At 32.7% G+C, this 57,671-nt stretch carries 55 protein-coding genes and 2 pseudogenes (1 of these 57 running past the window's edge); 4 read left to right on the top strand and 53 right to left on the bottom strand.

Features of this window, described 5'->3' with window-relative positions; all coding sequences use genetic code 11:
- Positions 1–406, top strand: partial view of an HAD-IA family hydrolase gene (locus K0040_RS21025; protein WP_334302497.1) — the 3' portion only. It extends 14 nt beyond the left edge of the window; only the last 406 of its 420 coding nucleotides appear in the window; its start codon lies beyond the left edge, outside the window; its stop codon occupies positions 404–406.
- A 207-nt stretch (positions 407–613) separates the two neighbouring features.
- Here the strand turns inward: K0040_RS21025 and K0040_RS05525 are convergent, their stop codons facing one another.
- The 19 genes from K0040_RS05525 to K0040_RS05435 form a co-directional block, all read right to left on the bottom strand.
- Positions 614–1,243, bottom strand: coding sequence for a Vat family streptogramin A O-acetyltransferase (locus K0040_RS05525; RefSeq protein WP_228107937.1), 630 nt, complete (start codon positions 1,241–1,243; stop codon positions 614–616).
- A 189-nt stretch (positions 1,244–1,432) separates the two neighbouring features.
- A complete protein-coding gene (locus tag K0040_RS05520) occupies positions 1,433–1,912 on the bottom strand; it encodes a flavodoxin domain-containing protein (RefSeq protein WP_228107936.1) in 480 nt (159 codons plus the stop codon).
- A 169-nt stretch (positions 1,913–2,081) separates the two neighbouring features.
- Positions 2,082–2,555: a flavodoxin gene (locus tag K0040_RS05515; RefSeq protein WP_228107935.1), complete on the bottom strand. Its 474-nt coding sequence runs from the start codon at positions 2,553–2,555 to the stop codon at positions 2,082–2,084.
- 105 nt (positions 2,556–2,660) lie between these two features.
- Positions 2,661–2,966, bottom strand: a complete 306-nt coding sequence (locus K0040_RS05510; protein ID WP_228107934.1) for a hypothetical protein — start codon at positions 2,964–2,966, stop codon at positions 2,661–2,663.
- A gap of 121 nt (positions 2,967–3,087) precedes the next feature.
- Positions 3,088–3,795 carry an MBL fold metallo-hydrolase gene (locus K0040_RS05505; RefSeq protein WP_228107933.1) on the bottom strand — a complete coding sequence of 236 codons (708 nt, stop codon included), beginning with the start codon at positions 3,793–3,795 and terminating at the stop codon, positions 3,088–3,090.
- Between the two features lie 232 nt (positions 3,796–4,027).
- Positions 4,028–4,927: a sensor histidine kinase gene (locus K0040_RS05500; RefSeq protein WP_228107932.1), complete on the bottom strand. Its 900-nt coding sequence runs from the start codon at positions 4,925–4,927 to the stop codon at positions 4,028–4,030.
- A gap of 16 nt (positions 4,928–4,943) precedes the next feature.
- Entirely contained in the window at positions 4,944–5,699 is a 756-nt protein-coding gene (locus tag K0040_RS05495; RefSeq protein ID WP_228107931.1) for a DUF2705 family protein, read from the bottom strand.
- Positions 5,692–6,615: an ATP-binding cassette domain-containing protein gene (locus K0040_RS05490; protein ID WP_228107930.1), complete on the bottom strand. Its 924-nt coding sequence runs from the start codon at positions 6,613–6,615 to the stop codon at positions 5,692–5,694. The genes K0040_RS05495 and K0040_RS05490 overlap by 8 nt, the downstream gene beginning before the upstream one ends.
- A 50-nt stretch (positions 6,616–6,665) precedes the next feature.
- Positions 6,666–7,358, bottom strand: coding sequence for a response regulator transcription factor (locus K0040_RS05485; RefSeq protein ID WP_228107929.1), 693 nt, complete (start codon positions 7,356–7,358; stop codon positions 6,666–6,668).
- Between the two features lie 198 nt (positions 7,359–7,556).
- The gene (locus tag K0040_RS05480) at positions 7,557–8,240 is read right to left on the bottom strand and encodes a TVP38/TMEM64 family protein (RefSeq protein WP_228107928.1); all 684 of its coding nucleotides are present in this window, start codon (positions 8,238–8,240) and stop codon (positions 7,557–7,559) included.
- Positions 8,233–8,823 carry a hypothetical protein gene (locus K0040_RS05475; RefSeq protein ID WP_228107927.1) on the bottom strand — a complete coding sequence of 197 codons (591 nt, stop codon included), beginning with the start codon at positions 8,821–8,823 and terminating at the stop codon, positions 8,233–8,235. The genes K0040_RS05480 and K0040_RS05475 overlap by 8 nt, the downstream gene beginning before the upstream one ends.
- Before the next feature lie 285 nt (positions 8,824–9,108).
- Positions 9,109–9,972 carry an AraC family transcriptional regulator gene (locus K0040_RS05470; protein ID WP_228107926.1) on the bottom strand — a complete coding sequence of 288 codons (864 nt, stop codon included), beginning with the start codon at positions 9,970–9,972 and terminating at the stop codon, positions 9,109–9,111.
- Between the two features lie 142 nt (positions 9,973–10,114).
- Positions 10,115–10,723 (bottom strand): DedA family protein, encoded by a 609-nt coding sequence (locus K0040_RS05465; protein ID WP_228107925.1) that lies wholly within the window; start codon positions 10,721–10,723, stop codon positions 10,115–10,117.
- A gap of 238 nt (positions 10,724–10,961) precedes the next feature.
- Positions 10,962–11,597 (bottom strand): hypothetical protein, encoded by a 636-nt coding sequence (locus tag K0040_RS05460; protein ID WP_228107924.1) that lies wholly within the window; start codon positions 11,595–11,597, stop codon positions 10,962–10,964.
- A gap of 11 nt (positions 11,598–11,608) precedes the next feature.
- Entirely contained in the window at positions 11,609–11,923 is a 315-nt protein-coding gene (locus K0040_RS05455) for a PadR family transcriptional regulator (RefSeq protein WP_228107923.1), read from the bottom strand.
- Between the two features lie 357 nt (positions 11,924–12,280).
- On the bottom strand, positions 12,281–13,507 hold the full coding sequence (locus K0040_RS05450; RefSeq protein ID WP_228107922.1) for an MFS transporter: 1,227 nt from the start codon (positions 13,505–13,507) through the stop codon (positions 12,281–12,283).
- 49 nt (positions 13,508–13,556) lie between these two features.
- Complete coding sequence (locus K0040_RS05445; protein WP_228107921.1) at positions 13,557–15,020, bottom strand: Msr family ABC-F type ribosomal protection protein; 1,464 nt, start codon at positions 15,018–15,020, stop codon at positions 13,557–13,559.
- A gap of 741 nt (positions 15,021–15,761) precedes the next feature.
- The gene (locus K0040_RS05440; protein WP_228107920.1) at positions 15,762–16,739 is read right to left on the bottom strand and encodes a methyl-accepting chemotaxis protein; all 978 of its coding nucleotides are present in this window, start codon (positions 16,737–16,739) and stop codon (positions 15,762–15,764) included.
- Positions 16,740–17,004: 265 nt separating this feature from the next.
- Positions 17,005–18,225: an L-lactate MFS transporter gene (locus K0040_RS05435; RefSeq protein ID WP_228107919.1), complete on the bottom strand. Its 1,221-nt coding sequence runs from the start codon at positions 18,223–18,225 to the stop codon at positions 17,005–17,007.
- Between the two features lie 358 nt (positions 18,226–18,583).
- Between K0040_RS05435 and K0040_RS05430 the strand changes: the two genes are divergently transcribed.
- Positions 18,584–19,993: a PQQ-dependent sugar dehydrogenase gene (locus tag K0040_RS05430; RefSeq protein ID WP_228107918.1), complete on the top strand. Its 1,410-nt coding sequence runs from the start codon at positions 18,584–18,586 to the stop codon at positions 19,991–19,993.
- 50 nt (positions 19,994–20,043) lie between these two features.
- Here the strand turns inward: K0040_RS05430 and K0040_RS05425 are convergent, their stop codons facing one another.
- From K0040_RS05425 to K0040_RS05415, 3 genes are all read right to left on the bottom strand, one after another.
- On the bottom strand, positions 20,044–20,334 hold the full coding sequence (locus K0040_RS05425) for a hypothetical protein (RefSeq protein WP_228107917.1): 291 nt from the start codon (positions 20,332–20,334) through the stop codon (positions 20,044–20,046).
- A gap of 731 nt (positions 20,335–21,065) precedes the next feature.
- Positions 21,066–21,413 (bottom strand): winged helix-turn-helix transcriptional regulator, encoded by a 348-nt coding sequence (locus K0040_RS05420; protein ID WP_228107916.1) that lies wholly within the window; start codon positions 21,411–21,413, stop codon positions 21,066–21,068.
- Positions 21,414–21,809: 396 nt separating this feature from the next.
- Positions 21,810–23,282, bottom strand: a complete 1,473-nt coding sequence (locus K0040_RS05415; protein WP_228107915.1) for a glycine betaine uptake BCCT transporter — start codon at positions 23,280–23,282, stop codon at positions 21,810–21,812.
- 279 nt (positions 23,283–23,561) lie between these two features.
- Here K0040_RS05415 and K0040_RS05410 point away from each other — a divergent pair, with 279 nt between their 5' ends.
- Positions 23,562–24,902, top strand: a complete 1,341-nt coding sequence (locus tag K0040_RS05410; protein ID WP_228107914.1) for a GMC oxidoreductase — start codon at positions 23,562–23,564, stop codon at positions 24,900–24,902.
- 166 nt (positions 24,903–25,068) lie between these two features.
- Here the strand turns inward: K0040_RS05410 and K0040_RS05405 are convergent, their stop codons facing one another.
- The 21 genes and pseudogenes from K0040_RS05405 to K0040_RS21455 form a co-directional block, all read right to left on the bottom strand.
- Entirely contained in the window at positions 25,069–25,908 is an 840-nt protein-coding gene (locus K0040_RS05405) for a sensor histidine kinase (RefSeq protein WP_228107913.1), read from the bottom strand.
- An 85-nt stretch (positions 25,909–25,993) separates the two neighbouring features.
- Positions 25,994–26,764, bottom strand: a complete 771-nt coding sequence (locus tag K0040_RS05400; RefSeq protein ID WP_228107912.1) for an ABC transporter permease — start codon at positions 26,762–26,764, stop codon at positions 25,994–25,996.
- Positions 26,757–27,680, bottom strand: a complete 924-nt coding sequence (locus K0040_RS05395; protein WP_228107911.1) for an ABC transporter ATP-binding protein — start codon at positions 27,678–27,680, stop codon at positions 26,757–26,759. Before K0040_RS05395 ends, K0040_RS05400 begins: the two co-directional genes overlap by 8 nt.
- Positions 27,681–27,763: 83 nt before the next feature.
- Positions 27,764–28,456, bottom strand: a complete 693-nt coding sequence (locus K0040_RS05390; RefSeq protein ID WP_228107910.1) for a response regulator transcription factor — start codon at positions 28,454–28,456, stop codon at positions 27,764–27,766.
- A 474-nt stretch (positions 28,457–28,930) separates the two neighbouring features.
- Positions 28,931–29,998 (bottom strand): alpha/beta fold hydrolase, encoded by a 1,068-nt coding sequence (locus K0040_RS05385; RefSeq protein ID WP_228107909.1) that lies wholly within the window; start codon positions 29,996–29,998, stop codon positions 28,931–28,933.
- A 76-nt stretch (positions 29,999–30,074) separates the two neighbouring features.
- The gene (locus K0040_RS21265; RefSeq protein ID WP_334302496.1) at positions 30,075–30,290 is read right to left on the bottom strand and encodes an AbrB/MazE/SpoVT family DNA-binding domain-containing protein; all 216 of its coding nucleotides are present in this window, start codon (positions 30,288–30,290) and stop codon (positions 30,075–30,077) included.
- Positions 30,291–30,320: 30 nt separating this feature from the next.
- Positions 30,321–30,494: pseudogene (locus K0040_RS21260) on the bottom strand (helix-turn-helix transcriptional regulator); the annotation flags it as partial.
- 500 nt (positions 30,495–30,994) lie between these two features.
- Positions 30,995–31,927, bottom strand: a complete 933-nt coding sequence (locus K0040_RS05375; RefSeq protein ID WP_228107907.1) for a bifunctional helix-turn-helix transcriptional regulator/GNAT family N-acetyltransferase — start codon at positions 31,925–31,927, stop codon at positions 30,995–30,997.
- A gap of 418 nt (positions 31,928–32,345) precedes the next feature.
- Complete coding sequence (locus K0040_RS05370) at positions 32,346–33,911, bottom strand: N-acyl homoserine lactonase family protein (RefSeq protein WP_228107906.1); 1,566 nt, start codon at positions 33,909–33,911, stop codon at positions 32,346–32,348.
- A 14-nt stretch (positions 33,912–33,925) separates the two neighbouring features.
- Positions 33,926–34,615, bottom strand: a complete 690-nt coding sequence (locus tag K0040_RS05365; RefSeq protein WP_228107905.1) for a TetR/AcrR family transcriptional regulator — start codon at positions 34,613–34,615, stop codon at positions 33,926–33,928.
- 494 nt (positions 34,616–35,109) lie between these two features.
- Complete coding sequence (mef(A), locus tag K0040_RS05360) at positions 35,110–36,327, bottom strand: macrolide efflux MFS transporter Mef(A) (RefSeq protein ID WP_228107904.1); 1,218 nt, start codon at positions 36,325–36,327, stop codon at positions 35,110–35,112.
- A gap of 572 nt (positions 36,328–36,899) precedes the next feature.
- Complete coding sequence (gene rsgA / locus K0040_RS05355; protein WP_228107903.1) at positions 36,900–37,988, bottom strand: ribosome small subunit-dependent GTPase A; 1,089 nt, start codon at positions 37,986–37,988, stop codon at positions 36,900–36,902.
- A gap of 491 nt (positions 37,989–38,479) precedes the next feature.
- Positions 38,480–38,902 carry a VOC family protein gene (locus K0040_RS05350; protein WP_228107902.1) on the bottom strand — a complete coding sequence of 141 codons (423 nt, stop codon included), beginning with the start codon at positions 38,900–38,902 and terminating at the stop codon, positions 38,480–38,482.
- Positions 38,903–39,193: 291 nt separating this feature from the next.
- Complete coding sequence (locus K0040_RS05345) at positions 39,194–39,424, bottom strand: helix-turn-helix domain-containing protein (RefSeq protein WP_228107901.1); 231 nt, start codon at positions 39,422–39,424, stop codon at positions 39,194–39,196.
- A gap of 574 nt (positions 39,425–39,998) precedes the next feature.
- Entirely contained in the window at positions 39,999–40,289 is a 291-nt protein-coding gene (locus tag K0040_RS05340) for a class I SAM-dependent methyltransferase (RefSeq protein WP_228108011.1), read from the bottom strand.
- 169 nt (positions 40,290–40,458) lie between these two features.
- Positions 40,459–41,256 carry an ABC transporter permease gene (locus K0040_RS05335; RefSeq protein ID WP_228107900.1) on the bottom strand — a complete coding sequence of 266 codons (798 nt, stop codon included), beginning with the start codon at positions 41,254–41,256 and terminating at the stop codon, positions 40,459–40,461.
- A gap of 29 nt (positions 41,257–41,285) precedes the next feature.
- On the bottom strand, positions 41,286–42,188 hold the full coding sequence (locus tag K0040_RS05330) for an ABC transporter ATP-binding protein (protein WP_228107899.1): 903 nt from the start codon (positions 42,186–42,188) through the stop codon (positions 41,286–41,288).
- Between the two features lies 1 nt (position 42,189).
- Entirely contained in the window at positions 42,190–42,960 is a 771-nt protein-coding gene (locus K0040_RS05325; protein WP_228107898.1) for a MerR family transcriptional regulator, read from the bottom strand.
- Between the two features lie 85 nt (positions 42,961–43,045).
- Positions 43,046–43,444: pseudogene (locus tag K0040_RS05320) on the bottom strand (AAA family ATPase); the annotation flags it as partial.
- Between the two features lie 162 nt (positions 43,445–43,606).
- A complete protein-coding gene (locus tag K0040_RS05315) occupies positions 43,607–43,906 on the bottom strand; it encodes a TipAS antibiotic-recognition domain-containing protein (RefSeq protein ID WP_265588813.1) in 300 nt (99 codons plus the stop codon).
- A 498-nt stretch (positions 43,907–44,404) separates the two neighbouring features.
- A complete protein-coding gene (locus tag K0040_RS21455) occupies positions 44,405–44,575 on the bottom strand; it encodes an IS66 family transposase (protein ID WP_316719641.1) in 171 nt (56 codons plus the stop codon).
- A 129-nt stretch (positions 44,576–44,704) separates the two neighbouring features.
- Here K0040_RS21455 and K0040_RS05310 point away from each other — a divergent pair, with 129 nt between their 5' ends.
- Positions 44,705–45,367 carry a MerR family transcriptional regulator gene (locus K0040_RS05310; RefSeq protein WP_228107897.1) on the top strand — a complete coding sequence of 221 codons (663 nt, stop codon included), beginning with the start codon at positions 44,705–44,707 and terminating at the stop codon, positions 45,365–45,367.
- Between the two features lie 470 nt (positions 45,368–45,837).
- Here the strand turns inward: K0040_RS05310 and lnu(B) are convergent, their stop codons facing one another.
- From lnu(B) to K0040_RS05260, 10 genes are all read right to left on the bottom strand, one after another.
- On the bottom strand, positions 45,838–46,641 hold the full coding sequence (gene lnu(B) / locus K0040_RS05305; protein ID WP_122864895.1) for a lincosamide nucleotidyltransferase Lnu(B): 804 nt from the start codon (positions 46,639–46,641) through the stop codon (positions 45,838–45,840).
- 51 nt (positions 46,642–46,692) lie between these two features.
- Entirely contained in the window at positions 46,693–48,177 is a 1,485-nt protein-coding gene (lsa(E), locus tag K0040_RS05300; RefSeq protein WP_228107896.1) for an ABC-F type ribosomal protection protein Lsa(E), read from the bottom strand.
- A 521-nt stretch (positions 48,178–48,698) separates the two neighbouring features.
- Positions 48,699–50,243, bottom strand: coding sequence for a recombinase family protein (locus tag K0040_RS05295; RefSeq protein ID WP_228108008.1), 1,545 nt, complete (start codon positions 50,241–50,243; stop codon positions 48,699–48,701).
- Between the two features lie 19 nt (positions 50,244–50,262).
- Positions 50,263–50,679, bottom strand: coding sequence for a recombinase (locus K0040_RS05290; protein ID WP_122864861.1), 417 nt, complete (start codon positions 50,677–50,679; stop codon positions 50,263–50,265).
- Positions 50,680–52,242 carry a recombinase family protein gene (locus K0040_RS05285; protein WP_122864860.1) on the bottom strand — a complete coding sequence of 521 codons (1,563 nt, stop codon included), beginning with the start codon at positions 52,240–52,242 and terminating at the stop codon, positions 50,680–50,682.
- Positions 52,243–52,303: 61 nt separating this feature from the next.
- Positions 52,304–52,522, bottom strand: coding sequence for an SHOCT domain-containing protein (locus K0040_RS05280; RefSeq protein WP_086035010.1), 219 nt, complete (start codon positions 52,520–52,522; stop codon positions 52,304–52,306).
- 55 nt (positions 52,523–52,577) lie between these two features.
- Positions 52,578–54,518 (bottom strand): DNA polymerase, encoded by a 1,941-nt coding sequence (locus K0040_RS05275; protein ID WP_228107895.1) that lies wholly within the window; start codon positions 54,516–54,518, stop codon positions 52,578–52,580.
- A gap of 73 nt (positions 54,519–54,591) precedes the next feature.
- On the bottom strand, positions 54,592–55,143 hold the full coding sequence (locus tag K0040_RS05270; protein WP_073127410.1) for a DUF2815 family protein: 552 nt from the start codon (positions 55,141–55,143) through the stop codon (positions 54,592–54,594).
- Between the two features lie 5 nt (positions 55,144–55,148).
- Complete coding sequence (locus K0040_RS05265; RefSeq protein ID WP_228107894.1) at positions 55,149–56,285, bottom strand: DUF2800 domain-containing protein; 1,137 nt, start codon at positions 56,283–56,285, stop codon at positions 55,149–55,151.
- Positions 56,278–56,595, bottom strand: coding sequence for an rRNA biogenesis protein rrp5 (locus tag K0040_RS05260; RefSeq protein ID WP_112120468.1), 318 nt, complete (start codon positions 56,593–56,595; stop codon positions 56,278–56,280). Before K0040_RS05260 ends, K0040_RS05265 begins: the two co-directional genes overlap by 8 nt.
- Between the last annotated feature and the right edge of the window lie 1,076 nt (positions 56,596–57,671).

Here is a 57,671-nt window from a genome sequence, read left to right as displayed (position 1 = left end):
TAATGGATCCTTTTTATTTGAAGAAAGTGCTGAACCTATGAAAAATTTGAGTAAAAATTATAAACTTGCTATAGTTACTAATGGCCTTACTGATATTCAAAATAAAATAATCGGTCAATCCATTATGTCAAAATGCGTTGAAGATATAGTAATCTCTGAAGAAATTAAGGTATCAAAATCTAACCCCAAAATATTTGAATCTGCTTTAAATAATATAGGGCATACTGATAAAAGCAAAATATTGATTGTGAGAGATAGATTAACATCAGATATACAAGGTGAAATAAACTTCCATATAGACACATGTTGGTATAATCATAATGAAATTATTAATAACTTTGGAATAATCCCTACCTATAATATTCCTAGCTTAATGAAACTTATGAATATTTTAAAAAACGTTTAATAGTAAAATTTAAACAAGTGCGATTTCTCTCATTAAAGAATCGCACTTGTTAACCTGTTAAAGCAAATTAATTAATACTGAGCTTGTTAGCTGCTTGCTTCTTATCTTCCTCGAAAAATAATTGTTTAACCCTATTGTTACCATAAATAAAATTTCTTTAGACTTTTACTTGAATAGATAGGATTATATTTTTAGTTCAATCAGTAATTATATAATATTTTCTAAACCATTTCCTGATGTTAGTATTTCAATATTATTAAATATCTTCTCTTCATCCCAATTCCACCACTGAAGTTTTAGCAATAGTTCTATTTTTTCATCACTAAAACGTTTCTTGATAAACTTAGCTGGATTTCCCCCATATATTGTGTACGGTTCAACATCTTTTACTACAGTTGAATTAGTAGCAATGATTGCACCATCTCCAATTTTAACACCTGGCATAATGGTTACATTTTCTCCTATCCAAACATCATTGCCAATCACTGTATCACCCTTGAAAGGTAATTGTTCTATTGTTGGAGTTACCTTCTCCCATCCACCTCCAAAAATATTAAAGGGATAGGTTGTAATTCCATCCATTCTATGGTTTGCACCATTCATAATAAACTTGACGCCCTCTGCAATTGCACAAAATCTGCCTATTACTAGCTTATCTCCTAAAAAGTCATAATGATGTTCTATATTATCGTAAAATTTTTCAGGAGATTTTTTATTATCACTGTAATAAGTATATTCTCCAATCTCGACATTAGTTTTTTTAGGTAGATTACTTATATAACAAACTGTATTTATATTTTCATTTGGATATAACTTTTTCTTATCTGGTCCTATCATAAAACACTCCTCTTTTTAATTTTTTTAATATTAGTTGAATTAAATATTTATACATTTCTTAGATAAAATTTTTCAAATAGAAGATGCAACTTTATTCTATCTATATAATCAATAGTCATAATTACATTAAAGTTTGGTTGAAGTATAAAAAGATATTAAGCAGTAAGCTACTCAATCTCTGTATTTATCCTATTTACAAACCTTAAGGGAATTAACTATCCTAATAATAAATTTTTCTGCTTTTTTAAAATCTTCATCATTTGGGTGACCCTGTGATAATCTGCCCATAATATCAAAAATCTTTTTATTGGTAAATTCCTTTGCTACAAAGCTTCCCTTACATGCAAAACTTCCTTTGTTTATTGCTCCTTTTGACTCTAATAATTTAATTAGACTATTGTTATAAAATTTCATTCCAACTCCACTAGTTGAAAATACAAAAACATTTTTATCTCTTAAATTTAATTTATCAGCCAGTCTTAGTACCTTTGGAGACAAACTTTCTCGATACACTCCCGAACCAAATCCAATTAGATTATAATTTTCTAAGGTAATATCATTAACATCTCTTATGTTTACTAGCTTACCATCAGTTTTATCAGCAAATATTCTTGCGATTTTTTCAGTGTTACTATTGTAGTCAGAACAATAAATTATCAAAACTTTCATAAGTTATTTCCCTCACTTAATTTTTTATAACCATATTATACCGCAATCATATCTAAAGAAATCTACCTTTATATTTAAATCAAATAACCTATTTACTTTTCACAATATCTTTAACTGTTAAAAAAACTGTTAAAAACTGTTTCTTCATTCTAAGTTCCTTATTTTCTGTCTATAATTCGTATCCAATTTTCTCAAGCCAGTTTGTAACCTCTTCTGATGTAGCAGTTCCATTTATAGCAATACCAGGCAAAATTGTGGATTTTGAACATTCTTTAGCTATATCATTTTCTATTTGGCAAAATCCACCGCCTCCATGAGTGCAAAATGGAATTACTGTTTTTCCTGTAAAATCATGTTGTTTAAGAAAACTCATAACTGGTGGGGCTAATGTTTTAAACCAGTTAGGTGTACCAATAAATATTGTCTGATAATCTTCTATCGATTCATCTCCAGATATTAACTTAGGACAAAATCCTCTAGAAATTTGATTTCTTACTTCTTTTGCTGCCGTATTATAGTCAAAGGAATAATTTTTATCAGGTATTAATTCTCTCATAGTACCACCTGTCTGAACTGCTATTTCTAATGCTAAGTTCGCTGTATTTTGAAAAAGCGAATAATATACAATCAATGTATTTCCCATATATATCACTTCCTTTCTTAAAATTCTTATTTATGAAATCATCTATAAACATTATAATAAATTTCCCTCAACTATTAGTTAAGGGAAACACAGAAACATTTATATTTATTTTTTCCTTGAAGCATAAAGGAATCGACCGCAACCAATCTCAGATGCGTTCTTCATTAGTTCCAGATTTAGCCAAGCTATACTTGAAGGTCCCATATCATACTCTTCATTATCTGGCCAATCTGCCTCCCAAATTCCTAGTTTATTAGTGACAGTAAGACCTTTTGGACTATGCCTCCAAAGACATTCCTCATCCTCTAATCCCGTAAGATGAAATTCTAGCATTTGCCACGAAATATCAAATTGAAAATTTAGTGTACTACGAAGACTCTCTATTGAATTTTGAGTATTATTGTTACTCATTGTAAACCTCCTCCTTTTACTATAGCTAATTCTTTGTGTAAAAGAACATAAATAATACAATTTAAAACAAAAATTATACTTAGTTAATTCATAATATTGATATATTGGTTTATTTAGAACTTTAGCTCCTAGTTGTAGAATTAACGCATTTTCCTCCATGATAACAGTAATAGTTATCTGCATTCATAGATATAATTTTTTCCAATGAATCTTGTGCCTTATCAGAATTAAGTGTGAATTGTGGGTTTGCTATTACTAGTTTTCCATTTTCTATAACAGCTGCATCTCCTGTCACAATAGAATTAGTCTCTTCTAAATATAATGAAATATGGCCAGGCATATGACCGGGAGTAGATATTATATGACATCCTCCTGCCCAATTAAAATAATCTCCATCTTTAACTGTTATATCTACATTAACAGGTTTTACTTTTCTTAGTGACTCGCAAAATTCAATTCCAAATTGTTTTTGCTCTTCTGGCAATACTTTCAGAATTTCCTCTGCTTGCAACAACCTAAGGGATTTCTTTCTACCAGAAATATATTCACTCTCTATTTTACTTGCTACTACTTTAACATTTGGATACTTTTCCTTAATTTCATATAAAGCTCCCATATGATCATCATCATGATGTGTAATAAGTACTTTTGTCAATGAATTTGGGTCTATGTTTTTTGATTTCATTGAAGTTTCTAATAAATTTAAAAAATTAGGATAGCCACAATCAACTAAAACAACATCATTATTATCTATTAGTAAAATAGGATTTATAGTTCGTATTTCATTTTCATATTTAAAATTAATATCTAACATTACTATTTTGTTCATCTTAGTTTCTCCTTCTATATAAGATTAGATTATTTTTTAAGTCATTTAAAAAGATAATCTGAACTATTCTGTATATTATCATAAATACACATGATTGTCATTAGTCAGCATTCATATACATTGATATAGATAGTTTAATCATTTAAACCCTGATATAGAGTTAAATTATATAGTTAGGGTCTGTAATTCATTACATTAGAAGAGCTTATAAATAAATTATATAATAAGAATCTTAAATATTAAAAATTATATTAATAATTAGATATGAATCCTCAACATATGCTTCAATTTCACCTTTCATTTTAGTAACCAAGTTTTTTACAATAGCTAATCCCAAACCTGTAGTTTTCTTAGTTCTAGATTTATCGGCTGTATAAAAACGTTTGAACAATCTTTCAGCCTCTGCCTGATCTATATTAGGTGCATAGTTTTTAAAACCAATGCATACATGTTTTTCTCCTTCTTTTGCTGAAATAGATATATTTCCAGTTCCATGATTTAAATAGTTCTTTATCAGATTTTGAAAAATTCTTGTTAAGGCATCTTTATCTGCATAGATATAAATTGGTGTTGAAGGTATTTTTATGATTGGCTCTTCACTTTTTGATATAAAATCATAATAAAACAGAGAAATTACATTAGTAAGCACATTATTTACATTAATTTTTTCTAACTGCAATGGGTATTCATCCGATTCAATTCTAGTAAATTCAAAAAACTCATCCAACATTTTAACTAATGTTTCAATACGCATTCTAATTATGCTATAATATTCAACTTTCTTTTCTTTAGGAGTTTTCTCTGACTCCAGCATTTGAACATACCCAGCAATAGAGGTAAGTGGCGTTCTCAAATCATGAGATATGTTGGTTATCTCCTCTTTAAATTCATGTTGAGCCTTCGAAATAGCTATTTTTTCTGTTTTATAATAGCTAATTATATGATTTAATTGAATTGCCAGTTCATTAATTTCCTTTATTTTATTTGGAAGATTGATTTTCATATTTGTATCATTATTTCTAATAAACTGAAGCTTTTTTGCAATCTCTCTAATCCCTCTTTTATAAAGCAAAATATATGTGAATAATACACCTATTACTAATATAAGTATTATAATAGTTAACCAAAGCATAAAACCGCCTCCAAATCTATTTGATATCCTGCTTCTTAAAAATTAACCCTCCTATAGTTGAACACAAAGTCAGATAGAATAGAGCTACTGCAATTGCTATCTTCACATCCATCACTTGTGGGTGTGGTACAGCATTAGGCGAAAAATTCATAAGTAGCAAAATTCTTCCCCAATAGCTATTTCCAACTACTGAACCCAAAGATCCTATTATTAAGCTGAAGAATATGCTAAAGGCCATTGTACCCCCTATATTTTTAATCAAAAATGCTATCATTAGAAATATAGATCCATAGGCTGTATATAACAAACCCTGGATTAAAAACATTCGAAAAAGTAGCAGTAAATCATACATTGAAAAAAAACCATATATGCCAAAAACAAAAATTGATGTGATTTCTATAAAAAATATAGCAACAATCATCATTACAATTGAACCTAGAGATACTGTAATTAGTTTAGACATATAGATTTTTATACGACTAAAGCCTAAGGAAACAGAATCCTTAATTGTTCCTGTGCTGTACTCATTTGTTATAAACATTGTAATAAACATGGATTGAAACACAGATATAAAATATGGTAAGAAAGCTCTTTCCTCAAAGAGCATATATATCCAGTGAAAGGTACTCGGACTAAGCTTCTCTTTGATATGTGATGATGATTTAAAGTCTATTATAATATAGGATACAAAAATTGCAAGAATTCCTAAACAAATAAAAAAAGACTTACTACGTCTCAATTTATAAAAATCACTTTTTAATAAATTAATCATAATTGTTACCTCCCATCAATTTCATAAAATACTCTTCCAAATCATCACCCTTAGATTCAATAGAATATATTTTCACATTATTTTTTGCAAGTTCTAGACAAATTTTACCTGACATATCCAATAAGTCATAAACCTTAATTATATTGTTGGGTAACACCTCATAGTTTGTTATTTTGAAGACATCTTCTAAAACGAATGAAGCCGTAGTACTATCATCCACTTTTATATTTAGGTACTTTCTACATTTTAGCTTCAATTCCTTATCTGTAAACTCCTCTACTAATGTACCATTATTGATTATACCGTAGCGTGTTGCCAATTTAGAAAGCTCTCCTAATATATGGCTTGAAATTAAAATGGTTATACCATGCTCCTCATTAAGCTTTTTGAGTAGTTTTCTCATCTTAACAATACCCTCAGGATCAAGCCCATTTATTGGTTCATCAAGTATGAGAAAATCTGGATTTCCAAGCAGAGCAAGAGCTAAACCAAGACGTTGCCTCATGCCTAAAGAAAAATTCTTGACTTTTTTATTGCCCACATCCGACAATTCTACTGTTTTCAATATACTATTAATAACCTTTTTATCAGGTATACCTAATAGTTTACTTCGAAGTTCCATATTTTCAAATGCAGTAAAATTTGGGTATAAAGCAGGATGTTCGATTATACTACCTAATCTAGGAAGTCCAGCATTAATATTTTTTTTATCTTTTCTTGAAAATAATTCTATTTCACCTTTTGTTGGTTCAACAAGTCCTGTAATCATTCTAATCATTGTTGTTTTACCAGCACCATTTCTGCCAATAAACCCATATATATCTCCTTTTTTGATTTTCATATTTATATCATTAACTGCAGTACTACTTCCATATTGCTTTGTAAGTCCAAAGGTTTGTAAAATATATTCAATCAACTTAGTTACTCTCCTTATTTAGTATATAATCTTATTATGAAGTATAAAGTTTACTCGCTCATCTTAAAGCCTATTCCCCAAACTGTTTGTATGTACTCATCTAAGGGATTTGCCTTCGCAAGCTTTGAACGAATATTGCTAATATGTACATTTATTGTATTCTCATCTCCAAAAAATTCATCATTCCATACATGCTCATAAAGATTTGATTTAGTAAATACCTTTTTAGGATATTTCATCAATAATTCTAGAATTAAAAATTCTCGTTTTGTAAGGCTTACAGAAGTCTCACCTACCTGTACCGAATGGGTTTCTATATCTATTGTTATATCCTTATAAGTTACCTTATTATATTCATTTTTGAGATTTGAAGTGTGTTTATACCTTCGTAGCTGCGCTTCAATTCTTGCCAACAGCTCATCATTATTAAATGGCTTTATAATATAATCATCAGCACCGGACTTCAGCAGATTGATTGTTGATTCTTTATCACTCTTTGCCGAAAGTCCGATAACTGGAACATTACTATGTTTTCTAATTTCTTTTAGTACTATCTCTCCTGACAATCCTGGAAGCATAAGGTCAAGAAGTACTAGATTAATTTTATTATTAAAAACCATTAAAGCTTCTGTACCTGAATAAGCTGATTTTGTATCGTATCCATTTTGGTCTAATAAGTCACGAATCATATTACTTATATCATTGTCATCCTCTATAACCAATATTAAAGTTTTATTACTCATTACGTTTTAACACCTACCTAACGTTAAATATTAAATTTATAATAACTTACCTTAACAACGCTAACTAGTTTCCTTTCTATTTTACCACTATTCTTGCTATCTAAACTACAAATATAGATATTGTATCCTATCCACATAACTCATTAAATCTTGATCAATCTTTAACTCCTAGTTAAATTAATTTATATATTTAGATTGTTAAGCTAATTTAATAATATCAGTCAACTTTTTTTCTAATTTATCGCTGCTTTTAGCTATGCAAATAATAAACAAAGCTATTATTCCCCAGGCCCACATGGGTATTACTATATTAGATGAGCCTAATGCTGATGCTGCCAGTATTTCCCAAGGCCTTGTAAGTAGCATTATTATAACATATCTTTTTAAACTTATTTTACTAAGTCCTGCTACGAAACCAATAGTATCATCAGGGAAAAATGGAAGAAATAATAGCAATGTAAGAAGTAATTGTCCTTTCTTGGACGAAAAATGTTCCTCATACTTATTTAAAACTTTAGGATTTACAAACCTCTCCACAAAAACTCTTCCAAATTTTTTTCCAAAAATAAATACTATTGAAGAACCGCTTATAATTGCCATCATGCTAATAAAAAAAGATTCCCACATGCCAAATACTGTTCCACCTACTACAGCACTTATATTGCTAGGTATTGGTGCAATAATAACAGATGTTAATTGAACAATAAAAAATATTAAATAAGCTTTTTCTCCGTATCCTTCAATATATTTTTTAAATTCTTCAGCTGAGGACATGTAATCTAAAATACCACTTGATTTCACATAACCAAATATTCCTATAAATATAATAATAACTGCTAATAAGTAAGAAAAAAATTTTATTTTGTCATTAGATTTATTCATATATTACACTCATCCTCCCTGCTCTTATTCCTTCTATATATAATTTATTTTCTGGTAATTTTATTTCTTTAAGATCACCTTTATAAATCATTTTTCCTTCTATATTCAGCAAACTTTGAGGCCTAACCAAATTTCTTGATATTTTAAGATCTGCAACACCACTTTCATTTAAAATATAATATACAAATTCTGAACATAAGAATCTATTATCGCTACAAACTGCCTTATTCAACAAACTATGCACAAGCCCCTTATAGTTATATTTATAAATATCACTATTGGAAATAAAATGATCTAATAGTAATTTAGCCTTTTCATACTTTTGCTTAGACACTTCAATCTCAATTATTGCACCAGGTAATATATTGCAAAATTTATATACACCTTCATTGATATCCTCTTTTCTAAACCTTCCTATAAAAGGATTATAGGTATTCCTCCTTCCAAAGCTGTACATATGATTAAGTTCTTTATCTAAAGAAATAGCTGCATGTGTATATTCATCATCTTTAAAAATTCGAATAAGCTTAGACATGACAGTATTTGTTCTTGTTAAAACTATATATAAATAATATTTTTCCATGATAATTTACCTCCATTAATTTAATTTATGTATTTATTATGATATATAGAGTTTAAGAACCTATTAAAAAAGTCTTAAGAAAAACTTAAGTATAAATTAAAATCTGATTAAAGTATAAAAAAGCCAGCTAAGGTAAAATTATTTCACCCTACTGGCTTCTCTATGGTATGCACTACTTTTCCAATATATCAGAAAGTTAGCATTAATATATTTTTATATAGCTAAGTTAAAACAGTGTCTCCTTTACTTCTGCTGTAAAATCTATCAAATTCATATGATAAAATTTTATCTCTTACGAACAGGAATCCAAACCTCACTATAAGCGAAATCCTTTTTATGTTTATCCATTCTAGTAAAAGAAAAACTAGGGGCGTTGATTACTTCATAATTGGAAGAAGGAAGCCACTCTGAATATATTTTTGCCATTGTTTCTTGTAACGTAGAAGGAAATAACCCTTCATTTGGAAATATGGCCCAAGTATTAGCTGCTACCGGAACTTTTTCTAATAAGTCGCTTACCTCATTTTTAGTCGTTAAAATACCTATTAGATGAGTTAAATATCCTTCTTCTTTTAAAAAATTAGCGTCTGCCTCATAAGAAGCATTGACAATTTCATAAGGTTCAATATTTTGAAGAGAATGCATCTCCTTCTTTTGTTCGTCCGTTATGATTTTTGCAAGCTTTACAATCTCATTATTAACACCTTCAAATTGCATAGGGACACGTTTACTTACACCTACTAAATTAAATGCTGGTTTGTCTTCAATTCTAAATTCCATACTAATTCCTCCTTTGACGGTTATTACAAATGAAAGTTTGGGAAATGATTTACTTATACCTTTTTTCGTTACATCTGAAGGTAAAAATCCACTCCATTTTTTAAATGATCTACTAAAGCCGTCCATTGACTGATAACCATATTTAAAAGCAACATCTGTTACTTTTTCTCCATTTAATAAATCCTTACTTGCTTCCGACAGTTTTCTGTTTTTAATATATTCACTGAGAGTCATCCCCGAAATATAAAAGAATATCTTTCTAAAGTGATAGTCAGAAACTCCAGCATATTCAGAAATCATCTCAAGAGATAGATTATCAGTTATATGGTCTTCAATATAATCAATTACATGATTTAATTCGTTTAACATTATCTCCCTCCTTTTCATATCTACATAATACTAAATTTACCTTAACCATGCTCGACTTTTTTTACATAAAAAATATCGGATTGTTATATAAAAGAAATATTATAAAATATTCTTTATTTATTCCAATTCCATCTTTGTTATTTTAAAAAAAGCGCTTCTTTATAAAAACAGCACCAATCAATAATGTAGCGATTAAAAGGAAGCTAGCAGATATCATTGAATAGAAATCCATATATGAAGCAACAGTTTCCCAATTATCTCCCGCTAACATTCCTAAATAAACAAGCACCATATTCCAAATAAGTGTACCAAGTAGTGTCAATGATAAAAATGAAATTAAATTCATTTTTGCCATTCCTGCTGGTATAGATACTAGACTTCGAATGACTGGAACAAATCTACAAAAGAATACTGCCTTATTACCATATTTATTAAACCATTCTCCCGCTGTTATAACATCTTCTTTTTTTAAATGTAGCTTTTTCGCAAGTTTACTATCAAATAGTCGTGTAAATAGTTCTGAATTTAATCCTCTACCTAGAAAATACAATACAATCGCACCAAATACTGAACCTATCGTAGCTGCTACAGTGCACCCCAATAAGTTCATGTTGCTAAATGTAGTCATAAAACCTCCAAAGGTTAAAATAATCTCAGAGGGTATCGGTGGAAAAATATTTTCAATGGCAATTAGCAAACCAATGCCAATGTAACCAAAATGGTTAATTACTTCTAAAATAATATTCTGCATTATTATTCCCTCCATTCAAAAACATGATGCTAATTTTTCCCAATATATAATTCTGCTTAACATTCTCCAAAAATTACTTAATAATATTAAGTAGCAAATTCTAAATAAGTATAGAATAATTACTTAATGATGTAAATTTCTATTTAAATATAGCTACTCATAATCTAAAAGAAGCTATTTATATATTAAACTTCTCAATATGATATAGCTTCTGCTCTTATATTTATATATGACTATGCTAATGAATTATTTTCTTTATAACTAGATTATCTATTATTTTATATAAAAATAATAGAATAAATAGTCCAATAGAGTATAGATTTAACATAAAGTTCATAGCTTTTAATAAAAAAGAATCATCTAAAATTGTATTGGTAAATATCCCAATTAATGTCATTATAATTGCAAAAATTAAAATATAACCAATAAGATAGTAATGACTAGATAGCTCAAAAATTCCACTATTTTTAGAAACTGAGGTGAATTCTTCTACTTGAAATTGAGCAATGGCAGCTTTTGTAGCCTCATCCTTCGTTTTTCCATTATCCTGAAGATCCTTTACAAAATCGTTTAAATAAGACTTAAGATCTTCTTTTTCTTGCTTATTTAATACCAAATTATCCACAAAAACATCAATATTATCATACCTTCTTAATAGTACATTGATTTTCATATGATCAATATAGTTTAAAATACTCCACACAATAGCAATTGCAATTGCCATCCCATAAGTTAAAAACTCCATCATCGTACTTATTTCGGGATTAATTTTATTGTTGTATAAAGAAAACATAAATGCAATCATAGATATTAATAATAACCATGGATATCGAATGTCTGATAAATTAAATATTTTTTTTACAAATATTTGCATAGCAAAACCTCCTAAATAAATTTTTCAACTACTTCCACTGTTTCTTTCCAATCTCTTATATCTTGAGAAAGTCGATCTTTACCCTGCTCTGTAATCTTAAAGTATTTTCTTCGGCCTCCCTCAGATTCACTTCCCCAATAAAAATCAATAGCTCCCTGTTTTTCTAATCTTTTTAAAGATAGATACATTGTTGCTTCTAAAATTTCAAATCGACCTTCAGTTCTTGACTTTATTATTCTTGAAATTTCATAACCATAGTTATCTCCTTGAGTTAGAACGCTCAGGATAAGAATATCGATAGTTCCTTTTAACATCTCCTTATTCAAGATATCACCTCCTCAATTACTTAATAACATTGAATACTTAACTGTCATTAGTTTATCATTATTACTTAATAATGTAAAGCAATTTATTCCTTAATTTATTAACTTATTGCTTTTGCTGTTTGTTCTCTTAGACACCGCCAAGTCCAATAAAAATTCTATAATACTATTAATTTCGCCAAATTTTAAATCTTCTATGTAAAATTCCATCAAACAAGGTTACATACAGTTATTAAATAATTTTATAAAAGTTCCGTAACTTAATGTACGTAATATTCAATAGTTATTTTTAATATATTTTTTGAAATTATGACTAAAAAAACAAACCTGCCAAAATTGACAGGTTTGCTTTTAAATACATTAATTAATATTCTGAGTTGATATATTTTTATTACTATGCTGATATAGTATACCAACCAAAGCCAAAAGCATCCCAGATACAATCAGGATTACTTCCACTGATACAATATCAGCTAATGGTCCAAAAATTAAAATGGCAACTGGCATTGCACTCGCAGATATAATCTGTATTATAGAAAAAACTCGTCCTAACATGGTTGGCTGAGTAGTTTCTTGAATAAGCACGGTTTGTGCCGTGGCTATAATCGGCATAAAGAAACCAGCCGTTCCCATAATAATTAAATATACGGTAAAGTTTCCTGCTATACCTAATAGACTAAAAGTTACACCGAAAGCTACAAGACATAAGGCAATAGTACGAACTTTGTCTTTAAAATTACTATATAGTGAAACGAATAATCCACCAACTAATGAGCCAACTGTCCAAACTATTTCATTGGTAGTTAGTCTCCATACCTCATTACCAAAGCTTCTTTCAACTAAAAGCGGAGATAGAACTGCTGCGGGAGTTATTAAAAAGAAAGAACATGCATAGCAGATTACAATCCCTCTTAATAATGGTTGGTGGAAAGTATAATCAATGCCTTCTTTGAGCTCAGTAAGTATAGGCGCTAGGTCATCAGTTCTCTGGATTTTTTCCACCTTTATAAAACTAATAATTAAGATGGCAAGCGCTGCCGTAACTACATCTAACATAAAAGCCCATGCAATATCCATAGAACCAAGCAACATACCTCCTACAGCAGGAGCCAGTAACATTAATACTGAATTCAATGTTTGATTGATGCCTTGTATTTTAGTTAGTTTATCCTGAGAGACAAGCTGAGGATAAATAGCATTCACAGCAGGAGTTTGAATACCTGCACCAATTGAACGTACTACTGATACTGCTAGTAAAAGTTCTATACGTTGAAATCCTGTCCAAAAAGCAATAGCAAGCCCAAATGTTGATACAGCAATAAAAGCATCTGCAATCATAATTAAATGTTTACGATTATACCTATCTGCCCAAACACCGCCCCACAGAGATATTGCTACCTGTGGAAGCATCGAGCAAATAGTAGACAGCATTAACCAAAATCCTGAAGAGGTTTCCAACGTAATATACCACATAATGGCAAAGCCTATAACCGCTGAGCCAAATAGTGATATATTTTGACTTATGAGAAATAGCGCTATTTTTTTATTGAATAAGGGAGAACCCTTATGATTATTATTTTTATTCATAATTTATAATTTATCCTTCCTCTTAATTCGTAATTTAAATCTTTATTTTTTATTTTATTTGTATTATTTTTTTATCCTTAATTTCGTAAATTACATCAGCCACATTATCAACTAATCTTTTATCGTGACTAATAAATATAATTGTCCCTGTATAATCTTTCATTAGCATCTCTAAGGCTTCTAAGCTAATTATATCCAAGTAATTACTTGGTTCGTCCATTAATAAGATATTGTACTTACCTAGCAATATTTGGGCTAACTTCAGTTTTATCATTTCTCCACCACTTAAAACAGATAATTTTTTACTGATGTCATTCTGTTGAAATCCCATTGAAGCAAGTACAGAACGAATTTCAGAAATTTTATAGTCACAGTTTTCCTGCATAAATTCCATAATATTTTTACTGCCATTATACTTATAAGCATTTTGATCAAAATATCCTATTTCAGCCTTAGGTGAAATTGTAATACCCTCTTCACAATTTAAGATCATTTGAATTAAAGTAGTTTTTCCTGTTCCATTACCACCTACTATCGCTACTTTTGATCCAAGTGGTATGCTAAAAGATGTATTTTCGAGCAATACCTTATCATCAAAACTTTTATTGATTTCAGTCCCAATAATAGGATATGGGTTATGAAGCGCTAGTGCTGCACTCTGACGAAATTGAATAACTCTGTTATTTTCTGGAGCCTCCACATCTCCAAGAGTTGCAATCTTGTGTTCTATTGATTTAACAGCATTATACATCTTTTTTTGCTTACTTCCTATAGTTTTCTGATGTGCTAAACGTCCACCATTTTCAGAACTATTTTTTCTAGTACTACTTTTAGCTTTCTTATCAATTTTCTGTGCCTGCTTTCGCTTCTCCTCTGCAGCTTTCTCTAATCGTTCACGCTCCTGAATAAATTTTTCATATTTCGTAGCCTGAACCCTACGTTCTTCATCTTTTTGACTAAGATAATCAGAATAGTTCCCCCAATACTCGGTAATCTTTCCATCTTTCAATTCCCATATTTTGTCTACTACTTCATCTAGAAAATAGCGGTCATGACTAATTACCATCAATGACCCTGGAAAATACTTTAATTGTCCAACTAAAAAATCAATTCCTTCACGGTCTAAATGACTGGTTGGCTCATCTGCAAAAATACCATGAACTTGTTCTGAAAGAGCTTGAGCTATTTTTAGTCTTGTTTCTTCACCACCACTCATTTTATCTACATCTAATTCATCAACCCTCATTTTGCCTAACAATGCAAAATCCTTGGGTTTCTGCAAATTCACTTCATCAAGTTGAGGTATATAGGCAAATTCCCCAAATCGTTTAATTTTACTTCCTGACGGCGTTAATTCTCCTAGGAGCACTTTTAGTAATGTACTTTTTCCTGCTCCATTTTCCCCTACTAAACCTATTCTGTCATAACTATATAATTCTAATTCCTCAATATCTAAGATATCACGCCCTGTATATTCTACAAAAATGTCTTTTCCTTTTATTAATAATTCCATCTTTATTCCTCCTGTATAAAATCGCATATTTTCATTTATTTTTCGCAGAGAAATTTCTGCGACTTTAACAGTAAGAATTATATAAAAATATAATACATATGTTTCCTCCTCCTCCTTCTTCCTTTCTTTATTCGTCCAATTAAAAAAGCACAGGTTGGTTACCTGTGCTTTGAGTAAACGGAAAATGTGTAACAAAATAGAAACACCTTGTATTCATTATAGAAACAAGTTATTTTTATAAACTAAATATATGGTCACTTCAAGAAAATTTCAAAATATTATTTTTAAACACACAAGAATAAATACTATTATTATTTATGCATATATACATATTTGCATAAATAATAAATCTAAAGTTAAATAAACATGCAAAATCCTCATAGTTTTAGCCCTGTCAGTATTATAATATTGAAATTTATTATTGATTCTAATTCTATTTTTAGGCATACAAAAAGAAGGTAGATTTGTCCCTTCTTTTATTCATCGTTAATAAGGTTCTCTTAAAAATAGGCAGACCAATCCCGATTACTCTACACATAGGTAGGTTTTTTTAAGCACTATTCAATTAGTTACATAAAGTATAAAATCGAGATCTAAATATTCCACACATTTTTAAGCAACCCTCCTTTTATTTAAAATCATTAATATGTTAGCATATGTATTAGATTTTTGCAATCCTTAAATTATAAACTCTATCATATTTCATTCCTTTTCTAAAAATCTTTGCTTCGTAAATTCATTTTATATAGTTGCGTCCTCTACCTTAACAATCTTCTCAAATTTCTCTATCGTATTACCGGCTAATTGTAATTGATTATCAACAATACTAGCCTCCTCTATATGTGAAATGATTGCTTTAGCTGTTACCTTAAGTATTTCATCAATATCAGTAATTTCTGCATTCATATTAGCTATTTGATTTTTTTGATGATCTAAGATATCAATCACTTTTTTGACTTCTTCATAAACAATTGATGCAGATACTAAGCTGGACTCAACTTTTTCAATTACCTCTACAGAGGTTTCTACACCAATTTTAATAACTTCGATGGAGCGTTCTGAATTATTTTTTACATTTCCCGTTTCAATAGAAATATTCTCAATAAGTTTTGCTATATCTATCGTACTTTTTTTAGTCTGGTCAGCTAATTTTCGTATTTCCTCAGCAACAACTGCAAATCCTTTCCCTTGTTCTCCAGCTCTAGCAGCTTCAATAGAAGCGTTTAATGCTAAAAGATTCGTCTGTGATGCTATATTATCAATTAAATTAACTACATTTTTTACTTCAGAAAATTTACTTACCAGATTATTAATCATATCTCTATTTTTGCTGTACTCACTTTCAAGAGCTTTAATAATACTCATCATTTCTTCGATTGCTACTTTTCCATCATGTGATTTTTTTGCTGAATCTTCTGTAATTTCTAAAAGTCTGCTTCCTTCATCAGATAATTCTTTGGTTGCTTTGTCTGTTTCATAAGTTAAGTTGGATATTACCTCCATATGAAATTGTACATTCTTGGTAAGATCCGCCAAATCTTCATGTTGGCTATTCACTCTTTTATGCTGCTTCACTGTTTCTTGAATTACTTTTTTTATACTTTTTATAAAATCCAAAATATCTTTATATAAATTACTTAATAGATTTTTCTTTTTATCCTGAAATCTTTCGGATTTATCTTCTAAATTAGTATTTATTATTCGTTTGTTAAAAAACATGTTGTCCTCCCATTGTCTTAAATAAACCATTATAATTTCTAGTTCTCATTCAATATTTTTTAATTTAAGGCTACTTCTATCACTAAATTGATAAGTTAACTCTAAATTATTCAGTTAAATATTATTATCATTTAAAACTGCATAAAAATCAATAGAAATGTCAAACAACATTGTTTTTATTTTTCTTCTTTAGATTATCTTCAATTCTATATGGTAAGTATTTTCATAATCATACTTTTTCTTATTGGTTAATAAAAACATTTCCTCATTCTTTAATTGTTTTAAACGTCAACAGACAACCTAAAACACAAAGTCCTATTATTAAATAAAAAATATAATAATAATTCTTAAAAATATCTAAGATTAATCCAGAACTTGCTACACCTAAAATAGCTCCTATACCATATGCTGTAAAAACAACACCAAAGTTTTGACTATAATATTTTGTTCCATATAGAATTCCTGTAGATGTTGGGGCTATTGAAAGCCATCCACCTAAATTAAACCAGAATATTGAAAAAGCTATACTAAACAAAGTTGTATTATCGCTGTCTGAAAATAACATCAATAATGCTGCTATAATAATAAGATTATATGAAATTAACATGGCCTTTTTTGATGATAGCTTATCAGTTATCCATCCAAATACAGGTCTTCCAAGTCCATTAAAAATTGCAAATACAGAAATCATTGATGCCACCTTTTTTTGCGATAATCCGATTAATTGTATGCCAACATTGTTTGTTATTCCAATTAGCATTAACCCTATCATAGTTCCAATAATAAAATTTACATATAATCCTTTAAAGCTATTGGATCTAACCATCTCCTTGGTGTCTTTATCATTAGATTCATCATCTTTACCTGACTTTTTTTTAAGCATTCTAGCTTCCAATTCAGAAGGATATTTAAATTGATATGAAAGGATAGGGACTATAATACCAAAAGCTACTCCTAATATAAGAAAACTTTTCATAACTCCAAATATTTCAATTAAAAATCTTGCAAGTGGAGCTGTAACTAATGGTGATATCCCAAACCCTAATAAAACAAATCCAATAGCAAATCCTTTTTTTTCTGGAAACCACTTTGTTACTATCGCTATAGGAACACCATAAGCTATACCAACTCCTGCACCTCCAATAACCCCATATGTTATTGTTAAAATATAAATATTTGATGAAAAAGATGATAATATCCAACCAAATGATAATAGTAATGATCCAGTTAAAATAATAGCTTTCGGAGTAAATTTATCAAAATATCTTCCTGATAACATCATAAACAGTGCATAGAATGCCAAAGATGTCATGTATGGTAAACCACTTTGAGTCGAACCTATATTAAAAACTTTCTCCACAGGTATCCTGAAAATGCTCCAGGAGTAAACTGTACCAAAGCATATCATTATTATTATTCCTAAAAATACATATATCCATCTTAAACTAGCTTTCATACCCTTTCCCAGAACTAATTTATTTCCCATTAATATACTCCTTTCTTTTATTAAATAATTTATTTTTCCACTACCTAAGAAAATATATAACTATTAAGCAATTTTTTATAATTCTTTTTGATTTAAAAACGCACATCCATAATATCACATGCCTAATAAATGTTGTATATTTATGAAATTAGTTTTAGTGAAACATCAGTAATGTAGAGAAATCCACAATTCTGTACTAATACAACATGGTTAATCATATTATTATGTTATAGATAAACAACTTCATAATTTAATTAAATATTTTTAATTCACTACTTAAAAGTCAAAATAGTTCATAAATATGTTAAGAATCGGATTTGGTTATCTATATCAAATAATAGGAAGGAGTATGAATTAGATGAGAAAAGTTAAAGTTAGTTTACAGCCTATCGTTAATAAAATAAATTTACCAACTGTTTTAAGAACAGCTATAATTCCAGGCGAATCAAGTGAAAGTTTATTTATTGCAACTCAGGTAGGAAGAATCTTTTACATATCTAACGGAGCTATAAATACTTTCTTAGATATTCGCCCTCAAATAATAAAACTAGGTACTTCTAATGGGGGATATGATGAACGAGGATTGCTTGGACTAGCGTTTCATCCCGCATTTTATTATAATGGTCTTTTTTATCTTCATTATTCAGTAGCAGGAACACAAGGTCCTGGTGCTCTTTTTGAATCTTCTCAACCTAACCCATGTGATCCCAACACCTTAAATTTACAGTGGATAGATAGAGATGTTCAATATGATCATATTGATACAATTGAAGAATGGATTTTACAACCGAATGGTCAATCTCAAAAAAGGCGAACATTGCTTAACCTAAGAAGACCATTTGCCAATCATAATGGTGTCAATAGTTTAAATTTTTCCCCTGAAACTGGCAAACTTATTTTAACTACTGGAGATGGTGGATCAGGCTATGATCCATTTAACTTGAGTCAGGATAATATGGAAGTCTGTGGTAAAATAATTGAAATTGATGTAACTAAGAATACATTAATCAATAATCCACCTGTAGTCACACGTTTTAATGAACTTCCAATCTCTATTCAGGAAACACTTTCGGTAATGGCTAAAGGAGTTCGCAATATACCTGGCATTTCATTTCAAAGGTTTTATAACCAATATATAAAATATGTGGGCAATGTTGGACAGGATTTGGTAGAGTCGATTTTTTCATTTGTTAATTACAGACCAATACCTGTTGTTCAGCTTGTTCAATCTTATTTAAAATCCGAACCTAACCAAGAAAAATTTATTAACTTTGGCTGGCGAGGATGGGAAGGTACTTTTCCTTCTTCCCTTATAAGAGACTGCTCTGATAATCCAACTTTGAATGAGATAACAACTGCTTATTACAATGAAGCAGTAAAAACTTCAGCACAACGTCTCCAACCTTTAACTTGCTATTTTCATAAAGATTCACGACCAGATAAATTTGTTGGTTCTGCGCTTACAGGAGTTCAACCATATATGGGAAATAGAATACCAGGTTTAATGGGAAGCATTGTATTTACTGATTTTTCTAGGGAGGGAGAATCTCCAGCAAGAGGAGTTTTAGCTTATACAAGACCAAGAACAGATTGCAGACTAAATGATTTTAATATTATTGAAACTGATTATGACTTTGGGTCTCAATCATCTTATTATGTTTGTTTGGGAACAAATATGAATCAAACCAGACTTTATTTAGGGGTTTATGGTTCTGCCAATGTGGCTGATTTTAACCAAGGTACTATTTTTGAAATTATTCCTTCTTAATATTCATTCGGTCATTAAAAAGTTTTCTATTAAATGTCTAAATGTGACAACTACATATACAAGGAGGCATTAAAATTGAATAAAATGAATATAAGTAGGTTTATTTGTATTGGAGGCATATTAACAACAGTAGCTGTTCTATTCCAATCAGCACCTGTATTTTTACCTGCTATTGGATTATTCTTAAGCCCATTAAGTACTTTACCTATTGCAATAGCCGCTGCTTCTAATATTCCTCTTGGCTTTACCGTATTTTTTTCTTCTGTATTAATCCTTTCTATAATTAGTCTACAAGAGTCACTAATTCTACTTTTCACCACCGGACTATTAGGCATCGTCATCGGAACATTGGTTTTTAGGAGGGGAATAATAATTTCTATATTATTTTCAAGCATAACACTATCCCTTGGTATAACATTTTCAACTTATATAATAGGTATTCCAGCGTTTGTAGATTTAGCTAGCTCATTATCAACTCATTTAGCTTTTTTAGTATTTTTCTTATTTTCACTTATTTACGCGAGCATATCTAATATTTTCCTTAAAAATTTCATGAATTACCTTATAAAGATAATAAGTGCAAACTCCAATAAGTCATAGCATGAAAATCTGTTTATCTTTTCTTTATTATAATTGATTTAATTCCAAGCTTTTTCAAAAAACAGTAAATTAACCAAAGTTAATCTACTGTTTTTTTATTAAACTAAGTAATCAATTAAATGTTCTATTCCTCTAACCAATGTATCATCCTCAAGAACTTCTACTGTTCCAAAATCACCAAGTTCATGAGCACGATTAATTTGTTTACGAATCATATCCTGTAGTTATAGTTCATGTTCAAGATCATTACGAATAAAATCCCTCATTTTCATGACGTATTTCATAAGGAGGTTCTATGGTACAAAGTTACTTGTTTTCATAAGATTTACCTCCATATAGTTTTTTAATTTTAGCTCTAATTTGCTCTTATAAATCATGATTTATACAAAACATTATTATCTAAAATTTAGAAGCTTAAAAGAGATATCTTTTACATTAGTTCTAAAATTGATATCTTTATGATATTATGCTTTTACCAAATATGAGGCAAAGATTTCATTTTATCGCCCCAGTTAGCCAGCGCCTTAAGAGCCGGAATAAGACTTTCTCCGTTATCTGTCAAGGAGTATTCAACCCGAGGCGGTATCTCCATAAACTGTTTACGGTTGATAATGCCATAAGATTCCAATTCTTTTAGTGCTTGAGTTAACATCATGTTAGTAATCCCCTGAATATCCCTTTTTAATTCGTTATATCTCATAGTTTCGTTTTTATGCAAAGACCAGATAATAGGCAATCTCCACTTACCACCGATAAGGTTTAAGGCAAATGTCAGTGGACAGCTATCAAATTTGTTTTTATAAGATCCTTTATCATTCATAAAATCACTCCCATGCTCAGTTTTTTCTTACTTAAATAAAAAATATTGTATGTTTGTTACAATAATTTTAGCTGATATAATTATAATTTAAGGCTGATTAATCAGTCAAAATTATTTTATACCTATATGAAAGAATGATTTATGATAGAAATGATAATACACTAAAATTCTATTAATATAAAAGTTTTAGAGTAAGTATCAGATATTCGATGGATTTGTTATGGTATTTAGAAATGTTTAATCTTTAATAAATCAAAACTAATCTACTAACTCAGCTCTGGACTTAATATGTTATAACTAAGTATAAAAATAAGGGCTCCTTATATCTAATTCCTTGTCGACAAAATTGAAATAAGAATTTGATATTCGGAATACCCTTACTATTCTCCAAATCTACTATTTTTTAATTTTAACTTTTTCTTCTTTCAATGACTCCATAAAAGAAAAACACATAATAACTAAAACAACTGCAAATGGTAATGCCGAAATTATTGCCATTGTTTGTAATCCTTCTAAGCCACCACTGAGAAGTAAAATTATTGCAATGGAGGATTGTAAAATTCCCCATATAATTTTCACCTTATTTTTAGGATTAGGATCTCCATTTGAAGATAACATTCCTAAAACGAAAGTTGCAGAATCTGCTGATGTAATAAAAAATGTTATTATTAGTAAAGTGGCTAGAATTGATACTATTGTGCCTAATGGAAGTTGTCTCAATATAAGAAACAAAGCAGATGTTACATCTTTTTCTACAGCTTTTGCAACACCAGCATCTTGAAAAATTTCGAGATTTAATGCAGTTCCTCCAAAAACAGAAAACCAAATGAAACTTACTATGCTCGGAATAAATAGGACACCTAATACAAATTCCTTTATCGTCCTTCCTTTTGATACTCTAGCAATAAACATCCCAACAAATGGAGCCCATGCAATCCACCATGCCCAATAGAACAATGTCCAGTTTCCAATCCATGTTCCTCTAGTAAATGGCGTTAACCTTAAGCTCATCTGAATTAAATTTTGAAGATATCCACCTAATGTTGTTGTAAAAGCTTCAAATATAAATGATGTCGGACCTACAAACAAAACAAATATCATTAACACACCAGCTACACCTATATTAAGATTACTTAATATTTTTATACCCTTATCCAATCCTGTTGTAGCAGATATTAAATATAAGACTGTTACTATGGCTATTATAATAATCTGAACTCTAACCTCGTTGGGGATATTCAATATCTCATGCAATCCTCCATTTACTTGAAGCGCCCCTAATCCTAAAGATGTGGCAATTCCAAAGGCAGTTGCAATAACTGCAAGTATATCAATAAGCTTTCCTATAGGACCATTTACTTTATCTTTTAATAATGGATAAAAGGTTGAACTTATTAAGCCATTGGACTCTTTTCGATAATTGAAATAGGCCAAACATAATCCTACAAATGTATAAATAGCCCAGGGATGTAGTCCCCAGTGAAAGAAAGAATAACGCATTGCCGTACGTGCTGCTTCTGCTGATTCCCCAAGACCTACTGGAGGATCCATATAATGCTGTAAAGGCTCTGCGACACCCCAAAACACTAATCCAACTCCCATACCTGCACTAAATAACATAGCAAACCAAGAAATATTGTTGTAATTAGGGCGATCTTCATCTTTTCCAAGTCTAATTTTTCCATATTTGCTAAATATCAAATATATTGAAAAACATAAAATAAAAAAGGCTGTAAGTAGATAGAACCACCCAAATCTTTTAGTCATAATATTTAGTAAATATGTTGCAGTAGCTGCTAAATTGACAGGAGAAATTATACCCCATATTACGAATAAGCCAATTATAATTAATGATATGTAAAAAACCATATTATACCTCCAATTTATTGTACTAATATACTTAGTATTTCTCGAAATACTAAGTATATTCTATAATTTTCTTTATTTCCATAACAAAAGACATCATAAATTGATATATACTCTATCATACCTTCAATCAGTATTTCATAAAATATATTATTATTATTAAATGGAGGGTGTATTATGCCTTATAAAAATAATTGGATTCCTACAAAAGACCTTGAAGAAATGTCAAAAACAAATTATGATGTGCTTATTATTGGAACTGGTTTTGGAGGAGGAACAACCTTGCATAGGCTCTGTCAACTCTGGAAAAACCACGGTGATAAAAAGATAGGAATAATTGAAAGAGGAGATAAGCTATTTCATTCCCACTCTCTGAATATTCCCACACAGAATGTTAATACTGCGAGAGGTGAACTACTTCCAGATAATTCTACTCTCATTGGGGAACGTCTGCCTCAATTTCCTGGTGCTCGAATGGTATATGCTCTTGGTGGCCGATCATTGTTTTGGAATGCAGCTACTCCAAGACCAATTCAATCCGAACTTAATAAATGGCCTATTAATCCAAGGGCATTAAATATATATTATAGTATGGCAGAAGATATGGTGAATACTACAACTGCTTATGCAAAGGGCTCGGCAATTCAAGATGCTATGTTAAACAAACTTCGTGAAAATGGAATTTGGGAAGCTAATCATATGCCTCTTGCTTTTGATATAAGATCTTCTCATCAAGGAGAAATTCATTCTAATCCTTGGTTTAGTTCCATAAATACTCTAGCTGCAGCATTCTTTGACAGATCATATGACCTTGCTATAAATGCCTATGCCTCTAGAATTATTGTAGAGAATGGGAGAACTGCTGGTGTGGAAGTATTTTCTCCTGATAAGAAAGCTCACATCCTTAAGTCAAAAAACATAGTATTGTCTTGTGGCGCTTTAGAAACACCACGACTACTCCTTAATTCTGGGATTTTTGGTCCCGCAATTGGACGTTATTTAACAGACCATGTGTCCATTATTGCCATGGGTGAAATAAGTAGAAGACAGTTCCCTGATAATGTTGGTAATCTTTCTATTTTAAAATTTGAAACTAATGAATCCCTTTATCAGATTCAGATTCTTGGCCCTAATCAATATTACTCATACCAACAATTTGAAGATAAATTTCTTCCAGATCAGCTTACAGTTGTTTATGCAGCCTTTGGAAGAACAGAGTCTCGAGCTGAAAATAGAGTGTATGTTGATCCATCTGAAAAAGATGAATTTGGTGTGCCTCTTCAGCAAGTTCAATATGCTTTAAGCTATAGAGACTATCAAGTAGCTAACCAAATGGCACAAGGCATCAGACAGTCTGCAGATGCTATGAGAGTTACTCTTGTTGATCCTACTTTAATCCTTAGACCACCTGGAGCAGATATGCATGAGTCATGTTCTTGTAGAATAGGCATTGATCCAGCTACTTCAGCTACCAATTGCAATGGCCAAGTACATGGAGTTCAGGGTCTGTTTGTAGCTGATAATAGCGCCCTGCCTAGTCTATCTGCATCTGGACCAGTTCTTTCTAATATTGCTTTGTCAATAAGACTGGCAGATCATATTGTGAGTGAATCAAGGTTGTAATATACTAAATTTATAGATGTGAACGATTTCAAATTTCCACATCCAGTAAATAAGTCATTTTCAATTACATTTTCTCCAAAAATCGTTCACATCCCAAAACTGTCAAGAACTGCACCATTTCACCCTTGGGAAAGTTGTGATGCACCTAGTAGTGCAGTTGCTACTACTAATCTGTCAGCAGCCAGCTACACTTCATATATAACCACCCATCCTTTAATTCAGCAGAAAGTTTTCCATTCATTTTTTCCATCAAGCCTTTTGCAATAGATAATCCTAGTCCTGTACCTTTACCTGAGCGTGTTTGGTCTGCTGTATAAAACCTATCAAAAAATAATTCAACATCTTTTTCTGTTAAATCTTTTACACCATTACTTATTGTTAAACTTATATTTTTGTTATTTTTTTCAAGTATTATAGCTATATTTCCATCTGAATACCTTATAGCATTTGTGAGAAGGTTTTCTATAACTCTTTTTATAGCTGATTCATCTCCAATAATATTGATTTTCTCTTGAGGAATCTTAATACTTGGAACTATTTGTTGTTCATTAAACCTATCATATAAATTCATTACAATTTCTTCCACAATATTATTCATCTTTAATTTTTCAAGCTTTAAACTATGATCAACGGATTCAATAAGGGAAAGCTCAAAAAAGTCATTTAATAAAATCTGTAGTCTCCTTGTTCTATCCTTGGCTATTGTTAAGTACTCCTTTTTTTCTTCCTCTGTCACTTCAGGTTTTTCCATTAGTTGAATATACCCCAAAATAGATGTTAACGGTGTTCTTAAATCATGGGACATATTTGCAACAGCCTGTTTTAGCTCCCTTTCAGCAGATTTCTTTTCAATATTAGACATAGCATGCAGATCAATCAAATTATTGATTTCAATTGCCATCTTTCCTATATGTTTATCTAAAAATGTTATATCTATTTTCTTTTCAGTTTTTCCCATATTATAATTTTTCAGTTGATTTGACATATTATTTAGTTCTTTTTTCATAAATAATAAGTGGGAAAGAAAAACTATAGCTAATATACTTGAGACAATTACTGCATAAATCACTTTTCCACCCCACTTTCACTAATTATTTAATTTCTATTCTTCTAAAAATCCTGCTCCCACAATAAGCCATAATAACAAATGTTGCTGCACAGATTAATATATTCCTTCCAATTTCATTGAATGTAACAACAGGACTAAAGGCTTTATAAATCTGATAAAATATAGAATTTTCATATATGATTCTAAGTATTTCATACTTAGGAACAAATATCTTTTCAATTCCATACAGAATAATAGTAGCTATAATAGTAATAATAATAGTCTTTCCACTTTCTCTAGTTAAAGAAGCAACAAGCATTATAATGGCTGAATAGGCTATTATACTAAGAGTATATAAACTAAAAGCTCTTAATAAATACACAAATGCAGCATTAGTATAAATATGACTATATCCTAATAAAAATGTTAAACATATTGCTGTAATTACAGGTAATATAACAGCGGTAATTACTGAACCTAAAGAAAAAACAATTAACTTTGCCAAATAAATATGACTTCTTTTATTTCCACTTAATATTTGATTTTTAATAGTACCTGTAGAATGATCTACATTTATAAAAAATCCAGCCAGTGTACTTATAGTTAAATTAAAAAATAAGGGTGCCATCATCATTTCCATAGCATTATATTCTTTTAAACCTACACTATCAAAACTTGTATTATGCAATCCCCACCAGTCTATTATAACTAGATAATTAGCAAGCCCATAGACTACAGTTACAACTCCAACCAAAATCCAAAATGTATGATTCCTTTTTAACTTAAATAATTCTGCTTTAATTAGATTAATCATTTTCTGCACCTCCCACAAGTTTTGTAAAATAACTTTCCAAGTCGTCTCCCATTTGTGAAAAGTGTTCAATAATAAGTTTGTTTTTAGTTATAGCCATTGATACCTTTCGTATATCGTTAAGATGACTATATAACTTTATAGTTCCATCTGCCATAACTTCAAAATCTGTTGCACCCAGTTCAGCTTCTAGTACAGTTGCTCCTTTACTTGGATTATCAACTTTTATACTTAAATATTGTCTGCATTTTTCATTCAGCTCTTTTGCTGTAATCTGTTCCAACAGTTTTCCTTTATGAATAATACCATATCTTGTAGCAAGCTGGTAAAGCTCACTTAACATATGACTAGATATTAAAACTGTCATTCCTTTTTCTCGATTTAGTTTTTTTATAAGCTCACGAAGCTCAACTATTCCCATAGGATCTAAGCCATTTGTAGGTTCATCAAGAATTAAAAATTCTGGGTCACTTAAGAGCGCAATAGCAATGCCCAGTCTTTGCTTCATTCCTAATGAAAAATTGACTGCTTTTTTTCCTCCTGTGTTTTGTAATCCAACAAGTTCCAAAGTTTTCTCAATAGACTTTTTATTTGGAATACCTTTTTGCAAGCGATGCAGTTCTAGATTTTCATAAGCTGACATATTTGGAAATAAAGCAGGATTTTCAATAACTGCTCCTATTCTCTTGATAGATTGTAACAAATCTTTCTCACTACTTTGTCCAAATAGTTCTACATTTCCCTTAGTTGGAAATGCAAGACCTGTAATTATTCTAAGCAGTGTTGTTTTGCCAGCACCATTTTGTCCAATAAATCCATAAATCTCACCTTTTTTAATTTCAATATTTACATCATTAAGGGCAAAACCTTCTTTATATTTTTTATCAAGATTATTAGTTCTTAGTACATATTCATTCATAGGACTCTCACACCTCTCTTATATGATAGTAGTAGTATAAAGACAAATCCATAAGAGAAATTAAATAAAATATTAAGAAAACCTTAATTTTTAAGTCTGTATCCCATACCCCAGATAGTTTCAATATATTCTTCATTTTGATTTGCTTTTGTCAACTTATTTCTTAAATGACTCATATGAACATTAACTGTATTATCATCACCTAGGAAATCATCTTTCCATATGCTCTCAAATATATTTGCCTTAGTAAAAATCTTTTTGGGAGATTGCATCAAAAGTAATAGTATTTCATATTCACGAGCTGTTAATACAACTTCAGTCCCTCCAGCTGTCACTCTTTTTGACTCTAAATCAAGGCAAACATCTTTATGCTTTAACACATGATTTTGTCCTTGGTTTATCACTTGTTTATATCTTCTTAATAAAGAATCAATTCGAGCAGAAACTTCTTCAATATCAAAAGGTTTTGTAATATAATCATCTGCTCCTACCCTCAATATATTTACCTTAGTTTGAGCTTCACCTTTAGCTGAAATAATAATCACAGGAACTAAGCTATGTTCCCTAATCCTTAAAAGAACCTCTTCTCCTGTAATTCCTGGAAGCATTAAATCAAGAAGAACCATATCCCACTCTTGTTTTTCCACATAAAGCATTGCTTCAGTTCCTGAATATGCAGCTTGTGCCGTATATCCACTCTTTTTTATAATATTACATAATAATTTATTAATATCATTATCATCTTCTACAACTAAAATTTGTATTTCTTTTTCCATAATATCACCCATTTATCCGAATTATCATTATAATCCTATTTCTTAATTTATTACTAAATATTTTAATACTAATATCTTTTTATACAATGATGTTTTTTATACTTATAATCTGTTTGTACTAGATAGTCTCTAAAAATCGTCTATTTTCAGCATATTTAACAATTTTTTATTTTATATGTATATTATAAAGTATCACATTACTCTTATACATTTTAACATAAGATATTTTTACTTTACTACTATTTATAAAACACAGTATTGCAATAATTCACTGATTTTACACATATGCTCTTAAAATGTACGATTTTTTACAGCACACTATAATATTATTAATCTTTTGATTATTTCACTATTTATATTTATCTTCATATTAATAGAATCACATTAAAGTTTGGTTAAAATACAAAAAGAGACTAAACAATATCTCGCTTAATCTCTCTACTTATCTTATTTTAAATTCCATTTTTGTGTCAATTATTGTACTTCATTTAAGAAATCAACCATGATTCGAATAAATTCTTCGGGTTTATCGTAGTGTATATCGTGCCCAGGTGAATCCACATTAATTCTCTTTCCATTTTCCAATAATTCAACCACATGATCAGCATCTTCATCCGATAACGCTGCTACTAATAAATCCTCATCATAACTTGTTGAAGCTTTTATAAATACTGTAGGACTTTTAATTTCTGATAACACCTTTGATTGATTATAGTCTTCAAACCATGTATTATCATAAAATGTTTCTCCAAATTTACGATCGTATGGATAAGTTACACTTTCAAATATTCTATTTATCTGTGGAGGTAAATATTTTAAATGTACAGGTCTATTAGGATATTTTTTATGATATGCTATTGCATCTTCGGAAAATCGTCTCCAAAGAAAATCTCCAAACATGTTTCTCCAATAACTTCTTTCTAAACTGTACTTGAAATAATCCTTCTCTTCATTTTGATTTTTAAAGTCTTCATACAATTGAAAACCATATACCCATACATATGTTTTCTCCCTCCTATCAGGTTCAGTTGAGAAGAAAGGTGAATCTTCAATAACTGTTCCCAGTACACGCTCTGGCGAATATGCTGCCATCCATGCAGCAATCATTCCACCTGAAGAATGACCGGAAACCACTGTTTTTTCCCCTATTTTCAAATCAATAAATTCGATAAAATCCTCAGCCATTTTTTTAGCTGAATATTTATCAGGATTTTTATCAGATTCTCCGTGTCCGTGGCAATCGACAGCGTATACATGGTAATGCTTTGATAATTCAGGCAATACTTTTGCATAATCCTCCCAAGACATACCTTGACCATGAATTAGTAGAAGTGGTGTTTTACCATTGCTTGGACCTTCCCCATAATTTAATATGGTACCATCCTTTAGCTTTATTTGTTTTTCTGTAAATCCCGTACTATACATTTTTTTTAACGGCTTCTCAATATAAGTGCTATTAGTATAAAAATAAGATCCTACAAAAAATATTATAAACGCTAGAATTCCACCTAGTATTATTTTCCTTTTCTTTTTTATCTTCATATCGTGTCTCTCCCCATCAAGTTATATAATTCAAAATCTATTATCACTTTAATTCATCCTATATTAATTGTATCTTCTACTCCTTGCATTCTTCAGAATTATAAACTGCTTCTATAAAATGCATGAATTTATCGTGCTTTACCAGGGCAATTCCCTGATACTCATCACCTAGGACTAGTAAACTGTCTTGAGGACAAATATTAAATATCTCTCTAGCTTTTTTAGGAATTACAATTTGACCCCTTTCTCCAACCTTTACCGTTCCAAATATGTGTTTTCCCTCAGGCTGAATGCCTATTCCAGTTTTTTGTTTCGAATGGTTTACAAGATCATCCAACGAAACTCCATACAATTCTGCCAACGCGATACAATTATTGATATCAGGTATAGTTTCGCCATTTTCCCATTTTGCAACCGCTTGTCTTGAAACGCTTATCTTTTCAGCAACTTCTTCTTGTGTATATCTATGATTTTTTCGTAATTCTTTCAGATTCATATTTATCATACTTTTCACATCCTTTATACTCATTATATTATAATCTTTTCATTAATCAACCAATTAAATATAACATATTATGTTATGTTTATTTTACAATGTTTTTGATTTCTATTTACTTATCAACTCAACCATATCTTTTTTAGTAGTTTATATGTTCTCCCAAACAATAAAAATAAGGGTTCCTTAACATGTGAGCTTTGATAAAGTAGCCGCAATACCTAAACACTGTTTCATTCCTATTTTAAAATTATGTTAAAGTGAAGATCATAAAAAATAAACCTGTCAAAATTGACAGGTTTATTTTTTAGTAAAACTTATGTTTTTCCCATTTGTATGATTTTGTACATTTTTATATTCTATTTAATATAAATTCATATATTATCATTTACATATGAATTGCTTCAATTAATCTATCGCCCTCAAAAGCAACAAGAGTATTGTTGAGTTCTTACAAGTAACAGTAGAATTGTTAAATGCCCTTTGTTTAAGACCTTTTCTTAAAGAATCATTTCCCACGTCTCTCCAATTAGTTCTTTACCAAAGCTATGATGTGATTCCTGCTCCGTTATCTTAAATCCAGTTTTTGCATAAATATGTCGTGCTCCTTCGAGCACGCTATTGGTCCATAAAACAATCTTTTCATAGCCAGCGCGTCTTGCAAATGTAACGCTCTCTTGGACCAAACGGCTTCCGAGTCCGAACCCACGTGCTTTTGGCTCTACTAAAAGCAGTCGTAATTTAGCTACTGTTTCACTAGATTGTACAACGAACACTGAACCCACTATTTCACCATTCATTTCTGCGATTATACATCGCTCACGTTCAGGTTTGTAATTATTAATGAAATCTGCTGCAATCTGAGCTACAAGCGCCTCAAAATGTTCATCCCACCCATATTCTTGGGCATATAGCACACCATGCCTGTGGGTAACCCAGCCCATATCACCTGGTTGATGACTTCTTAGAAAAAATGTTTCAGAAAGTTTAAAACTTTTCTTATTAAGGATATTTTCAATATCGTGCATCGATTTCAGAAATTTTTGTTGATCTTCTTCACTAAGTTCATTTAATATCTCGGCAACTTCATCTCGTGAACGCTGATCTAAATCCGAAAATACATTCATACCTTCCTGTGTAAGGCGAATAAGAAACTGTCGACCATCATGCTCTGAACGAACTCTTTCAGTAAGCCCTTGTTCATCAAAACGAGTTATGATACGGCTGAGATAGCCGGCATCCAGACCTAACTCACGACTTAACTTTGTTGCAGTTGGATTATCACCATTAGCAATTTCAAAGAGAATACGTACTTCAGTAAGGGAATAAGAACTATGTAATAATCCTTCGTGTAAGGCACCTATCTTTCGTGTGAAAAATCTATTGAACTTTCGAACTTGGTCAATCTTGTTGTCAAGTGGACTTTTTTTCATAAATATCATCCTCTCATTATTATTTTTAATTTAAATATAAATCAATATGCTTGACTATGTCAAGTAATTATTTGACACAGTCAAGCATATTGATACATTTTAAAAATAGCAGAAATAGTTGGTGTTGATATAAAAAATATTGCTAAAGTTTGATTAAAATATAAAAAAGAGACTAAACAATATATCGCTTAATCCCTGTACTTATCTTACATCTACTTCTATTTATTTTTTTTGCTTTGTCTTCCCTTTTGTCAATTCTATTCCTTAACTTTAATTATACTTTAGCAGATTAATCACAGTTTATTAGGAATAATTAGATTTTATTGGGGGAGCTACAATTTGCTTGACATCTTTACTGCCATCTTTACACATGTTTTAATAGAATAATGATTTCAAATACATCATGAACTTATGCTTCCTATTTGAAATCTACTCTGCCTGTTTCCTTATCGCCCGATGCAGGCACATAGTAAGGCATATTACCTGGATTCAACTTCCATTTATCGTCGAAAATCTTAAACCTATAGTCTCTTATATTATTCAACTCTTCTTCTGATAAACTACCATCTATAAGAAACTTCTCAATGTAATCACTCTGATAATCAGTATAATCATGAGCAAATAACATAACTGTGTCAGGCTTAACATCCACTAATTTCTGTAGATTACGGGTTGACTCCAGCTGTTTTTCTTCCTCTATACCACCTAAAGTCAGCTGTCTCACCTCTTCAATTGACATATGATTTAAGGTATATGGAGTATCCCCCATGAATAAAAAATCATATCCTTCTGCCTGCACCAAAACAGCAGAATGTCCTGGGGAGTGGCCTGGAGTAGGAAGAAGTATAACACTACCATCACCAAAGTAATCCAAACTTTTTGAAAAGCTCTTAAATTTACCAGAATCATAGGTAAACAACTTGAGATTCTCCTTTACTAAACCAAAGGAATATGGGTAAATTGAGGTTCCCTTTTCCCAATCCTCCTTACTTATTACAGCTTGGGCATTTGGTAGATTTCGCAACCCGCCTGCGTGGTCATCATGAGAGTGCGTCATGAATACTGTTTTTATATCTTCAAGCTTATAACCCAGTTTCTCCACCTGAACCTGAAGCTCCTGCTCCGTAGTAAGTCTATATTCATCTTTCACCGTCAACAAACGTGAAACCATATAATTGTGATTATAGAACCCATCATGTTCATTGGCCTGTTCCCAGTTAATGGCAGCATCAACCATCATAAGGCCATGATCTGGGTGATCTATAAGATATGTGTATAACGGTATAGTAATGGTATCTTTATTCACAAGGCTCTTAAAATATCCTGTCAATCCTACCCAACCATCAAAACCGCCATAGAATTGCCCATAGGTCAGAATTGTATCTCCTACATGAAGGGGATACACCTTAACTTTGCCATCCTTTGCAGGTGTCTTTATAGTTGCAGATTGAATAGCCTGAATACGTTTCTCTTCAGCCTGCTCAAAAAGTCTTGTTCGATAATTTTCAATCATTGGCACTGATATAAACGTTAAGACCAGTAATATAATAGCCGGTACACCAAATAAACTTAGTCTACTTCCTTTACTTTTTTTCACAAGAGATTCTGCTAATGTTCCAGGTATTTTAAAAGCTATAACCATAAGAAGAAAAGCCATGATTGAGAGAAACCCCAGAATTACTGGTATATCTTGAATATAAAATATAACTGCTGTATAAAAAATAATAAACATCACTAATGAGGGTATACCAAAGAATTTTAACACCGTCTTTCTGCTTTTCTTCCCTTTGGAAAGGGTTTTGAAAATATCCGGCCAAAGAAGTCCAGTATTCATTGCAAGTGACATGATGATATAGAAGGTTAGCAATATAGGATTTATTCCCTTCATATAGAATACTACAGACATAATAGCTAACAGCCATAAACCTATTATTAAAAGTAGTCCTTTTCCAATGTTTTTGAGTATTTTTGAAAATATTGACAAAGTTATTATCTCCTTTAATTTATATTAAACCAATGTTTCATTGTTTCATCATCAATTAGCCTAAGAGTAGACTCAGGTATTCCCAACACCTTCTCTATGGAATCAGTATAAGCTGCAAGCATGATTCTCATTTGGTCAATACTGTTTCCGTCATGCTCATCAGTTAGAATCATCATAGATAATCTATCCCAAACACTTTGTATTAGAGACAGCACAACTTCACCTGCGTAGTCAGGAAAGGAAGGTTTAAATTTACCTTCATGTAGCCCTTGCAAAATAATAGCGGAAAGTAAAGGTGAAATTCGTTTAGTTGAATAAGTGAGCATCTTCTGACGGATAATTGCATTATCATCGCTGTACCATACCCTCATTAGACTAATCAAATAGTCCTTTTGTCCAACCTTCCACTTTCCCGCCACTGCGAAGTAATTATTTAACTTCTCTATGGCCGATAGGTCTTCATCCTTCACTATTGGGGTTATCTGTTCTTCTCCCTGATCCATAAAGCGTTCAACAAGTGCCTCCAACATAGCCTGCTTTGATGTAAAATAATGAAAAAAAGTACCCTTAGAAATGCCTAGTTCAGTCAATATATCCTGAATTGTCATCTGCTCGTATCCCTTTGTATAAACAAAGTTTTGAGCAACATTGAGAATCTCATTGCGCTTTGCATTATATTCTTCTTGTTTTACGATTCTTGCCATAATATCACTCCTTTTAATAAACCGACCGTTGGTATATTAATATGATATATAATATTTATCCTTATGTCAATATTTATTTAGTTATGCGTAAAAACACTCTCCACCTAAAGCAAAATTGTTTTTATACCTAGAATCTGATTCTTTCCATAGTTAGTTTATTATTTATATAAATTTACTATACAAAACAAATAAATCTAATTAGTCAATATTTTGAAAGTTATGGAAAATACTGTATTCCTGTCTATAACATTCTTCTTAACGATTTCTAACGTTGTATGTGATACCTCCACGAAAATAGGCCTTCAAAGTTTATCTTGAAGGCCTTACTTTCCCTGATTAGGGGTCTAACCTACCTAGATTTTAGGCAAAACCCATAATCTTTTCAACTGTACTACTTACGATCTATCTATACGAAAAATAAAATAATTATCTTATTGGGATAATTTTAATCTCTTATCTTTGATTTTATAAATATCCCTCCAATAATATTTATTTTATTTTGAATCTAATTTTCTAATTTCGGTTATCATCGGGCAAACTATAGCAATGCCGATGATTAAAATACCTGATATTAAAAACCAATGATTTACACCAATTGTATCAGCAAAGAATCCTGAAAGTATTAATCCAATTGGCATAGCAAGTGACATGATGCTCCCTGTCAAAGAAAATACACGTCCTAAATATTCAGGCTTAATTTTCTCCTGAAAAAGAGCTGTTTGCACACCGCTGTAAAATGGTACCGAAAGCCCCATAAATGTACAGCAGGCTAAAAATATCACAAATCCGCTTGATGGAAGTAATCCTGAAATAGTTAAGCTTATACCCATCATAAGAATAGATAACGTTATTAATAAGATTCGCTTTTTATAGCTCCCAAATAACCCTAATATCAAACCACCTGCCAGCATACCAGATGCATAAGCAATCTCCGTAATAGAAATATGCATCGGTGTACCATTAAAATATTCCATGGTGATTAAAGGATATAATGCATTGATAGGCATATAAACAAACATATATAGTGTTCCTATTAATAATAAAGCGAACAATCCTTTATTATTCTTTAAGACCAAAAATCCTTCTCTCATCTCTTCTATAAAATTTTGGTTCAAGTTTTTTTCTTCTACTTTAAGCTTTGGAATACTCACGAATGCTACTGTGAGACTAGCAATTATAGCACCTATCACATCAATGGCTATAATCGCATTTAATTCCCAAACAGAGTATAACAATGCCGCAACTGCTGGACTTAAAATATAACTTATAGACTGCAAGGACTGGCTATAACCCGCACATTTGGTCAACTGATCTTCCGGTACTAAAAGAGGAGTGACCGCATTCAAAGCAGGTGAATGAAAAGCCGTACCAATGCTACGGATAAACAATACTACCATAACCATCCATACAGGTAACTCCATATACAATGCAATAATAGCTAGCACTGCTCCAGCTGCTGCGATAATTAAATCAGCGCCAATCATTATCTTTTTCCTATCATAGCGATCTACTAACACACCAATAGCTGGCCCAAAAACCGCATATGGTAGAAAGCCCACTAGTGAGGCCATAGACAAGACCATCGCAGATCCTGTTTTTTCTGTAAGATAAAAAATAATCGCCATTTGTAGGATGGCACTTGTAATTAAAGATACTGCCTGTCCTGCCCATATTGTAAAAAACTTCAGTTTCCAATTATTATATTTTTCCATTTTTATTACCTCCTGCATATTATTTTACTTAAATTTTTATTTTTAATAATGTTCTAAGCAATAAAAAATGCAGGCCAAAATCCACAATGTGGCTTTAGTCTGCATGTATACAAGATGAAAACATTCTTGAAAAGACATAGTTAAATAAAGGTATAGCTAAAGAAACTATAGCTTACCGTAACTAATGAATGCTCAATATCGTATAAATAAGCACAACAAAAAAGCCTATCATCAGGGATAGATTCTGCCTTTTTTATTGCCAAATTATCTTAAACGTATTGATGCTGTCATAGTTTCGGTTCCTCCTAAATTTTTATTTTTATCAACCTATATTTTAACACAATAAGTTGATTTATTCAATATTTACTTAAAAACCTTCAAAGCCTTTGATATCAACCTATTTCTTCTCCAATAACACAACGCTCTCCACGTGGGTTTTGATAGAATGATGATACTAATACGCAGAAATATTTGCTTTGAGTAAAGATTTACCCCCTATAATCAAGGGGGTATGAGACTATTTGATTTTATACTTAGGGATTAAAAATCCTCTATTGAATCTATCTAATGGGTTAAATTTTTTGCCTTGATTTACTTTTCTCTTTCAGCATCTTTCGCGCACTCTTCATGCCGCCAAATTCCTTAGAGATCTCATTTAACTTTTCATTTTCAATTTGTCTAGAATTTAATCCTTCGTATTTAGCTTCTTTCTTAAGCTTTAAATAGCTCTCTAACCTGTCTCTAGAAATCAAACCAGTGCTTATGGCCTCTTGCACAGCACATTTTGGTTCATTAGAATGAGTACAGTCTCTAAACTTACACTTAGCTGATAGCTCATCAATATCAGTAAAGGTTTTTGATAAATCAGCACTTTCAATTCCAAGCTCTCTCATTCCAGGAGTATCAATAACAACGCCACCATGGGGGATAATTAACATCTCTCGTCTCGTTGTTGTATGTCTGCCTTTATCATCATTTCTTAATTCATTCGTTTCAAGAATATTTTCGCCAATAAGCCTATTAATCAAGGTAGACTTCCCAACACCCGAGGAGCCTATAAAAGCAATAGTTTTTCCACTGCCAAGATAACTTTTAACTGGTAAATAACCGTCCTCGCTCATACTTGAAGTAACTATAACATCCACTCCCATAGCAACAGTATCAATTTCTATTAGCTTTTCAGAGAGATCCTTGCAAAGATCAGATTTAGTAAGCACAATAACCGGATTTGCTCCACTATCCCAGGCAATTCCAAGATAACGTTCTATTCTACGAATATTAAAATCATTATTAAGAGACATACAGATAAAAACCGTATCTATATTTGAAGCTACAATTTGTTCCTCATTTGAAGTTCCCGCAGCCCTCCTAATAAATGCACTTTTTCTTGTTAGCACATTATGAATAATGGCATTTCCACTAATATTTTCAGTTCTATCTAACATAACGAAATCACCTACTGCAGGAAAATCAGAAACAGTCTTTACTTCAAAACGAAACTTACCAGAAACCTCTGCTGTTAACTCACCATTTTCAGTTACAACCTTGTATAGATTTTTATATTGCGAAATTACTCTCCCAATATAAAGTCCTTTATATAAAGTAGCCTCAGTTACAAATCTTTGGCTAAGCCCTAAGTTTTCCATATCTATATTATTCATTTTTTACCCTCCTAAATTTGTTTAATTCAAATAAACTTATGGGAGGCTATACACTAATTTATTTTGCATAACCCTCCCAGGTTACTACAATGCTATTATTAAACATAAGACAACAACTCCTTCTTTTAATTTTAAATACATAAAAATAATCCTCAAACCCCTAAAAGAGCTTAAGGGCGTACCATTATAATATGATAACTCATAGAAAATCAAAAGTCTATAAATTCATCAAAAATCCAATTATACGATAGCAACTAGTTCCAAAACTTACTGTTACTATTAAATCCAAAGTTGACTGTACATCGTTCAAGTAAAATCATAATAATGGAAATTAATCTATCCATTCTCAAATTACATCAATCCTTTTTTAAGTTATGAAGAGACTATTGCACAAGCAGGGGACATGAAAAAGAAGGAAGATTCATTCTTCATTCCTTTATTCAGTTTGTTCAATTTCCTTTTATTATAACATGCTTTCGAAAATCCTTAGATTAGTCATCAATCTTCCAGGCAGGATTCCAAACTACTTCCCATAAGTGACCATCCGGGTCTTGAAAGTGTCCAGAATAACCGCCCCAAAAGGTTTCGTGTGCAGGATCTGTTATAGTTGCTCCTGATTCCTTAGCTTTTTTTAATACCATATCTACTTTTTCCTTACTATTTACATTGTGACCCAATGTAAATTCAGTCGGGTTTAGTGCCGTTTGTATAACGCTTGCTTCGAACGCAATATCTTCTCGTTTCCAAATTGCTAATTTCAAACCACCATTCAAATCAAAAAACGCAACTGCTCCATGTTCAAATTCATTCCCTACAATACCCTCTGTTGGGAATCCTAAACCATCTCGATAAAATTTTAATGATTTTTCCAAATTATCAACGCCTAATGTAATTACGGAAATTCTTGGCTCCATGTTTCAACTTTACCTCCACTATAAATTTTGTATTGCTTACCTGATTTGAAGCTACATATTCTATTTTTTCTTTGCAATATAAAATACATAACTGTAATAATCCTTAAACCTATTATACAAATCAACCTCAACCTTACCTGCTTCAACTGCTTCTAAAAAGCATGAAGTATCTTCTTTTGGAAATAGCTTTGCCCATCTTATAGTTACTAAATGCTGATGTAAAAATAGCTAATTAATATTCTCTGAGGATATTATCTTCAACATAAAGTTTTACAGTTACTTCTTCAGTGACTACTGTTTTGATCTAGGAGATGATTTATACTTTGGTTTTTGTGTTATATCATCAATTAAATCAGCTTTTTCTATTTCTGTCAGATTTTTACCCGCTTGGCGAAGCCTCTCCTCATATTCTTTGATATATTTTCTTATGGTGTCTCGAGCTATTCCAGTTTCTCTTTGAATCTCTCGTTGAGATTTATTATTTTTTATATAATCCAAAATAATCTTTTGTTTATCTTTCAAATTTATCACGCTCGCACATCCTTTTATACTTTATATTATTACCAAATATTATGTGTATAAAAGAATTGAAAAATTCTGTGGTGAAAAAATTTTTAATTAATTTTTGAATTAGTAATAGTTCGTGCTAAACATCAGCGTATAGGCTATATCTTCTATTACAATCCAATATTCATTTTCGTCTTTATGTGACCAGTATAAAGATGGAATATTCTTACGAAATTCCTTTAAAAAAGAGGAACATTTATTATAGAATAAGTATTCCTGGGGTTTTGTCATATGCTTAACTATAATTGAATGGTTGGAAAAACCAACCCTATAACATCCACCTTCAGCTTTAATACCATTTAACTTATTTATAAGAAGAGGTTTCCCATATGATTCTATTAACTACTGTCTTTCTTTGCGATATAAAATACATAGCTGTAATGATCCTTAAATCGATTATACATATCGGCTTCAATTTCACCTGCTTCAATGAATTCTTTTGACTCATCAGCATAATTATATTTTTTCAAAAATTCTTCTGATCTTTCAAGTATCGGCTTATAGTAATTATCAACCCAACAAGAATCATCTAGGACAAAATGTGAAACAGGAGTATATCCACGTTTCTCAAGAATAGAAAGCTACCAATGTTGTAGATTGCCCCCTCTGACCATATTACATCAAAGGATTTTTCTTCAAAATTTAGGCTCTCCATTGTCATTTTCTTTGTTACAACACGATTACTTAGGCCATTATTTTTAATTTTCTCATCTAGTTTTTCTAAAAACTGTGGTAGCATATCTACTGCAATTAAGTTCGCTCTTGTGCTTTGAGCAAGTACCATCGTCTGCGCTCCTGTTCCACAGCCAACATCTAATATTTGAGAGTTTTAATTTAACTGAGGTATAAAACTTAGTGCCTTTTTAGTTGCTTTATCACTCCCTGGACCCAACCTCTTTGTATCTTTATGATATTCTATAATAAGATTCAATAAATCCATCATAATCCTCCTCGTAAATTATCTGTAATATGTTTTGCTTGTTGATTGCCTATACGTCTTTCCTTACAAATTGAAAAGTACCTATTAATGAAGTTATACCTATCCACATAAACAATAAAAGAATACTTACACCAATACCTAATATTTCGTATGATCCTTTCGATGCTGTACCCGATAAACTATGCAAGGATGCCTGCGGTAACAGGGGTAATATTATTTTTTGAATACTTTGGGAGAACATTTTTACTAAAGCTGGAACAAACATAATACCTAAGGAAAAGGTAATTGCCCCTCCACTACTTCTAAAAACAAATACGGCTGCTACAGTTAATATACAGTAAAACACTGGCATAAAGAGGGTACCTAATATAAACTGCCTTAAGAAAGGATCCGTTAAAGAAACCATTGGTCTTCCGTTGATCAAAAGAATCAGCTGTCCGGCGAGATAAGTTAAAACCGTTACAATTAAGCTTATGACTGTACCTAGTAAAAAGTAGGTGATTAATTTACTTAAAAATAATCTTTTTCGATTTGGAGTTATAGCTAATGTAACATGAATCAGTTTTGTGGAAAACTCCTTAGCATTTGAAATAGCTGCAAATATAATTAACATGATTGCTGTTACGTCAACTCCTAGCATGCATGCAGAAATCACATCAATAGGTGGTATTTCGCTAATAGCATTTCCTTGTGTTACGTTGGTTGTTAAAGCAAAAATCAACCCAAGCATTAAGCTTGCTATAATTAGAGCTATTAAAAATATTTTTGAAGATTTAAGAAACGCAATTTTTTGGTACTCTGCTTTAATCAAATTTCTTAAAGAACCTTTTCTATTATTAATTATCATTTTTTAACTTCCTTTCTTTCAATTAATTCCTACTTAGATTTATAATCAACTTTGCCCTCTGTAAGCTCTAAATATAGCTGCTCTAAGGAAGGTTGAACCTTTGTAAGTTCGAAGATTGCAATATAATTTTCCTTAGCTAAAATTCCTATTTTTTCACCCTCTACATTTCTAACCTGCAAAGAACCTTCTTCGCCTTTGCTTATATAGGCTCCATTTTTCTTCAATAAATCTTCTAGCTTAGAATTATCTTCACTTTTTATTCTTAAATATCCACTGTAGCTCTTTTGGGATATTTCCTCCACTGACATATCAGCTAATAGCTTTCCCTGTGCTAAAACAATAATTCTTTCCGCTATTGCTTGCACTTCGCTCATTAGATGGCTAGAGACTAAAACTGATTTTCCCTCTTTTGCCAAATCTTTGGCTAAGCTCCTTAACCACTTAATGCCATCAACATCTAAACCATTAAACGGTTCATCCAATATAATAGTCTCGGGATTCCCTAACAATGCTGCAGCAATACCTAAACGCTGTTTCATTCCCAAAGAATATTCTTCAATTTGCTTATTCTTTACTTTTTCCAACCCTGTTTTTTCAATCATTTCAATTACTCGGTCGCTTGGCATTCCGCTTGCTGTAGCTATCAATTGCAAATGTTGAAGTGCTGTCAACTTTGGATTAAGATCATCAGCATCAATTAATGCACCAATCTTTAAAATTGGCTGATTCAAATCTATATATTGCTTTCCATCAATAATTACCTCTCCTTTAGATGGTTTAACTAGATTTAGAATCATTCTCATGGTAGTTGATTTCCCTGCACCATTAGGACCTAAAAAGCCTGTAACTACACCAGGTTTAATATTAAAAGACAAATTATCTACTGCAACTTTGTCTTTATAAACTTTTGTTAAGTTTTTCAATTCAATCACATTACCTCTCCTTTTCTACTGTTAAATAACTTTCCACAGACTTATCAATAAACTCATCAGCAAACTCCATTAGTCTTCTATCTTCTTCAGGCCATTGATTACGATTTTCATAAGCTACTTTATGTGCTTCAAGTAATTCAAGCCTTCCTCCTGTCACCAGTGCCACCATTTCCATCCACCTTTTAGCAAAATCCTGCCCTTGTCTATCTTTTGGATCAACACCATTAATAATGTGTGCAACAGCTTCTACTACGAGAGCCTTCCACTTCCAATAAGTTTCAATTACTTCTTCTGTTTTTTCATAATGACTTATAAGAACATCATCTGTTTTTTCATCATAATGAACATTTTTATATTCAAAGATAATATCCTTATTTAATGTACTCATTAACTGAACTAATTCTCCTGAAATCAGTGCTTGGTTTCTTTCTAAGTTTTTTAGACTTGCATCAATTAGAGATATACTCATTTTCATATCATTTAACTTTTGATAAAAAATCTGCTTCTGCTTTTGAAGCACATCAGTAACTTGCTCCACAGTAACCGCTTCAACCACAAGTTCTTTGATCTCCTTTATAGGAAGTCCTAATGATTTGTAGAACAGAACTTGCTGTAACTTTGTAATATCTTTTTCTTCGTAGTATCTACGGCCATTAGTCAATTCCTTATTTAACGGAATTAATCCAATATTATCGTAATATTGCAAAGTTCTTATAGTAACCCCTGTTAAATTTGCAATCTCACCTATAGAAAAATACCTCTTTTTATTCATTACATCTCCTCCACAGTATTAATTAAATCATATTACGTAACGTAATATGCAATAGTTATTTTTCATATATTTCTCAAACTTATTTTCATATTTCTTCTTTAGCTTTTTTACATGAATGTATTGCAGTTATAAAATCATTTAATCTTACCTTACATGTCAAACCTTCTCTTTCAAGGGCTATAGAACTCGCATTAACAATTATATTAAGAATATCTTCACCCGATAGACCTTTTGTTTCAAGAATTATACATTCCCAATCAGTTTTAGAAAGCTCTAACAGCATTACCGAACAGCTGACGTTCACCGCATGGTCTGTACTTTGAGTTATATTTGATAATCTTTTTCCAAGGATAGAATCTGCTTCATCAAAAAATAGCACCGCATTTGTTTCCTTTACTTTTTGAAAAACGGCTTTAATATTTTTGGGTGTTTCTCCTACAAACTTAGATTTTATTTCTGCATAGTTTACCCTGATAATATTTCTGCTAAGCTCATTTTATTTATATCATTTTCTGTGCCCTAGGATTTGGAACTCCAAGAGGTTATACATATCTTTCCTCTGTTTGCGACTTAAAATTTTGTCTATTTTCACTTTTAGTATTTATTTTCATATTATCACCCATTTCAATCTCTCCTTATTTTTAATTTATTCTTGTAGAACTTCATATTGACTTTCCAGCCATCTCATCTCTAATTCATCAACATAACAATTTATTGAACTTTGAGGGAAGTTCGGAAGTTCGGGATCAATAGCTTCAAAAACCTTTCTAAATTCAGGATCATAGCTATAAATCTTACCTAATCCTCTTAATACCTCTAAAGATGGCTCGTAAAAGTACTGTAGAGACTGATGCCATTTTATCAAAAGTTCCTGAATCACCTGGCTCTCTGCTCCGGATCCCATATTGTCTGTCAATTCCTGAAATATTGAATTGCATTCCTCCAGTATCTATTCTTTCTTACTCCCACCGTAGCTATTCCAATTATGCACAGATTGTCTAACCCTATCTTTTCCCCATTGATTCATTGCCTGATTCTCATACTGACTTTATTTTTCATCAGTTAATTTATTTAATTTTCCATTTTTTTCATATTCATCACTTGTTTAGCACAAACTATTACTGGTTCTTTCCAGAGTTAGTTGATTATTTATATTTTTCTAATAAAATAACTTTTGATTTTAGCGTTTCAAATGTAAGCGTAAAAGATTTAACGCCTTGGAATATAAGAGGCAATAACTGATATTGTATTAAAATCAGTTATTACCTCTATATTATTTATTTTCTATTTTAAGATTTTCTGGCAGAGTTGCCGACCAAGGCATTAGATCTAATAATTTTTCTTCTTTTAATGTTTCATCTTTTCCATATGATTGCATGTGATTTTTTCAAGGCTTCATTATTTAGGGTTGATACGATATCATAATATTTTCTTCGGATATGCGCTAAACAATAAAGTTGTTTAGCATCACGCTATTATATACTTTATATCCGTCTGTCTGAAGAAATCCAGAATAACCATTCAAAAATGATTTTGGATAAGAACTAAATCTAGTTTTCTGATATTCATATAAAATAATAGAGTTATCATTTCCTCCTGTTTTATATAACCACATATAACATTTATATCTCTCCTATAGTTATTTATTTTCTAACTATAGTAAAACATACTAGAGATAATATTGGTAAATATGTGGGGATTTAATTTTCCCTTTTATGGGTAATTTTATTTTACCACTCACACGGTGAAAGAATCTGGCTACCGCCAATATGACGACGAAAGCTTGCGCCGCTTATGGAGCATTTTATTTTATAAGGAGCTTGGCTTTTCCCTTGACGACATTCGATTAATACTTGATAATCCAAAGGAAATGGAAAAAGAGTTAATGCGACAACATAAACAAATTCTTTTAGAAAGACAGTCTCAATTACAAAAAATGATATTGTCGGTTGACATGATTTTGAATGATAAGTTCGATATTTCAATGCTTAGGGATTTTGATAAAAGTCGAATTGAAACTCTAAAGAAAACATATGCAAATGAAATCCAAGAGTTAATTGAAAGTTCCTTTTTTCTACCATTAGTAAAAAGCGGCGTATTACAGGGCAACGTATCTATTTTTGAAAATGCCTCCACTATGATGACCTTGGATTTTGACAAGCTTATTGCTCTTTGTACTGAGGTCATCCAAAAGTTTGACGAAGCCATGAAGGATGATCCTGAGAGCTTATCAGCAAAAGAGGCTGTTACTATTTTCAGGGAATTAATAACTATTTGGATTCCAAGCGATGATAATACTTTCCGAAAGATCGGGCAGGCGTATTTGAAGTATAAAGAAGATTTGGACAAAAAGACACCAGGACTTGCAGAGTTTGTAAGTGCGGCTATCAGGCATATCTATCCATAATCAGATTTCTTGCCAATATGATCCATGTCGATTTTCTGTTTTGGGTTTTTCACGGTCACGATTATCTCAGAAAATATTATTGGGCCAGCAATTTTGTTGAATCTGCATGATAAAAGTAATCGTGTTTCCACAGAATAATAAAAAAGGAATTTTCGGGACTTTGCTTTTCATAACAAAATCTCGAAAATCCCTTATTTCAAACATTTGTAGTCTTTTTACTTATCTTTCCTTGGCATCAATACTACCGTCTCCACATGTTTCGAGTTGCCTTGATAGCTATCAAAACTGCGTTCTCAACCCCTATGGTTATGGGGACCATATCCACGCTCGTAGATGGAAACATATCCAATATTGGCTCTCGTTTGTGGAAACATATCCATAGGTTTTGCTGTTTATTGAGAAAACTACTGAGGTAGACTGTTACTTTTCAATTATTCTTATGACTCACTACTGTAAATAACGTTATTCTCCTATTCCTTAATGTAATTCAACAATCTTTCTAAAAAGTCACGTGTAACTTTTAAGTTGTACTGTTCTATAATGTGACTTTGCAAATCCATAACTAACAGTAAAGCTTTTTTATAGGCTACAAATAATTCATCCCTATCTAATCGAGCGGTAGTCTTTGCGAATTTTTTATAATTTTCAAGGCTAATTTCTTTTTCAAGATTTTTACTCATGTTAAGCCAATTATCAGCATTTTTTTCTGCCATACGTATAAGTTGTAGTGTGTTTTTTTGAAGTTGTGATAAGAGTTCTAATGAACGAGCATATTCTCCTCTTTTTAGAACGTTGATTCCCATCAACCATAGATTAGAGAAATTACACAACAAAAAATTAGCATTTTCTTCAGTAAGTCTATTAGGTCTTGCACCACTTATCTCTGACAAATAATTTTCTAATTGCCCCGTTTCATCGTAAATAAGCATAGCCTTCGTATCAGGAATATAACCTGAATCTTTAAACGAGGGGATTATGTTCATATCTTTTTCAGAAAGAAAATGAAATTCCCCACGAATAAGATTATCAAAAATAACTACCTCTGTTCCGTACTCGTTTTTATAAAGCAACAAGTACGGAGCTACGTCAAACAACCAGTTGGACGAATCAAAGCTCGAGGTTCTACTATCTTTCAAAAATATATAGAACTCTATATCAGAGTATTGGTCACCTTCTCCTTTGGTAAACGATCCATACATCATACAAGCTGTAATTCGTTCATCTGACTCAGTAAGATTTTTAACATTTGCAATTAATTCTTTTTGTTTTAACATTTCTTCACCCTTTCTGTAAATATCTGTTAGTTTCTGTTGCAACTCAAATCTCTATAAACATAAATTAATATTTTTCGTACAAATATTATTGCAAAAACCATCATCATGCTCCACAAACAATAGTGTAGGACAATATTCCAAAATCATTTTTTCAATTTGGATACGTGAAAAAATATCAATATAGTTCAATGGCTCATCCCATATATACAAATGTGCGCTTTCACAAAGGCTTTTAGCAATTAGTACTTTCTTTTTCTGACCTGCACTAAAATCCTCCATGTTCTTATCAAACTGTTCTCTGTTAAAATCCAGTTTACGAAGAATCGTTTTAAATAGAGTTTCATCCATCTTATTATTATAGGCAAACTCAGATAGATTACCTTTTAAATATGAAGTATCTTGCGAAATATAAGAAATCTTTAGTCCACTTGCTAACATAAAATTTCCGGTAAATTTAATAACATCTCCATTAATCAATTTTAGGATACTAGACTTACCACTCCCATTTTTTCCGATAATGGCAACTCTATCACCAATATTGACTCTGAAATTAAGATTACTGCATACTTCTTTATCCCCATAAAACAATGATAAATCATTCGCTTCTATTAGGCACTCTTTGTGAAAATCAAGTGGCGAAATTTTTAAATCGTCATATTGTTCAATGTTGTGGAGCAGTTCGGATTTTTGTAAAATAGCTTCCTGCTGCCTTGACTCAATATTTTTAGCACGTTTCATCGCCTTTGCCGCCTTATGTCCAACATAACCCTTATCCAGTTTTGAACCAGAATTTGTTGTTCCATCTTTACTTTTTTCTACTTTATTTGACCAGTTTGAACTACGTTTTGCTGCATAAGACAACCTTCCTATTTCTTTAAGGAGTTTCTTGTTTTCTGACAGTTCAAAATTATCTTGTAACGTTTTGTTCTCCCACCAAGAAGTAAAATTTCCTTTTTGGATTTCGATATTCGTTTTATTGATAGACAGTATATGGTCAACGCATTGATCAAGTAAGTTTCTATCATGAGATACCAAAATAAACCCCTTCTTGCGTTTCAAGTAGTTTTGCACCACATTACGTGCATCGATGTCAAGATGGTTTGTAGGTTCATCAATAAGTAGGAAACAACTCGCTGTAAGGAATAAAGCTGCAAGAAGGACCTTTGTTTGCTCACCATTTGACAGTGTATTAAACGGACGATATAAAGCATCTTCTTGAACATCAAGCAATGATATTTCACGAAAAATCTCCCAATCCATACATTCCGTACAAATACTCTTCATTACTTCAATTGTATATAGACTCTTATCTTCCACATCATAAGGAAAATACTCAAATTTAACTGCAGAACTTATATTGCCAGAATACGAATATTTTCCAAGCAGTAAATTTAAGAAAGTAGTTTTACCGCGTCCGTTTCTTCCAATAAAACCAAGTCTCCAATCTGTATCTATTTGAAAACTTACATTTTCAAATAGATTGTCGTAACTTCCCTCGTGTGAAAAAGTTAGATTTGAAACATTTATTATAGACATATATTCTTCCTCCTTTACATTATAATAATTTTATAAGCAAAGTCGGTTTTCGGCATTGATTACTCTATGCAAATACTGCCAATAGTATCCGACTCTGCATAGAGATTGTCATGTGTTATTATAGTATCTTTTTCCATCAAACATCTTCCCTTCTTTTACAAATATTAAAAGCCGCAAGAAAGTAAATTCTTACGGCTCAAAAACAAATACCTATTATTACCTTTTGTAGCACATCAGGCTACTGTAATGTATTATTGAGTGTAGAATACTTAACTTTCTTGCAATTCGCATAACAAAACAAACGGTTCTATCGCCGTTATTTTTAATATCTTATTATGCTTCTAATAATTAGCAAGAAAAGCTATACATTCTTCCACCTCCAAGTCATTTTATTATATCATATTATCTTCAAAAACCCAAGATAATTCTTCTGTTCTTTTTCTAAAAATTACCCTTCTACATCAATCTTGACTTCAGACTTTAATTCAACAGTGAGCTTACCTTCATATATCGTAACTTTTTCATACTTCAATCTCAATTCCAGATTTAAAGCATATTACAAAGTGGTCATCATAAACAGTAACATTCTGGATAATCTTCCTTACTAGGGTATCATCATATCTTAGGGTACGGTATTTGTTAATGCGGATAAATGCAATCAACTCATTGATTCGTTCATTCTCGCCACTGAGGGAGGCATCTTCTACTAAAAGGGTCTGGCGCTTATCTCGCAGTCCATCAATCTCATCTGCTAGATGTTCATAGTCTTGACCTTTATTGGCCTGCTTGATGAGTTCTTTTTGTTTTTCTTCTAGCAAGTTGTTAATCTCTGAAATTTGGTATTCTGTTGTTTCGCCAATCACGGCATGAATATTTTCTTCCAAGGTCTTTATCATGTTATTGCCACCTGCAAGTAGCCTATTAATCGCAGTCATTACAGCACCATAGAGTTCATCTTCTTTTACCGTTCTATTCTTACAGACCTCAGGTCCTTGCTCGATTCTAGTCACGCATCGCCAGACAAATTCTTTTCTGCCGTGAATATTCCAATATGTTCTCCTATAAATATCCCCACAATCTCCACAGAAGGTGATGGCGCTTAAAGCGTATTTGCTGCTATAAATTCGTTTGTTCTTGTCTGCTCCTGTGTAGATGTTCCTTCTTCGATGAATTTCCTCCTGAACTTGCAAGTATAATTCTTTGGGAATAATCGCCTCATGGCTATTTTCAACATAATACTGGGGAAGATGACCTTCATTCTTAACTCGTTTCTTGGTTAGAAAATCTACAGTAACAGTCTTTTGTAAGAGGGCATCTCCGATGTATTTTTCATTTTGGAGGATTTTTTTAACTGATTCCGGTCGCCATCTTGGTTTTCCTGCTGCTGTTAAAATACCATCCTTTTCAAGGGCTCGACCAATGCCCACTAGACTCTGACCTTCAAGGTATTCTCGGTAGATGCGTTTGATAATCTCAGCTTCTTCGGGAACAATGATTAAATTTCCATCTTCATCTTTGGTGTAGCCCATAAATCGCTTATGGTTGACCTGCACCTTTCCTTGTTGGTATCGGTACTGTAGCCCAAGCTTAACGTTTTGTGAAAGGCTCTGGCTTTCCTGTTGTGCCAAAGATGCCATAATAGTCAGCAAAACCTCACCTTTGGCATCCATGGTATTGATGTTCTCTTTCTCGAAATAAACGGATATGTTCTTATCCTTGAGCTGTCTAATGTATTGAAGGCAGTCTAGGGTGTTACGTGCAAATCGGCTGATGGATTTTGTAATAATCATGTCGATATTACCGTCCATACACTCTGCAATCATGCGATTAAATTCGTCACGCTTTTTAGTGTTCGTCCCGGAGATACCATCATCTGCAAAGATGCCGGCAAACTCCCATTCATTATTTTTCTTTATAAACTCTGTATAGTGTGCGACCTGAACCTCATAACTAGAATTTTGTTCTTCCGTTTCTGTAGAAACACGGCAATAGGCAGCAACACGAAGTTTCTTTATCTGTTCTTTTGCGGCTGTACTTCCCACTCTTTTACGAGCAGGAATGACCATTATATTTTTCTCTGTCACTTTATTCCTCGCTTTCTATCAGACTGTATAAGTATTCTGCTCGGTCAAAAGGATCCATGGGCATCTTATTATCCGCTTTCCTCATTTTGAATCGTTCTTTGGGAGGGGGAGAGGTGAAAGCAGCAAGCTCTACCACTCGTCCTAAATCCTTTGCACGTTTATCTCTAACTTCTTCAGCTTTATCAAATATCTCTTTATCAATGATTGCTGGATACGTATCATTTCCAAGGTAGTTGACGTTTTTCAAAATGCGTCCCATCACAGAGTGTGTCTTATCAATACCTGCCTGTTCGCCAGCCACTGTAAGGGATAGTCCTGATATGTATTTCTCAAAGAATACCTTTACTTGACCTGCTGCCTTTTCATCGACAGTAACCTCTCCATCTTGAATTTTGTATCCATATGGAATATATGCCATTTATCTCACCACCTTTTCTTTCAGGGAAAGACCGCATTTCAAATTGAATGTCAGCTCATCCCTGGAATTAACAATGATGTTCTCTACAAATTCTTCAAATAATTCTTCTGTGTAGTCACCATTAAAATTATCTGCTGACACGTAATCAATGAGGTCCTTTATATCGTTTGCTCGTAAAACCCCACTCGTAGAGTTCGTTACCAGGTTTGTTTTTTCAGTTGAAAAATTTCTGATTTCGTTATCTAAAACATTCCGCTCTTGATTAAAAAGTGCAGGTTCAAGGAAACCTTTGGCCATCAATGTAATAAGGGTATTGCGTTCTTCCATGAGTTGCTCCATTCGCTTATCAATAGCATCCATTCTTTCACGGTCGCTTTCTTCATCAATTTGGCTAATTGATTTGAATAGCGGTTCTAAGATTAGCTTATGACTGAAAGCAAGCTTATTCATCATGGTGGTAAATGTGGCTTTTATTTCTCCATCTCGTAGAAACAACATGGAGCAACTCTCTTTGTCTTCGATATGACCGATGCAACTCCAAGCAATGTAACTCCTACCAGCTGAGTAGTTTGTCTTTCTCCTAAAATTGCGACCACACTCTCCACAGACAATCTTGCCACTTAAAGCATATCGATTAAGATAAACGTTCTTTTTCACGCCCTTACACTTCATCTTGGCTCTTTCATCAATGAGATCTTGTGCCTTAGCAAAGTCTTCTCTACTTATAATAGGTTCATGATTGTCCTTGTAATAGTACTGGTCTTTTTCACCTGTATTCGAATGGCGGTTGTAGTTACTATCTGTGTAAGTCTTTTGTAACAAAACATCTCCCATGTATTTTTCGTTTCGGAGCATGTCTATCACCGTGCCTGCACTCCAGTGATTACCTCTTCTTGCTGGGATTTTGTCTTTGTTCAAACCTCTTGCTATAGTACCTCCACCTTTCCCTGAAAGGCACTCAGCAAAAATACGTTTGATGATTTCTGCTTCTTCTGGGACAATTACCATTTCACCATCTATATTGGTATAGCCATAAGGTGGAGTACCAACATAACTGCCGTTTTGAAATCTCTTTTGAATGGACCACTTGTTGTTTTGTGAAATAGATGCAGACTCTTCTGCAGCAAATCCTGAAAGGATAGAAAGCATCAGCTCACTTTCCATATCACCCGTATTTAGATTCTCTTTTTCAAAATAAATGTAAACATCGATATCAATCAGCTTTCTTACTAACTCTAGACAATCTACTGTATTACGAGCAAAGCGGCTGATTGATTTGGTGATAATAAAATCTATCCGACCTTGCTTACAATCTCGTATCATGCGGAGCAGTTCAGTCCGTTTCTCCATCTTGGTGCCGGAGATCCCTTCGTCATAATAAAGACCAGCAAACTCCCATTCAGGATTAGACTTAATATAGCGCTCATAGTGTTCACGCTGTGCTTTAAGGCTTTCAAGCTGTTCATCACTATCGGTTGAGACCCTGGCATAGGCGGCAACCCTAAGTTTCGTATTAGGTAGTTGTCCTTGGGGCAGTTCATCTATTTTTGTTATCTTTTTCATCATCACACCTCGCTTTCATCCATTACATATATCACTCTAAAAGCCACTAATAGCAAGCTTTTTAGGACATAATCTTGGCTAGTCGAGGGGAGAATTTCTCTCGGTTTAATGCTGATATTTTGTGTAATTCATCCGCTGTAATTTTGCCTTCTTTATAAAGCATTTTGATAATGCTCTCCGCCATATGAAAGTCATATTCCCTCTGCAAATCTTCTGTTGTCATCTGTTCTGCTTTGCCCTTGATAGTAGGACAACCGTCTTTTACTTCAAAAATGTTCATAGAAAAACACCTCCTACCTAGTAGCCACGGCAGGAGGTGAAATCTGATGGTTTTATTAATCTTTTTGATAAAAGTCACATTCATAGCCATCGGCATCAAGGAGCAGCCCTTTCGCCCAAGGTGGCACTTGACTCATCTGTTTACATACTTCAGTAACCGATATTTGAGGATTAGTTTCAATAATTACTTCATCATGGACATGAGCCACAATTCTGTAATGACGGAGAGACTTCATTGCGTGCATCAAAATATCACGGGATATGGCTTGAACAATATTCTCTACAAACTTAGGACCGTAACTTTCAAGACGCTCCCATTTCTTTGTTCCACCTACTCCTTCATAGGTCACAGACTCACCACCAAACTGATTCTCACCAATTCGAGGCTTTACATAGGCAAGCCTTCTGCCGGAAGGAAGAACGATAAAAAGCATGCCACTAAAACAATGAAACTCGATGCTATGGGTTTCTTGTGATTTATTTTCCTTTACGCATTGTTTAGCCGCCCGATCCACATCCCACCAGAACTGTGTGATGTTTGGATTAGACATTCTCCAGGCATTCACAAGCGGTTTTAATTCTTCCTCTTCAAGCCCCATCTCTAATGCACCCATGGCTTTTAGCGCACCAACAGAACCACCATATCCAAGTGCCAATTCAGCGATTTTACCCTTCTGTCTCAAGTGACCGTTCACACCATGCTTTTCAACGGGGACTTTAAACATCTGGGAGGCAGATGCACAGTAGATATCGCCACCACTAGCAAATACCTTTGTTCGCCATGTTTCGCCTGCGAGCCATGAAAGCACACGAGCCTCAATGGCTGAGAAGTCAGCCACAATAAACTTATGACCAACTCTTGGTACAAAGGCTGTACGAATCAGTTGTGAGAGGGTATCAGGTATATCTTCATAGAGCATTTCCAGTGTTTCAACATCACCATTTCTGACAATATTTCGTGCCTCTTTTAAGTCTGGCATATGGTTTTGAGGGAGGTTTTGCAATTGCACAAGCCTTCCGGCAAAGCGTCCTGTTCTGTTAGCTCCATAAAACTGAAACATACCTCTAGCTCTTGAATCACTACAGACCGCATTTTCCATTGCTGTATATTTCTTTACTGAGGATTTTGCCAGTTGCTGACGAAGTGAAAGAACTTCATTTAGTTCACCATCGGTTTCCTTAAGTTTCTCAGCGACAGCTTTTTTACCGAGAGTCTCCATCTCTAGACCATTTTCACAAAGCCAGCCTTTCATCTGTTGCACGGAGTTAGGGTTATCGAGATTTGTTATCTGCTGCATGACGGTTAGTAGTTTTTCATGAGATATGTCATCCATGGCGATGGCCTGCTTAACAAAATCCATATCCACCTTTATGCCTCGATCGTTGATTTCTTGGTCGAGATGATACTCAACCCAGATGTCTTCTGGCACTGGAAACTTAATCAATCTTTGTTGTATCTGTATTTCTGCCTCCACATCACGTTTGTTATATACTTTAAACTGCTGCCATTTATCGATTTCATCAGTGGGTAGGTTACGGGTTCTACCACCATTTATTTTTGTTGGAGTACATGGAAGACAAAAATATCGTATCAGGTCTTTACCCTCCGTCAGCTTTTGCTTTTCAAGTCCTAGCACTGCACCTACACCTTCTAAAGAAAGAGGTAACCCCATATAGGCAGACCAAACCATGGAACATTTCCATGAGGAAGGATTTAGATAAGTCCCAGTGGGATAGCCCAAATAACGTGAAAGGCATACTCGCTCAAACTGAGCATTAAATGCCCACTTCGTAATGGTTTCATCGGTTAAGGCATCTAGGATTTCTTTTGGAATCTTTTCTCCATTCTTCAAATCGATGACCTTAACTTCACCACCGTCAACCGCATAACCAAACAGCATCACCTCAAAATCATCTGCTTCTACGTAACGATAAACACCACTCTTTTGTAGATTGGTAGATGAATAGGTTTCTATATCAATTTCTAAGTTCTTCATAGCTACCACCTTTCCTAAATGAAAAAAGGTGGCAGAGGTAAGACCTCCACCACCATCAAGTTTTCTATTCCTTTTAGGCAAGGAAGTCATCATCGACAAGAGTCGTAAAATCATCTACTGCAGAAGTCTTACCGCCTAGAGGTTCTCCGTCTCTAATTTTTTGAATGTTACCAAGACCACAAGCTACACCCTTATTGCCGTTGGAGTTGAAAGCATAGAAGTTAAGAGAAACTCTACCGTAACAACCGCTGTATACCTCGCTACGATCCAGTATCGGCTTAACACTTTTATCTACAATCTGTGGCGCTGTCTTGCTATTTGCATTGATGAAGTAATGGCCTTTATAAGCCTCATCATCACGCTCTACATCACCATCACGCAGCGGTAGTTTAATGGCTGCCTTATTTGGTTTCTTACCACCAAACTTTGCGATACCTTCCTCAATGGCAGCATCAACTGCTGCATGGATGGCATTAATGGTTTCCTTGTCATCCTTTGGAATAAGGACGGATACGCTGTACTTTTCCGCACCACCATTAATGGATATAGGCTCCCAACCGTGGAAGTAAGAGAATCTTGAGTTTACACCTGTGATAACTTTTGTCTTGTTTTGCATATTTGCCATAATATTTAATCCTCCATAATTTCGTTAAATTCGTTTTTAGCATCTGCTACGTTCATTGCCGGTCTTTTATCTGAGTTTGGAACAAGAGTCGGCTTACCCGGTGGTTTGTAAATGAGGTCACCGAGGAGTTCCTCAAATTTGGATTTACCCATCAGTTTTTGCATCTCTGTCAGCGGAATAAGGCTCTTTCTGTAAATGTCCTTATATCCACCTGCCACGGCTTTTTCTGCAATGGCTCCTTCATCTTTGTACTTGCGAACCGAGCGACCTTCCACAACTTTAAAACCGTTCCACTCTTTACCGTGATTGACTGCTGCATCAGTGGCATAGGCTGTTATTTCATTCGCCCACTTGGTAAGGTCGGGAAGAATAAGTAAGATTTCTTCTATCTCAGCATCCGTCAGCAGAGGTGGCATCTTGAATTCTTTCTCTGCAAGTTTTAGCTTTTCTTCGGCTCTGGCCCGACATCTGTTTGCCGCTTTACAGAAGGTACACCATGGACCGGGGATGTATTCACCCTCACCGTTGAAGGCTTTGTCAGCTCTGGGCTTTAGTTCCTCTTCCGCCCAGCCTTTTAGTTCTTCCACCGGTATTGTCCAGGTGCTGACATTTTCTCTTCTAGGCTGAAAGATCGTCATGGACACTTCTTTAATGTCGTACAGGTGATCATAGATTCCAAGTGCTCCTAGGGCATAGAGCTTCATCTGTGGATTGTCCACTGCATCAACTAGCACACCCAGTCCATATTTAAAGTCTACGATGTGAAGTCTGTCATCTGAAATGATTACACAGTCTCCTGTCCCAAAACCATCTGGAACATAACAAGAGAAGTCAAGACGTTGTTCAATAAGAACGATAGGATCTGTGCAAGACTTTCTTGCAAGTTCCACCTGCTCCATAACAAAGTCCACGTAAGCATCTGTACATTCCTCCATCTCATCAGAGTTATACTCAGAGATAGGTCGCTGACTTCTCATATGAAGTGCCTTTTTTAGTTTGTGTTCACACAGGTCATGAGCCGCTGTGCCTTCTTTTGCTGCCTCACCACTTTGGTCTTCAAACTCCAGTTCAAGTCTTGCAGAGGGTAGGCAGTTAAGCCACCTTTGGGATGAGGATGCAGATAATATTGCATGATTACCCATTTCCAAGCTCCTCCGCATCTTTCAAGATGTCAGAATAATAAGCCTTATCAACAGCACTTAACTTGTCTGCACCATACTTCTGAATGAGTCCTCGCACTTCGGCAGTAAACCCAATCTGGCTCTTTTCAGCAAGTACCATACGCACTTTTTCAAGTGGGATATCCGGCTCTTTTACTGGTTCTTGTTCAGTTGTAGCTTTTGCACCTGGAGCAGGATCTCCTTCTGTCATCGCATCGCAAACTGCCTGTATGCTGTCAGCAAGACTTCGCATATCATTGACCACTTCAAGCAGTAATTTTATTTTGCTCAAGGTTAGTTCCTCCTTTCGTAATTTCACAGATAGATAGTTCCTCGATGCTATCTCCAGGGATCACAATCGTTACACGCTGTTTACTCCCTAAAAGAAAGCGAAGAATTCGTTCCCTTACGGACACATTACGGTAGGCAACAAGTCCGCCTGTCTGTGGTTTCTTAGAAACACTAATTTTGAGATTGTGTTTCATATCCATCACCTCTTTCCAAAGGGCGATTTATTTATTGCCCTCTACCTAGTAGCCTCGGGAGGTGATAGAATCTGAATCTCTTCATATATCATGTCAGCTTCACATCATTGATTTCATAGTAGTTGATAAGTCCCCACGAAAAAAAATAAGGGTTTCCTGGTATTAGCATCATGGTAAAAACAATGGCACTAAAGATGCGATGTCAGGAACCCTTTATTTTATTATTATCATTCTTAGGAGAGTTACTTCGAATTCTTTTCACCAACGACACCTATGCTGATTTCGTTAGTCATCTTATCAACTCACCACGTCTTTGCCAGCAATCGTGTCAACTCACCACATCAATATCCACATCATCTTCTTGATCATCTAACCCGCCTATCTTGGACAAGTTCCCACAAAGAAAAATCCCGTGATTATCCTTCCGGCTTGGAGCCAGATCTCAAATCACGGAAACCCTTTATTTATAAAGTTTTTTATCCCTAAAACATCGTATTTACCTTAACCCTTGACATCAATACTACCGTCTCAACGTGCCTTGAGAGGATAATAATGATGTCGTAAGTATCTAGTACCCCCTTGGTGGAAGGGTATGTTCCCAACATCTAGACAAGAATCTTCCTGTTAAATTGAGATCTACTTTTTCGTCAATAAGTTAATAACTTAAGTACCTAGCTCCGTCAAATTTTCTAGCGGGAAATTATTAATCTTTATATTTAAGCCTTAATTATCATAATAAAAAAATAGAGCAGACTTTAAAGTGGACCCTATACAGTAGACGCTAGAAAAAGAGTGTTTACTTGTATAGGGTTTATTTTTATGTAAAAATAGGTATAGAGGAGTTGAATAATTATGAGCAAAAAAATATTTTCTAATAAAGAAA

Origin of the sequence: Terrisporobacter petrolearius, from assembly GCF_020748185.1 — a bacterium.
In the GTDB taxonomy this organism is placed as follows: Bacteria; Bacillota; Clostridia; order Peptostreptococcales; family Peptostreptococcaceae; genus Terrisporobacter; species Terrisporobacter petrolearius.
Note: the sequence above shows the minus strand (reverse complement) of the source record. Positions and strands in the feature narration are given on the sequence as shown.

What these genes read in the sequence shown, in the direction of transcription:
- K0040_RS05485 (WP_228107929.1), bottom strand. Translation starts at nt 7,358, where the DNA reads ATGAGTAATAAAACTTTAATATTGGTTATAGAGGATGACAATGATATA.
- K0040_RS05400 (WP_228107912.1), bottom strand. Translation starts at nt 26,764, where the DNA reads ATGATTAATCTAATTAAAGCAGAATTATTTAAGTTAAAAAGGAATCAT.
- K0040_RS05500 (WP_228107932.1), bottom strand. Translation starts at nt 4,927, where the DNA reads ATGCTTTGGTTAACTATTATAATACTTATATTAGTAATAGGTGTATTA.
- K0040_RS05350 (WP_228107902.1), bottom strand. Translation starts at nt 38,902, where the DNA reads ATGGAGCCAAGAATTTCCGTAATTACATTAGGCGTTGATAATTTGGAA.
- K0040_RS05385 (WP_228107909.1), bottom strand. Translation starts at nt 29,998, where the DNA reads ATGAAGATAAAAAAGAAAAGGAAAATAATACTAGGTGGAATTCTAGCG.
- K0040_RS05365 (WP_228107905.1), bottom strand. Translation starts at nt 34,615, where the DNA reads ATGGCAAGAATCGTAAAACAAGAAGAATATAATGCAAAGCGCAATGAG.
- K0040_RS05505 (WP_228107933.1), bottom strand. Translation starts at nt 3,795, where the DNA reads ATGAACAAAATAGTAATGTTAGATATTAATTTTAAATATGAAAATGAA.
- K0040_RS05515 (WP_228107935.1), bottom strand. Translation starts at nt 2,555, where the DNA reads ATGGGAAATACATTGATTGTATATTATTCGCTTTTTCAAAATACAGCG.
- K0040_RS05450 (WP_228107922.1), bottom strand. Translation starts at nt 13,507, where the DNA reads ATGAATAAAAATAATAATCATAAGGGTTCTCCCTTATTCAATAAAAAA.
- K0040_RS05425 (WP_228107917.1), bottom strand. Translation starts at nt 20,334, where the DNA reads ATGACGATGCCTAATAGTCCGGTGGTGAAAAGTAGAATTAGTGACTCT.
- K0040_RS05265 (WP_228107894.1), bottom strand. Translation starts at nt 56,285, where the DNA reads ATGGGTAATCATGCAATATTATCTGCATCCTCATCCCAAAGGTGGCTT.
- K0040_RS05290 (WP_122864861.1), bottom strand. Translation starts at nt 50,679, where the DNA reads ATGGCATATATTCCATATGGATACAAAATTCAAGATGGAGAGGTTACT.
- K0040_RS05495 (WP_228107931.1), bottom strand. Translation starts at nt 5,699, where the DNA reads ATGATTAATTTATTAAAAAGTGATTTTTATAAATTGAGACGTAGTAAG.
- K0040_RS05395 (WP_228107911.1), bottom strand. Translation starts at nt 27,680, where the DNA reads ATGAATGAATATGTACTAAGAACTAATAATCTTGATAAAAAATATAAA.
- K0040_RS05445 (WP_228107921.1), bottom strand. Translation starts at nt 15,020, where the DNA reads ATGGAATTATTAATAAAAGGAAAAGACATTTTTGTAGAATATACAGGG.
- K0040_RS05480 (WP_228107928.1), bottom strand. Translation starts at nt 8,240, where the DNA reads ATGAATAAATCTAATGACAAAATAAAATTTTTTTCTTACTTATTAGCA.
- K0040_RS05325 (WP_228107898.1), bottom strand. Translation starts at nt 42,960, where the DNA reads ATGAATAAAAAGAGGTATTTTTCTATAGGTGAGATTGCAAATTTAACA.
- K0040_RS05420 (WP_228107916.1), bottom strand. Translation starts at nt 21,413, where the DNA reads ATGAATGATAAAGGATCTTATAAAAACAAATTTGATAGCTGTCCACTG.
- K0040_RS05510 (WP_228107934.1), bottom strand. Translation starts at nt 2,966, where the DNA reads ATGAGTAACAATAATACTCAAAATTCAATAGAGAGTCTTCGTAGTACA.
- K0040_RS05430 (WP_228107918.1), top strand. Translation starts at nt 18,584, where the DNA reads ATGAGAAAAGTTAAAGTTAGTTTACAGCCTATCGTTAATAAAATAAAT.
- K0040_RS05285 (WP_122864860.1), bottom strand. Translation starts at nt 52,242, where the DNA reads ATGAAAAAGATAACAAAAATAGATGAACTGCCCCAAGGACAACTACCT.
- K0040_RS05440 (WP_228107920.1), bottom strand. Translation starts at nt 16,739, where the DNA reads ATGTTTTTTAACAAACGAATAATAAATACTAATTTAGAAGATAAATCC.
- K0040_RS21455 (WP_316719641.1), bottom strand. Translation starts at nt 44,575, where the DNA reads ATGTGGTTATATAAAACAGGAGGAAATGATAACTCTATTATTTTATAT.
- K0040_RS05470 (WP_228107926.1), bottom strand. Translation starts at nt 9,972, where the DNA reads ATGTTAAACGAATTAAATCATGTAATTGATTATATTGAAGACCATATA.
- K0040_RS05525 (WP_228107937.1), bottom strand. Translation starts at nt 1,243, where the DNA reads ATGATAGGACCAGATAAGAAAAAGTTATATCCAAATGAAAATATAAAT.
- K0040_RS05520 (WP_228107936.1), bottom strand. Translation starts at nt 1,912, where the DNA reads ATGAAAGTTTTGATAATTTATTGTTCTGACTACAATAGTAACACTGAA.
- K0040_RS05415 (WP_228107915.1), bottom strand. Translation starts at nt 23,282, where the DNA reads ATGGTTTTTTACATATCATTAATTATAATTGGCTTATTCGTAATATGG.
- K0040_RS05475 (WP_228107927.1), bottom strand. Translation starts at nt 8,823, where the DNA reads ATGGAAAAATATTATTTATATATAGTTTTAACAAGAACAAATACTGTC.
- K0040_RS05275 (WP_228107895.1), bottom strand. Translation starts at nt 54,518, where the DNA reads ATGAAGAACTTAGAAATTGATATAGAAACCTATTCATCTACCAATCTA.
- K0040_RS05435 (WP_228107919.1), bottom strand. Translation starts at nt 18,225, where the DNA reads ATGGGAAATAAATTAGTTCTGGGAAAGGGTATGAAAGCTAGTTTAAGA.
- K0040_RS05375 (WP_228107907.1), bottom strand. Translation starts at nt 31,927, where the DNA reads ATGAAAAAAAGTCCACTTGACAACAAGATTGACCAAGTTCGAAAGTTC.
- K0040_RS05405 (WP_228107913.1), bottom strand. Translation starts at nt 25,908, where the DNA reads ATGAAAAAAGAACTAAATAATATGTCAAATCAACTGAAAAATTATAAT.
- K0040_RS05295 (WP_228108008.1), bottom strand. Translation starts at nt 50,243, where the DNA reads ATGGTCATTCCTGCTCGTAAAAGAGTGGGAAGTACAGCCGCAAAAGAA.
- K0040_RS05460 (WP_228107924.1), bottom strand. Translation starts at nt 11,597, where the DNA reads ATGCAAATATTTGTAAAAAAAATATTTAATTTATCAGACATTCGATAT.
- rsgA (WP_228107903.1), bottom strand. Translation starts at nt 37,988, where the DNA reads ATGAATAATATAGATATGGAAAACTTAGGGCTTAGCCAAAGATTTGTA.
- K0040_RS05270 (WP_073127410.1), bottom strand. Translation starts at nt 55,143, where the DNA reads ATGGCAAATATGCAAAACAAGACAAAAGTTATCACAGGTGTAAACTCA.
- K0040_RS05280 (WP_086035010.1), bottom strand. Translation starts at nt 52,522, where the DNA reads ATGAACATTTTTGAAGTAAAAGACGGTTGTCCTACTATCAAGGGCAAA.
- K0040_RS05465 (WP_228107925.1), bottom strand. Translation starts at nt 10,723, where the DNA reads ATGCAGAATATTATTTTAGAAGTAATTAACCATTTTGGTTACATTGGC.
- K0040_RS05390 (WP_228107910.1), bottom strand. Translation starts at nt 28,456, where the DNA reads ATGGAAAAAGAAATACAAATTTTAGTTGTAGAAGATGATAATGATATT.
- K0040_RS05335 (WP_228107900.1), bottom strand. Translation starts at nt 41,256, where the DNA reads ATGATAATTAATAATAGAAAAGGTTCTTTAAGAAATTTGATTAAAGCA.